This window comes from Rhodococcus sp. LB1, assembly GCF_001583455.1.
GTDB classification, from domain to species: Bacteria; Actinomycetota; Actinomycetes; order Mycobacteriales; family Mycobacteriaceae; genus Rhodococcus_F; species Rhodococcus_F opacus.
The window spans coordinates 1-50,397 of the sequence record NZ_LTCZ01000390.1; the positions used below are offsets into that span (position 1 = coordinate 1).

Consider the following 50,397-nt stretch of genomic DNA (forward strand, 5'->3'; position numbering starts at 1 on the left):
AACCTTTGATCGAGAGTGTGTCCTTGCGCACGCTACGCGGAGAGGAACAAAGCTGTCAATGCCCGCTCGTCACCCATAAGCACTGCACGCGAGAATTTGTGCCGCGCTACTTGGATCCATGCGCTACCCAACCCGTGCCGCTGCGGCCGCGGGGGTTGACGAACCCTCATCGCCCCGCGATGACATGGCGAGCCTGTAGTTCGATCGCAACCCTTCCCGTGAGCCTGTTGACGAGTGACAGCCACCACAGCTACGGTCAGTTCGTTCCTGTTTAGGAACCATTGTTCGTATATAGGATCACCGAAGGGAAGTCCGCAGATGAAAGTAGGGTTCATCGGCCTCGGCGGCATGGGGTCGGGCATGGCCCACAACCTCCTCGACGCCGGATACGACCTCGTCGTGCACGACATCAAGAGGGAAAGCGGGCAACCGTTCGAGCAGGCAGGCGCAAGCTGGGCCGACAGTGTCGCCGAGCTCGGTCGGCAGGTCGACGTAGTTTTCACCTCACTGCCCGGCCCGGTGGAGATGCAAGAGGTCGGCCTCGGCAAGGACGGCCTGCTGAGCACGCTGCGGACCGGAAGCGCCTGGTTCGACCTGACGACGAATTCCCCCGCCGTCGTCCGGGAGGTGCACGCAACCTGCGCCGACCACGGCGTCGAACTGTTCGATGCGCCGGTCAGCGGTGGACCCAAGGGTGCACGGACGGGAAAGCTCGCCATCTACGTCGGCGGCAGTCAGACGGCATTCGACCAGCACAAGCAGGTGCTCGATGCCATCGGTGACCAGATCCTCTATGTCGGCGAGATCGGTGCGGGCAACACGGCCAAGCTCGTGCACAACTGCGCGAGCATCACGATCCGCCGTGCCATCGCCGAGGTGTTCACGATGGGCGTCAAGGCCGGAGTCGAGCCGGCGGCCCTCTGGCACGCAGTGCGACAGGGGGCCATCGGACGCGCGCGAACGTTCGACCGCATCGGCGATCGGTACCTTCAATCCGCCTACGACCCGCCGTCATTCGCGTTGGCCCTCGCCAACAAGGACCTTCGCCTGGCCCTCGAACTGGCCGACCAGCTCGGTGTGCCCATGGCGTGCGCGGAAGTGGCGCAGGCCGACTTCGCCGAGGCGCTCGACCGTGGATGGGGCCATCGCGACTCCCAGTCGCCGATGCATCTGCAAAACGAACGAGCGAACGTGACGATCAAGCTCTCCGCAGAAGAAGTACAGGAAGTCCTCGATCGCGGCTGACCAGCCGCCCGTTCACAACATCAGGAGAAGCAGTGGAAGCCAACGAGACCGGACGTCGCATCATGAGCGAACTCATGGGTGCGGACTACGTCGAGAAGAAGGACCAGACCCGCAACGACTTCAATGACGTCATCCACGACTACTCCATCGAAGTCTGCTTCGGCCGGATCTGGGCCCGCGAGGGAATCGACCGCAAGCAACGGAGCATCGTCAACATTGCCATGCTGACCGCGCTCAATCGCCCGGCTCAGCTCGCCCACCACGTCGAAGGCGCGCTCACCAACGGCTGCACGGTCACCGAGATCCAGGAAGTGCTGCTGCAGGCGGCCGTCTATTGCGGACTTCCGGCGGCGGGTGAAGCGTTCCGCATCGCAGAGAACGTGCTGCGCGAACACGGCCACCTCGACTGACGTAGCGTCACCGAGCCCTCGGGCCGCCCCTCCCGTCCATCCGCCACAACTTCTCTACGACACTTCCGGCGCTGGGTCATGTGACTCGTCGGCAGCAAGGAGATCTAATGACCCACTCGCAGGAGAAGGTCCACTCACCAAGCCCCACCCCCGCGTCCTCCACGGGTAAGGCCAATCCGCCGGGCATGAAGAAGGTCGCCGCGGCGAGCTTCATCGGAACCGTGATCGAGTTCTACGACTACAACATCTACGGTGTCGCCGCGGCGCTCGTATTCCCGACCGTGTTCTTCCCCGCACTGGGTGCGGTGGCGGGCACGGTGGCATCCTTCGCCACCCTCGGCGTGGCCTTCGTGGCACGACCGTTCGGGAGCATCCTGTTCGGTCACTTCGGTGACCGACTGGGCCGGAAGAAGACTCTGATCGTCACGATGTTGCTGATGGGCGTGGCGACTCTGCTCGTCGGGCTGATGCCGACCGCGGGTCAGATCGGTGTCGCCGCACCGATTCTCATCGTCGTGCTGCGGATCCTGCAGGGTCTCGCGGCGGGTGGCGAATGGGGCGGGGCGGTGCTCTTCGTCTCGGAGCACGCCCCCAAGTCGAAGCGTGGGTTCTGGGCGATGTTCCCGTCACTGGGCGGCGGCGGGGCGATCATCCTGGCCAACGCCACGTTCTTCGGGACCGCCGTCGGAATGAGCGATGAGACGTTCCTCGCGTGGGGTTGGCGAGTCCCGTTCCTGGCCAGCATCCTTCTGATCGTGGTCGGGCTGTGGGTTCGACTGAGTATCGACGAGACACCGGTGTTCGCGAAGCAGATCAAGCAGCACGGGGCGGCACGTACACCCTTCCTGGATGCGTTCAAGAGCCAGCCGAAGCAGGTCCTGCTGGCAACCGGCACTGCAGCGATGACGCTGTCGTTGACCTACATCGGTGGTACCTACTTGATCAGCTATGGCACCAAGATTCTCGAACTGCCGCGTCCGTTCGTCCTGAGCATCGCGGTCGTCGGTGGCTTCGCGATCTCCGTCGCGGTCATCCTCGGCGCCGTCCTGTCCGATCGAATCGGTCGGCGCCGCATGATCATGACGGCTGCGTGTCTCGCGATCGTCTGGACCCTGATGCTGTTCCCGATCCTCGAGACACGGTCGTTGTTCGCATTTGCACTCGGCGTTCCGGTGACGATGTTCATCTCGGGTCTGGCGACCGGTCCCCTCGGCGCCTTCCTCTCCGAGCTGTTCCACACCCGCTACCGTTACACCGCGACCGGCCTGAGCTACAGTCTGGCCGGCATGCTCGGTGGGGCGATTCCCCCGCTCATCGCGACGCCCATCATCGCTGCCTGGGGCGGATTCGCCTTCGGTCTCGTCATGGCCGGCCTGGCGGTGGTGAGTTTGATCTGCGTCCTGGTCATCGGCGAAACGAAGCAACTGGATCTCGACCGCGAAGACGGCGTCCCCGTTTCGTGACGAATCCGTAGACAGCAGACTGCCTTCGGTCCTTCATCGGGACCGGGGGCAGTCCGCGTCGATGGCCATGAGCACGCTACGAAGGGAGCTGACGATGAACTCCGACTCCGCGCACAGAAGCAAGACGGGTGGGCGGCGCCGCCTGATCCTCTTACGGCACGGGGAAAGCGCGTGGAACGCCGCTGATCGGTTCGCCGGGTGGGTCGACGTTCCGCTGACCGACGCGGGACGGGCCGAGGCCCACCGATCCGGTGAGCTGATCCGTCAGGCCGGCCTGCTCCCCGATGTCGTGCACACGTCGCTACTGCGGCGTGCTGTCGCGACGGCCGACCTGGTGCTCGACGCTGCCGAACGTCACTGGATTCCCGTCCATCGCAGTTGGCGGCTCAATGAGCGGCACTACGGAGACCTCCAAGGGCGAACCCGGGAAGATGTCCGCGCTCAGTTCGGCGAGGCCCGCTTCATGCTGTGGCGACGCTCCTACAACGTTGCACCACCCGCGATTCGACCGGGTAGCGCCTTCTCACAGGACGGCGATCCCCGCTACCGCGCGTTGGGCGTCGACGTCCCGTCGGCGGAGTCACTGCACGACGTGCAGAACCGGCTACTTCCCTACTGGGAGAGGGCGATCGCCCCCGACCTGGTGGGTGGCCGAACAACACTGGTCGTCTCCCACGGTAACGCCCTGCGTGCGCTCATCATGCACCTCGACCGCCTGACTGCCGACGACATCGGCGCAGTGAACATCCCGACCGGAATCCCGATTCGATACGACTTGGACGACACTCTGCGCCCGGTCGTCCCCGGAGGCGTCGTCATGGAACCCACCCACGCGGGTTAAACGAGGTCACGCGCCTCGAACAGGAGCTCCACCACGGCCTTGGGGTCGGTGACCATCGCGTTGTGAGAGGTCTGCAGTACCCGGTAGTGGAAGCGAGGATCGGTCGCACTGCGTTCTCGGGCTCTCTCGAGCAGATGGGGTTCGAGTGACGAGGGGACGCACTCGACGAACATCCCGGGATGACGCCAGAGCCGGTCGGTGGCGCCGATCCGATCCTGATAGGTCTTCAGGGGTTGCGCGGTCATTCGACTGTTCGCCCACGCGACGTCGTCCGGGTCCGTCACGCCGTACCGACTCGCGTCGGCCGGGGGGATGTACCACGAGTCTCCGTGCTCGTCGGCGAGAGCGGTCATCGCCGCGGCCCGCGATTCACCGTTCAGGTCGAAGACCGACTCCCCGTCGCGGGGCACGAGTGCGTCGAGCAGGACGACGGTCTTCACACGGTCGGAGATGACCTCCATCGCACCGGTGACCACCATGCCGCCGTAGCTGTGACCGACGAGCACAGCGTCTCGGATGTCTTCGTAGGTGAAGGTCGCGACAAGATCCTGGATGTGGGTGTCGAGGCCGATCTGCGGGCTCAGAAGATGGGATCGATCGCCGAGCCCGGTCAGCGTCGGTGTGTGGACCTCATGTCCGTCCTGGCGGAGAAGCGCGGCGACATGCCGCCAACACCACCCGCCGTGGCGACCGCCGTGCAGCAGCACGAAGGGTGTCGATCCTGGTGAAGAGGCCGCATCCATCGCAGCTTCCCTTTCTCGAGTCACTACTGCAGAAGTGTGATGTGCGCACAGCGGTGCCATGCCGCACGAGCTCTGGGAGTCAGCGCTCAGCGCGGGGACCCGATCCGCTGCTGCCATCCGTCGACGTGGTCGAGCAGCAGTTTCCTCAGTTCCTGCTCGCGTGGCAGCATGTCGGCGCTCGCACCGACCAGGGTCACTTCGGCAACAGGTTTCCCGGCCTTGTTCCGAACCACCGTGGCCAGCGCGAACCGAGTACCGCCGTGGAGAGTGTTCCGAGCGACGCGGGTGCGCTTGATCTCGTCGTATTCGCTGAGGAAGGTGTCGACGAGCGCCGCTTCGTCGCTCCCGCACCGACGAAGGTAGGAGTCCATCTGGCTCGCTGGCTGGTCGGCCAGCAGTGCCTTGCCGCCGGCGGTCTCGAGCAGCCGCCGGCGGATGTTCTTGCGGGCGCCGAACCCGGCGAGGAGATCCGCACCGATTTCGGAGACGTAGATGAGGTTGTCGCCGGCTTGAACGCCGAGGAACACGGTTACGCCGGTCGCCTCGTGCAGCGCCTGGAGGTCGGCGTCGGTGACCGATCCGGCACGGAGGTGTCCACTTGCCAGCGTCAGCCCGTGCAGGGCCGGACCGATGTAGAACCGGTTGTTGTCCTGGTGGAGCCATCCGGCAGCGACCAGCCCGCGAATGAACCCGTGTACCGAGCTCTTCGGAGCGTCCAACGCTCGGGACAGCTCGGCGAAGGTCATCCCCGGGTTGTAGACAACCTCTTCGAGGATGCGTGTGACACGGTCGATCGTCCGGTGGTTCTGGGGACCTCGGTCCACGCGGTCGCTCGAAGAATCGCTCACGGTCACAATTTAACCCCATCCATTCGTGGTATCCGGCCGCTGCAGCCTTTCATCTCAGGCTCCGACGAATACCGGGGGACGCTTGGCGATCGAAGCCGCAATGCCCTCGTGCAGATCAGCGGTCGCCAGCAGCATCGTCTGCGCGGTGGCTTCCTCGTCCAAGGCCGCCGTTACCTGCGCGGCGAGGGAGCGTCGCATCGTGGACCTGATGGCAACCAGCGACAGCGGTGAGGACTCAACGATCTCGGTTGCCCACTCGATCGCGGTCTCACGGGGATCAACGGCGGTGACCCGATCACACAATCCGATCGCCAGAGCCTCGTCCGCACCGACGTTGCGGCCGGTGTACAGCAGGTCCAGTGCCTTCTGCTGGCCGACGACCGCGGGAAGGGTGACAGACAGCCCGAAGCCGTGATGAAAGCCGAGTCTCGCGAAGTTCGCGGTCAGCCTGGCGTCCTTGCCCGCAACGCGGAAGTCCGCGGCCAACGCGAGGCCGAGCCCACCGCCGACCGCCGCGCCCTGGACTGCCGCGACGATGGGCTTTCGGGTGGTGAACAGCGACGCCGCTGCGCGGTAGACCCGGCGAAGGATGTGTTGGTCCACTCCCCGGAGATCGGCGCCCGCACAGAAGTTCCGTCCCTGTGAGCAGAGGACGATCGCACGAACATCGGCGACGGAGTCGAAGTGCACGAGTGCCTCACCGATGTCGCACAGACTGGCCTCGTCGAAGAAGTTGTGGGGTCCTCGCTGTACTTCGACGATGCCTACCCGTCCCTGGGTGTGGGCTGCGACCACGCCGGTCATCGGACCTCCTCGAGGAGCTGTCGTGCGGCGGCAACGACCGCCTTCTTGTCGATCTTGCCTGCGTGGTTGACCGGGAAGGGCTCGCGGTGCGGGACCCAGCGGCTCGGGATCGCGAAGGATGCGATCCGGCCGCGCAGCTGTCCTGCCAGGGTGTCCGGATCCAGGTCACGGGTGAGAACGACCGCCGCCATGACCTCCTCACCCAGATCCGGGTGGGGCATACCGAACACGACGGCGTCGGCCACGTCCGGCAGGGCCGTCAGAGCCGCTTCGACCGCTGCGGGGGCGATGTTCTCACCGCCACGGATGATCATCTCCTTCGACCGTCCGGTGATGAACAGGTATCCGTCGTCGTCCAGACGTCCCAGGTCGCCGGTGTGCAGCCAGCCGCCGGAGTCGATCGGCGCTTCCTTTTCCCCCAGGTACCCGAGCATCTGGGTCGGGCTCCGCAGGAGGATTTCCCCGTCCGTGAACTCGGTAGCCGGGGCGATCGTGATTTCGACGCACGGCAGAGCCCGTCCTGTGGTTCCGGGGCGCTCGACGGTGTCGGCTCCCGAGGCCGCGACGCCTTGTCCGCCGTTCTCGGTCAGCCCGTAGCCGGTGGCGATTCGCGGCTCCACACCGGAGAGCCCGGTGCGGATGCGTTCGACGAACTCCGGGGTCATCGGAGCGCCACCGACAGTCAACGACCTCAGCGTGGTCAGGTTGCGGGTCCGAACATCCGGGTGCTCGAGAACACGGGAGACCATGGTCGGCACCGCGCTCCACCGCTGGACGCGCCACTGCTCGATCAATCGCATTGCCTCGGCGGGATCGAACCGGCCTGCCGGCATCACCAGCGTGTCCCCGACGCAGATCGCCCGCAGGAGGGTCTGCACTCCGCCGACATGGAACATGGGTCCGGTGTGCAGGGCGGGCTGGCCGGTCGATTCGTCGACCTGATGCGGCAACCGCCGGGTGATGTGCAGAAGCATCTGCAGGCCCGCGAGCAGCGACCGGTGGGAGAGGACGGCGGCCTTGGGGCGACCCGAGGTTCCCGACGTGAAGATGATCGTCGCCGGGGAGTTCTCGTCGATGTCGACGATGGACGGTGCCGGCTGTGTCTCCGCGTCGATCTCCGACTGGAAATCCCAGGGGAGCAACTGCCACCGGGACGGCACCCGGTCGACGACGCGTTCGTCGGCGATCACCAAAGCGGGGACGACCGTCTCCAGCGAGTCGGCGAGTTCGTTCTCGCTCCACCAGGCGTTGCCCAGAACCGCGACGCCTCCGGCGGCGACGGTCGCCCAGAAGTTCACGATCCATTCCGGGCTGTTCCAGCCGAGGATCACCACGCGGTCGCCAGTGGTGATGCCGCGTGCCCGCAGTTCCGCGGTGCGGTTCCGAACTGCCTGATGGAACTGGGCGAAGGTCATCACGCGTTCACCCTGGACGATGTGTGCACGGTCGTTCCAGCGATCCGCGAAAGGCAACAGCGATCCGAGGCTGCGTGGGCGTTCCGCGTACATGCGGAACGTCCGGCCGTCGACGGCGACCGGAACGATCGACGTTCCCCAGGCCGTGGTGGTGGGTTCGGGAGTCACTGGGCGTTCCCCTCGGCGTCGGTCGCGCGGTGCGGCAGGCGGATGACGGCGGAGCCGGGCATCACGGACTGATCGCGCTGGTTGGTTGCCCAGGTCTCGACGTGGACGACGTGGTGGCCGGCGTCGTCGATGAGCTTGTCGGTGATCCGGCCGCCGAGTCGGACGACATCGGACAGGTAGACGTGGGAGCGGTACTGACCGTGGATCGACTCGAGGAAGGCGTCGTCTCCCATCCAGTTCGTCAGTTGGTGGATCTGCCAGGAGGTGCGCTGGATTCCGACGTCGTAGGCGACCTGGGCGCCCTGCAGGCGGGCCGCGTAGTCGTTGTAGTGCACGGAGTAGACGGGCTCGAGCGCGCTGGTCGACGGGTCGCGGAAGGCCCACTTGGGGTGCTTCTTGTAGCGGCGCAGCGCGACACCGTGGGCGGCGATGCGCGGGATCGGTGCGGCACCTGCGGCGACGAACGCGATCTCGTCGGTCAGTCCGATCGGGCCCTTGGTGATCACGTCGAGGTCGTCACCGATCTGAACGTCGTCCCAGTAGCGCGGTTCGGCACCACGCGGCGCCTCGGCGAGGATGTCCGACTCGATCCGTTCGAGCTCGGCCTCGGTCCAGGGGTGTGGAAGTTCGACCTTGCGGGACTCACGCTTCGCTTGCATCTCGGTGCGCTCGAACCGCATCCGCGAGCAGATGAATGTTGCGGCGAGCTCGTCGTTCTGGTTGCGGTACTCCTGCCGCAGGTAGTCCTTGATCCGTCGGCCGGCGAAGTTACTTGCGTCGGTCGGGCCGTCGAACCCGTCGAAAACCACCTTCGCGGTGATCTTGTCGTCGACACGGATCGGTTCGTGGAAGTTGATGGTGGTTTCGCAGTGGAACCCGCCGAGGCCGGGCCATCCGACCTGGACCGAACCCAGGCAGGCGAAGATGAACGACGGCGGAGCGATGATTCCCTTGTGCGCTGTGGTCGACGCATACTCCTCGTCGGTCCACAGCGGGTTGTCGTCACCGATGCCTTCGCAGAAGCGCAGGATGGCCAATCGCGTTGCGTACTCGTTGTTCACCGCTGAGGCGGTGCGCAGTTCGGTGCCGATCAGTGCGCGCATGTTGTCGAGCATCTCGTCGGTGAACTTCGCCTGCGCGAGCTCGCGCCCGATCTGGGGGTCCTGTGTCTGGGTCATGGTTCTCCTTTGGATGTATGAGCCTGCGGTGAGTTGGCTGCAGCCTTTCCAGCTGGGTCAGCTCAGGGTTGAAACGACAGACTTCGTCTCGAGGTAGTTCTCCATCGCCTCGGGACCGCTCTCGCGACCCCATCCCGACTGGCGGTAGCCGCCGGCAGGCATGTGCACTCCGCCGGCGCGATGCACGTTGATGCCCACGCGCCCGGCACGCAGTCGCCGCGCGATCGAGTGGCCGACTGCGCCGTCGCGTGTCCACACGCTCGAGGCCAGCCCGAACGAGCTGTCGTTTGCGAGGGCGACGGCCTCGTCGACATCGGAGAACGGCATCACCCCGAGGACGGGCCCGAAGATTTCCTCGCGCATGACGGCCATGGTCTGGTCGACGTCGGCCAAGACGGTGGGCTCGAAGAAGTAGCCCTTGTCGCCGATCCGGTTGCCGCCGGACACGACGCGGGCGCCTGCCTCTCGGCCACCGTCGACGTACGCGGTGACGCGTTCGAGTTGCTTGCGGGAGATCAACGGACCGAGATCGACGTCCGGGTCCGCTCCGTAACCGATGCGCAGTCGACGGCCTTCTTCCGCGACACCTTCGACGACCTGATCGAAGACCGCTTCGTGAACGAACAGTCGGGTACCCGCGGCGCAGACCTGGCCGGTGTTCCAGAAGACCGCGCCTGCCACTCCGGGAATTGCGGCCGTGAGATCGGCGTCCGGCATGACTATGACCGGTGACTTGCCGCCGAGCTCGAGGGACAGTTTCTTGATGTTGCCGGCACCGGCATGGATGATCGAGCGTCCGACTTCGGTCGAGCCGGTGAATGCCACGGCATCGACGTCGTCGTGCTCGGCCAACGCGGCTCCGACGGTCGAGCCGGGGCCGGTGACGATGTTGACCACACCCGCAGGGACGCCGGCTGCGAAGAGGATTTGTCCCAGCCACAGAGCGGTGAGTGGGGTTTCGGCGGCGGGCTTGAGGACGCAGGTGCATCCGGCGGCGAGGGCGGGGGCAAGTTTCTTCGATGCCGAGATCAGCGGGGCGTTCCAGGGCACGATCATCGCCACCACGCCGACCGGTTCTCGAAGCGTGTAACCCTGGATGCGCCGTTCGGCGGGGCCGAGGTCGGCGGTGCGCCCGTGGGTCTTGTCTGCCCATCCTGCGTAGTACTGGAACTGCGCGGCCGCTTCGAGCACCATGGCGCGGGCTTGGGGAACCGGGATTCCCATGTCCTGGCTCTCGAGCGTGGCCAGTTCGTCGGCCGAGGCCTTGATCAGCTCGGCGGCCCGCCACAGGATTGCACCCCGCTGTTGCGCCGGCAGCTTCATCCACCGCTCTTCGTCGAAGGCGCGGCGGGCGGCCGCGACCGCAACCTCGGCATCCTTCTCCGAACCGAGCGCGACGTCCGCGATCTTCTCGCCCGTTCCCGGGTCGTAGGTCGGAAACGTCTGCCCCGAGATCGACGAGAGCCAACTCCCGTCGATGAGCATCGGTGCGGGCCCGTTATCTTCCTGCAGGGGAAAAGACCAGCTCTGCGGCTGTGTCGTCATGAACGTCTCTCCTTGTGAATGGACGGCCGGTTCTGAGTGCAGACCGGCTGGACGTGACGGTGTTCTCGTGTCGGCGGCACTCGCTGGCGCAAGGTCAACAAAATGCGATAGTTCGTATATTAGAACTCTTGGTTGTATTTGGGAACACTTCCAGGCAAAGAATTCCCTGAACCGGCCAGACGCCGGCGAAACGCGGAGGACTGAGCTTGCGGCTACCAGGCTTGATCGAGGATGCTGCGCAGCCCGTCGCGATCAGCAGGACGCGGGACCGCGGTGACGGCCCAGTCGTGCAGTGTGTGCTCGACAATGTCCGGCAGGTCGGCCTGCTCGATGCCGACATCGCGAAGTCGTAGCGGAATCCGCGCAGAGGTCAACACCTCTTCGATCGCGGTGACGGCATCGGCCGGTGAATCAGCTCCCCGCTCACCCAGCAGACGCGCGATCCGAGTCAGGGCCTCGTCGGTCACGCCGAGATTGAAACGCATCGTGTGCGGCAACAGAAGGGCTTCGACGACGCCGTTGCCCACCGTCGATCGGGGCCCCACCGCATGTGAAAGCGCTTGCGCCAAACCCGTTCCGGCGTGATCACTGCCCTGCCCAGCGAGGAGCGCGCCGAACATCAACTGAACGGCGGTCTCGGCGTCGGGCCGGTCGCCGACACGGCCCAGCCACGTCGTCAATACGGTCAGTGCGTGGCCGAGCAATGCTTCGGCCAGCGGGTTCCCGCCCGTCGACTGCATCCCGTCCACTGCCAACGCGAGGGCGTTGAGCGACGACGAACGTATCAGCGACGCCGGCGCGGTCAATGCCACCGCCGGATCGAACACAACCCCCGCCGCGCGCGCCTTCGGATCGAACAGCGCCAGCCTCTCCCCTGTCGCGGGATCCCTCACAGCGGCGCCGGCCTTGGCGTAAGCGGTCGTCGGCGTGGACGGTACGACCCACATCGGAACCTTCGGGGCAGACAGGCGCGGACTGATCATCCGGCCGTCGTCCGCGCGCCGGGTGCACAAGTCGCGGGCATCTCCCTTCTCACCCGCCAGAATCACCGCTGCCCGCGCGGTGACGACCGCGGAGCCGCCGCCCAGCGCCACGACTGCAGTCGCCCCGGAGTCGATCAGCACATCGCGTGCCTTCTCCACAGACGGCAACGGGCTGTGTTCGCGCACCTCGCTGAAGCGCGCCACCAACCGTTCTCCGATGGCCGATTCCACGCGACGAAGCGCCTCGTCGTGAGCAAGCATCGATGCGCCACAGACCAGCATCACGCGCTGGGGGCTGGGACGATCGAGTTCTTTCGACAGCAGGTCGAGGGCGTTCTCACCCGAGTAGGTGCGAAACGCCGGGGTCGTGTGCCGCACGGCCAACACGGTCATGGGGAGCCTTCCGGGGTCGGTGAGTTCTAGACGTCTTCTCCGTCCCGAGCTTAGCGGCGTTGTTCTTATATAGGAACCCTAGGTCGTATATACAGCCATATGACGGCTGTCGGCAGTGCAGAAAGGAAGGAGCTACCCCGAGCGTGGTCGAGAATCGACTCTTTTCACCCCGACCTTCGGACCCATGTTGCGCGAGAGCGCGACCCCGACAACCAGCACGAACGCCGTTGCGGCAATGAACCAACCCATTCGATGCAGTCCGGCATCGTCGATTTCGTGACCGGCAGTCACCTGAAGCACCACCACCGAGAGATTGGCTCCGATGAACGCCATTGTGCGGAACATGCCGATAGCAGTGCCGACTTCCTCGACCGAGGTCACCGAATTGACCAGGCTCTGATTGCCGATGTTGTTGAATCCGTTGGGAATGCCGAGCACCGCGGCGACAAGCAGCAACACCAGCAAGGGTGCCGTCGAACGCTCGACGGACGCAATCAGCACTCCCCCGATCATCAGAGCGATCGTGCCGACGAGAAGGGTCGCCCGTGCCCCCGCCCTCCGGTAGACACGAGACCCGACGATCGTGGAGAAGACGCTGACCCCCGCGACCGGCAGCATCGTCAGGCCGGCTTCGATCGCACTCATCCCCCTCACATACTGCAGCCACTGGGGGATGCCGAAGAACACGCAGTAGAAGCAGGTATAGGTGACCAGTGTCCGGCCAAGCGTGTTACTGAGCGCACGGTTGCGTACCAGTGCACGAACATCGAAAAAGGGTTCGGGTGCCCGCCACTCCCACCAGACGAACAGGGCGAGTCCGCTTCCGGCCACAGGCAGTAGCCACCACGAGGGACTGTCGCGAAGCGAGACGAGTAGCAACATCAGCGAGGTGATCGCGACGAGGAACATCCCGATTCCGACAACATCGAGCGCACGGAGCGCTTCGCGTACCGACGCCGGGTGTCCGCCGGCGAACCCCACATCCGCATGCATGACAGCGATAGCACTGAGCAACACGACGGGAAGGTTCACCCACAGAATGGACTGCCATCCGAAGGTACCCACGAGCAAGCCGCCGATCGTGGGCCCGAGGGCAGCGACGGACTGGCCGCACACCACCAGCGTGGTGAGCGCGGTGCGCGACTGCCGCCCGTAACGCTGCGCATAGCTACGGATCATTGTCATCGCGTTGGGCATGTGCGCCGAAATACCGCAGCCAAGAAGAACGTACGCGACAATCAGCCATCCCACATCGGGGGCCAGCATTCCGACGATCGAGCCGGCAGCGGCCAGAACCAGGCCACCGACGAATACGCGTCGCGCTCCGAAGAGTGCGCCCATGCGGCCTGCCGTGGGCGCACCCACCGCCGTGGTGATGTACATCGCCGAAATGACCCAGGACACTCCCGAGGTCGACCCGAATTGCGCAGCGATGCCGACGATGGCAACGGCGATCATCGACGAGTTCAGCGGCTGCAGAACACTACCGGTCGCGAGCGCTCCACTCACACGGAACGGGATCGGCCGGCCTTCTGAGGCAGGCGGGATCCGATTGCCGACAGCCGTCACGACTGCGCCTCCGGCGGCCGGGCCGAGCCGGGCGCCTCCGCGAGACGGGCCAACAGGCCGCCCGCAAGGAACAGCAACTCCCGCTCGACATCGGTGCAACGTTCCTCGATCGCGGCCGCGAGCCACTCCCTACGCCTGGCCCGATCCGCCGTAAGGGTACCGACACCCACTTCGGTAATCGAAATAAGCTGCGAACGAGCGTCTTTAGGATCGACGGAACGAGTGACCATCCCCCTGCTCTCCAAGGAGCAGACCGTGCGAGCGATGGTCTGCGGAGCCACCTGCTCGAGGTCGGCGAGAGCGCGTGCACTCAACGGCCCCGACCGATCCAGATGAGACAGGGCCTGCATCTGCGTCGGCGACATCAGATGTCCTGAGCTCTTACTCCGGATCCTACGGCTGAATGCGACGACGTTCTCCCTCAACCGATCGACACGTTCATCCATCAGCTCTCACCCACCAAACTAGTCAGTTTTGCTGTTTTATTCGGACGAATCATTCAAGCTTCCTGCGTCCGATGTGGGAATGATACACAGCATGACTGTCTAATTTGGTGGATGTAACCAAGCCGACAAAGCCACGTGGGGCACGATCAGGCCCTGTCGATCACGCATACGAAGTCATTGGACGCGCGAGCGAACGCGGTGGGAAGTGTCTGCTGTTCCGTGTACTGGCAGTTCCTTCTTCACGTCCAGGCCGCGATCTACCGTCGTGACATGGACAACCAGATCGAGGTGCGCGAGTTCCTCCGCACGCGGCGCGGGCGGATCGGCCCGGCCCAGGCCGGCCTCGTCACCGGCACCGGGCATCGCCGAGTGCCGGGACTGCGGCGTGAGGAAATCGCGCTGCTGGCCGGAATCAGCATCGACTATTACGCCCGGATGGAACGGGGCAACCTGGCCGGTGTCTCCGATGACGTCCTCGACAGTCTGTCCCGGGCTCTACAACTCGACGAAGCCGAAACCCGGCACCTCTACGACCTCACCCGCGCCGCGCAGCCGCAGCCGAGCCGGCGACGTAAACGTGGCGACGACCGGACAGCCCGTCCGAGCCTTCGACGTTTCCTCGACGCGATTACCGGCACTCCCACCTGGGTGTGCAACCAGCGCATGGATTTCATCGCGGCCAACCCCCTCGGGCACGCGCTGCTGGCACCGCTGCTGACCGATCCGGCAAACCAGGGCAACAATGCCCGTTTCGTCTTCCTCAGTCCCGCCGCCCGCACCTACTATCCCGCTTGGGAACGCGGAGCCGACGACATCGTCGCGAACCTGCGCGCCTATGCGGGACGCAATCCGCTCGACAAGGGTCTCACCGATCTCATCGGCGAGCTCGTCACTCGCAGCGACGATTTCCGGATCCGCTGGTCGGTAGGCAAAGCCCGCTTCCAGCGGAGCGGAGTAGAGCGTATCCACCACCCCGAGGTCGGTGAACTCGAATTCGCCTACGAAGCAATGGAACTCACCGACAACCCCGGATGGACGATGTTCGGCTACACCGCTGAATCCGGGTCCCCCACCGAAGAGCGTGTCAAGCTCCTCGGCAGCCTCACCGCAACCCGGAAAACGTTGGAGCCCGACGCGCTCTGAGCACGCGAAGAGGGCGATCCCTGCCCGGGTCCCACCGGTCACAACAGGGTGAAGATGCCCCACGACAGCAGCGGGCCGATGATCACCATCGAAATACCCCACAGAGCGAGCCTCCGAAACAGCGCCGCGCGCTCGTCCGGCCTGGCGTTCGCCAGAACGAGGGCCCCCGCAATGCCCATCGGACTGGCGTCGACAACCGTTGCAGAGATGGTGACGGGCCCGACGACGTTGAGAACGCTGACCCCACCGTCGGACACCATCGGTAGCCCTAGCGGCAAACTTGCACCGAGAACACCCAAAGTCGAGGTGAAAGCCGAAGTGATCGCAGTGATGAAGGAGAGAACGAGTATGCCGATTGCAGGTGATTCGAAATTGTACAGTTGGTCGCCGATGGCCCCGAGCGTTCCGATTTCAGTCAACACCGCGATATAGCTGAGCACCCCGGCGACCAGCACCATCACCGGCCACGGCATCTTGGGGATGAGGTCCTCGCTGTTGCGTTGGAAGATCAGGGCCAAGACGACAGCCAGTGTGAGGGCAACGAATCCGACATCCAGATCGAGCAGGACCGCGGAGAGGACCAGGAGTACGATCGCCGCCATGGTGCATCCCTGATACACCGTTGGCCGCCCCACAGTTTTCGCCGGCAATGTGATTGTGGTCGAGGCGGCGCCCGACGGCCCAGCCGATTGGCCGGTAGAAGACGGCTCGTGCGCGTCTACCGGATCGAACGGAACCTCGCGGTCACCTGACGATCGGCGGGCACGAATGAGCTTTCTGCCACCGAAGAGGAAAAAGGCTGCAGCACAGATTATTCCGTGCACCACGACATGGCAGGCGAACAGTTGCGCCGGGTGTGATTCGAGGCCCGCATCCTTCAGGAGTCGGTCAGTGAAGACGCCGTCGATGGCGATCGGGCTGAACAGCCCGGCCAGTACTCCGTGCACGACCATCAGCGCCATCATGAAGATGCTGACTCCGAATTGGCGGGCAAAGCGGACGGCGACGGGCATCAGAAGCGCCACGACTGCAGCCGAATACGTTCCGACACCGGTAGTGAAGGCTCCCGCGAAGAAAAGGATGAACGGAACGAGGACTACTCGGTTTCCCACGAGCTTGAGAAGGAAGTCCATTATGTAGTCCATCGTCCGACTCGCCTCGACGACGGCGAACAGAAACGTCACCCCGACGAGGAGCACGAACATCTCGCTCGGGAATCCGCTGACGACTTCGTCTGCAGACAGGCCGGCCAGACTGGCGATGACAAACGCCGCAGGTAGCAGAAGAATACCGAGATTGAGCTGCCATTTCGTCGCGGCTGTGAACGCCGCGACTATGACCGCCAGAGAAAGTATCTGTAGGGCACTCATGTCGTCCTTGTTCGTTCTAGTGAGTAGAGAGTAGGAGCGATTTCCCCGTGGTGCACCGTCGTGGCATCCACGGCCTCGGCTGGTTGTCGTCCCCGAGGCACCTCAACTATCGCGTCGTGCGCCGTGATGCCGCCCGAGCGACCCTTCTCCGAGTACCGCAGCCCGACGGATCTATCGCCGAGCGACCCTTCCCGATCGCGCGAAACGGACGTCGCTGCACATGCATTCGGAATGCCTGCCGTGCACGCAGGTAAACCGAGTTCGGCAACCGGACGACCGGGTCTCTTGCTCCCCCGCTCATCAACGTCCTTACCCGCCTCATCCGTGGCCCGCTGTCGCGGCCGCTCAGCCAGATCGCTCCGGTGACTGATCTGCGCAGAGCGCCGACTCGGAGACGTCGCAAAACGCACTTCGCACATACGTGCAGAGAATACGTCCGTCATGGTCCACCACGGAGTCCTCGAAGTTGATCACGCCGAGGTGCGGTCGGCTGGTCTTGACGATGTCTCGCACCCTGGTTTCGACGTAGATCGTGTCGTTCGGCCGGAGCGGGGACTTGAACCGAACCTCGTCGTAGCCGGCGAGGGCTACCAGCCTCACGCCCAGATCTGTCAGACGCGGGCGAACTGCGGGTGTCGCCAGCCCGAGAGCGAAGGCGATCACACAGGCACCCGCCAGATTGCGCTCGCCCATGTCGGACTCGAGCATCAGCGGCTTGTTCGTGTGGTATTCCGCGGTTGTCCAGGTCAGGTTCGTCATGGCGCTGAAGTCACCCTCGGTGATCGTTCGCCCCTGACTCCGGGCGGTGAACTCGAATTCGGCCGGAAGGTCGAAGGTCTCTCTTTCCTTGGCCATGATCACTTCCTGGTCAAGAAGAACTGGTACGGGTTGTTGATCAGGTCGCGGCCCACGATCACCTTCTGGATCTCGGTGGCGCCCTCGCCGATCCGGCGGATGCGGAGCTCGCGGAACCAACGCTCGAGCGGCAGTTCACGGGAGACACCGAGTCCACCATGGAGCTGGATGCAACGGTCCACGACGCGGAACGAGGCCTCGGTTGCAGCGATCTTCGCCAGTGCCGCCTCGGTGCGGAACGGACGATCCGCGTCGGCGGCGGCGGCCGCGTTGAGCACCATCAGGGTCGCTTGCCGGATGTCCTGCTCGTTCTCGACGAGCATCCAGTTCGCACCCTGGTGATCGGCCAGGCGCTTGCCGAACGACTCACGCATCTTCGTCCACTCGATGGTCATCTCCTGAGCCCGAATGGCGAGGCCGATGGTGCCGGCGCTGTACGGGATCCGGTTGCGGCTGAGTCGTTCGTTGGCCAGCGAGAATCCCTTGCCGATCTCGCCCAGGATGTTCTCCTCGGGAACGCGGACGTTCTCGAGCTGAAGCTCGGTACCGGGATCGGTCGACCGCATCGTGTGGACGATCCGGTGGACGTTGAATCCGGGCGTATCGGTGTCGACGATGAAGCAGGTGATGCCGTCGCGGCCGGGGCCACCGGTACGAGCGAACACGAGCGCGAACTCGGCCTCGTGCGCGAAGCTGATCCACAGCTTGCTGCCGTTGAGAACCCACTCGTTCCCGTCCTTCACGGCCTTGGTGCGAATGTTGCGGCCCGGGTCGCTGCCGCCGGTGGGCTCGGAGAGCGCGAAGCAGGCCCGCTTCTCACCCGAGATGGACGGCTCGAGGTACTTCTCACGCTGGTACGACGTTGCCCACGCGGACAGAAGCGGGATCTGGCCCGTGTGACCGAACGCTTCGAAGCACGGCGCGTAGAGACCGGCGCGGTGCTGCGACATCTCGATTGCCAGGAGGCAACGGGTGACCAGATCGATGCCCGGTCCGCCCTCCTTCTCGGGGAGGTCGAGGTTGTACAGCCCCATCTGCTTGGTCTTCGACACGAGGCGGTCGTAATCGGCGGCCGGCACGCTGGTCGCGTCGGGGTCCAGCGTGTCCTCGAGCGGGCGGACCTGCTCCCGGACGAACTGCCGGACCATGGTGAGCAGTGCGTGCTGCTCGTCGGAAATTTCGAACATCTTCTTCTACTCCTAGGCTTTTCGAATCAACCGTCGATCGAGAGACGTCCGCGGAACACTTCTCCACGCTCGGCCACCTTGGCCGGCAGCACCCCGTGGCGAGATCTGTGTGCGAGCACGAGTTCCGTGTAGCGGCTCTGGTACTGAACATGCTCCTCGTAGCGGAATTGCATCCCGTCGATCGCGTACTCGTCTGCCAGGGTTACGAGCTTGGAACGGAGCCCGAAGGGCTCGAGCGCGCCGGCAAATCCGATATCGATCACGGTTCCGTCCGCGTCCGCGATCTCGTACACGCCGGTCGAGACGGGAACGCTGCGCAGTTCGTCGGCAGAGCTCTTCAGCCACGGTTTCGTCATGAAGATACTCATCGGTTCTTCTCCTCCAGTAGTGCCACGGGCAATTCGACCTTCCGACTCCTGATGAACTCGGCCAAACCCTTGGCCTGCGGGTCGAAACGGCCGCCCGAGGCAGCACCACCGCCGAGAAGCCCACGAATGAGGAAGTTCACCGCCCTGAGGTTGGGCAGCTCGACCCGGAGGATCTCGCGGCCCGAGGCCTCCGGAAAGATCGCGAGTAGTCCCTCGACCGTGAGGTGTTCACGGAGCCATGCATATTCGTCGTCCGACCTGCCCCAGATCCCGACGTTGGCATGAGCACCCTTGTCGCCCGATCGGGCTCCGAAGACCTTGCCGAGCGACACCGTCTGTGTGGGACCCTCGACACCTTCGGCGGTACGGGGTGCGCCCGCATCGAGCAGCGCGGGTTCGGCCGCCTTCTTCTCCGACCCCGGGAAGTCCACCGTCGTGCCATCGGGCATGACGACTCTTTCCGTGACGAGTTCCTGCGGAACCAGGCAGGGCCAGGCCAGACCGGTTTGGGTAGGGCGTTGCTGTTTCTCGTCCTGGAAGTAGATTCCCGGATAGCTGGACAGAGCGAGGCTCATCGCCGCATCGAAGATCCGCCGACCGAGCTTGTCCTTGTCGTACGAGGAGAAGGTTGCCACCAACTTGGCCACCGACAGCTCGTTCACCGCCGCGCCGAGCTGGTCGGACCGGACGAGCCGGAAGTCCACCGAATCGAACTGCTCCGCTCCACCGAGAGCCTCGAGCATTCCGGCCTGCGCCACTGCGGCCTTGGCTTCGACGTCGTCGCCGGGGATGGCGAACGTCATCGACTGGTTGTAGGTTCCGACGCAGTTCATCGTCACCTTGACGGTGGGCGGCGGCGCCTGACCTCGAACGCCGGACATCCGCACCCGGTCAGGACCTTCCTGGGTCAACTCGATCGATCCGAGGTCCAGGATCACGTCCGTGTTGAGGTAGTTGCGTTCTCCGACCTCGTACACCAACTGGGCGGTGACGGTACCGACGGAGACCATTCCGCCGGTGCCCTCGTGCTTCGTGATGACCGAGGAGCCGTCGGCGTGCATCTCCGCGATCGGGAAACCCGGCCGGATCGGGTTCTCGATTTCCTCGAAGAAGGCGTAGTTGCCTCCGGTCGCCTGGGCGCCACACTCGATGACGTGACCGGCGGCGACTGCGCCGGCAAGGCAGTCGTAGTCCTCCATGTCCCAGCCGAACTTCCACATGGCCGGTCCGACCACAAGGGAAGCGTCGGTGACACGGGGGCAGACGACGATGTCGGCGCCACCGCTCAGCGCATGCGCAATGCCGCGTGCACCCAGGTAGGCGTTCGCGGTCGCCGGGGTCGGGGAGCTTTCGTCGTGGACCTCTCCGGTATCGATGTTGCGAAAGTCGACGCCGGCCGCGCGGAGCTCGTCCATCCGGGGAATGAGGTCGTCACCGGTGAGGTATGCGATTGCCGGTGAGACGTTCTTCTCGGCGGCAAGGTCGCGTAATGCGTCCGCCAGACCCTTGGGGTCCAACCCACCGGCGTTGACGACGATCTTGATTCCCCGCTCCACGCAGGTACCGAGTACTTCCTTCATCTGCGTCAGGAACGTGGACGCGTACCCGGGACGCCCGGCCGTCTTGGACTTCCACAGGATGTACATGGTGAGTTCGGCCAGATAGTCGCCGGTGAGGACGTCGATGTCACCGCCCTCGACCATTTCCCGGGCCGCCGACAGGCGGTCTCCGTAGAAGCCGGAAACGTTGCCGATACGCAACGGTGCGGTCATTCGTGCTCACCCCTTTCCGTCGGCGTCGGCCGTGCGGTGGGGAAGAAAGATGTCGGCGTCGCCTACGGCGCAACTGACACCGTCGGATTCCCGCACCTCACGCAATTCCACCGTCACCAGCACACCGCCGTCGACGGAGCGGTCGACGGCCGTGATCGAACCCTGGCAGGCCAGAACGTCTCCGGGACAGGCGAAGCGCCGCACCGAGTACTGGAGTCGCCGCAGCTCGCCACGCTCTCCAGCCCAGCCGGTACACAGGCTGGTGAAATACGCACCGTGCAGGTGGGACTGAACGAGAACGTTCGGGTAACCCTCGGACGCCGCGTAGGCGGGGTCGTAGTGGATACGGTGGGCGTTCCACGTGACCGCGCAGTAGCGGAACAGCTGAACCTCGGTCGGGCGATGCGTCACCGCGGGGATCTCGTCCCCGACCTCGACCTCGTCGGCGAACCGCTCGATACGCTGAATTGCACTCGTGGTCATCGGCCCAGCACCGTCCTCACGGAAGTCATGATGAGTGCTCCGTCAGCGGCGCGGTAGCGATGACGGATACGAATTACGAACATCAGCCCGGACTTGGATTCACGCGCGGTGACGTCCTCGAGCTCTTCGGTGAGCACAACCTCGGTACCGGCGATGAGAGGGGCGTGGAAGAACATCTCCTCACCACCGCCCATGATCCGAACGCCCTCGGTGGGGATCCACTGCATCTCGGCCGCGGGAGTGCCGTCGATGCGGAGATCCTCCTCGGGTCCGCCGTCGGTCCAGTCCATGTAGGACGGCAGACAATTCGGCGGAACAACGAGCCCGGCATAGCCTTTCGACCTTGCGTAGTCTTCGTCGAAGTACAGCGGATCGGTCTCGCCGATCGCACGCGCATACCGCTGTGACATGAGCGGATCGATGGTCGCCCGGATGGGATGGGACGTGGCACCGACTTGCTGCCGGATCTGCTCTACGAGCTCCATGGTCACTGCCATGAGTTGGTACCTTTCTGCTAGACGGCACCCGAGCGGCGAAGGCGCTCGATGTCGTCGGTGGAATAGCCGAGTTTCTCGGCGAGGATCTCGTCGGTGTCGCGCCCGAGCGGGCCGACCCGGGTAGGCTGGACGGTCGCCGATTCCGACATGAAGATCGGGTTTCCGAACGTGATGAAGCGCCCCTTGTCGTCGTCCAACCACCTGACGACGCCGTGCTCCTCGACGTGGGGGTCGACCAAGAGCTCCCCGAGCGTGACCACCGGAGCATTGGGGATCTGCGCTTCCTCGAGTTGGACGGAAAGCTCATCCTTGAGCTTGTCTGCCGTCCACACTCCGACGATGGTGTCCAGGTCTTCCATATCGGCGCACCTGCCGGCCATGGTGTCGAAACGACTTTCCTCGGCGTCCGGCTCCTTCATCACTTCCCGAAGGCGCTTCCAGTGCGCATCGGTGGGGCAGATCAGCGCAATCCACCCGTCCTTGGTCTTGTACGCGTTGTAGGGGGACACGGCGAGCCCGCCGTTACGGTTGCCGGTGCGTTCCGGCATGGTTCCGCCGCTGTGCACGTACCCGGCGATGTTGGACGCGAGACTGGGGATGATCGCGTCCTGCAGAGAGACCTCGACGTGTTGCCCCTGACCGGTATGTTCACGCTGATAGAGCGCCGCCAGGACACCTGAGAGCAGATGGGCCGACCCCATGAAGTCGACGACGGAGGGGCCGGTTCGCAGCGGCGGCCCTTCGTCGAATCCAGTGGTGCTCATGATCGCGGACCGGGCCTGGACCGTGAGATCCATCGCCGGCGTGCCGGCGAGCGGCCCGAATGATCCGAAACCGGTGCCCGAGGCCATGATCAGCCGGGGATTCTCGGCGTGGAGCGTGTCGAAATCGAGCCCGAACCGCTCCATCGCACCCGGCGACAGGTTCTGGACCAGGACGTCGGTCTCTTTCATGAGATCCCGGAAGACCGCCTTGCCTTCCTCGCTCTTGAGATCGAGCCGCATCATCCGCTTGCCCGAATTGAGTAGGTGGAACTGGACGGACGCGCCTTCTTCATCGGCGGTGGGCAGACGCCGATAAGGATCGCCGGCCGGGGCCTCGACCTTGATGACCTCCGCTCCGAGTCGCGCCATCAGCATGGTGCAGTACGGGGCGAAGTAGAACTGGCCCAGATCTACCACCCGGACGCCTGCGAGAGCCGTCATTCGGGGCCTCCTTGATTTTCGATACTCACTGGCGACTGATCGCCGGAACGGTCAGTCATGTCTCAAACTCTGTGACCCGCAATACATGAATAATATGCACATATTTATTGGGCGTCAAGATCCTCTGGGCGGATTACGTCTCCGCAGGCCGTCCGTCTCAGATCGACAACGTCTGGTACTCGAGGAACTCCTCGATGCCGATTCGTCCCTGCTCACGACCGATACCGGAGAGCTTGAAACCACCATGGGGAGCCCGCTTGTCCACTGGCGCACCGTTGATCCTCACGCGGCCGGTACGGATCCTCTCGGCCACCGCGATGGCGCGCCCCTGGTCACCCGACCAGACCGCTCCGGCCAGGCCGTACTGGGAGTCGTTGGCGATACGGACGGCGTCCGCGTCGTCGTCGAATGGGATGACCGTGAGAACGGGACCGAAGATCTCTTCCTGGGCCGGCGTGTGCTCGTTGGTACCGAGAAACGCGGTGGGGCGGACATAGGCACCGCGCTCGAAGCCGTCAGGACGCCCCGTCCCACCGGCGAGGAGAGTCATCCCCTCGTCGATCCCCTTCTGGATGTAGCCCTCGACGCGAGCCCGCTGCGATTCTGAAGCGACCGGGCCGAGCTGCGACGCGGAGTCGAAGGGATCGCCGACGACAAAGGAGTTGACCTTCTGCGCCACAAGCTCTTTCACCTCATCGATGCGCGAGGCCGGGACCAACATCCGGGACAGGGCGCCACAGACCTGACCGGACGAACGGAACGCGTCCTCGATACCTACGTCGACGGCGTGTGCGAGATCCGCATCAGGAAGGATGATGTTTGCCGACTTTCCGCCGAGCTCTAGCGCGACCCGCTTGACCGATCGCGAGGCGAGCTCCATCACCCGGCGTCCTGCACCCACCGAGCCGGTCAGGGACACCATCTCCACGAGATCATGCGTGGCCATCGGCTCGCCGACCTCGGAGCCGGAACCGGAGACGAGGTTGAACACGCCGCGCGGAAAACCGGCCTCCTCAACCATTTCGGCGAAGATGAACGAGACCATCGGTGCGATCTCACTACCCTTGAGGACCACCGTGCAGCCCGCGGCCATGGCAGCCCCGGCCTTGATCGCGATGGCGCGCAGGGGCGCGTTCCACGGCGTGATGGCGGCGACGACGCCCGCAGGCACACGCCGGATCCGCGTTTCGCCGAGCTTCTCCTCCCAGATGATGTCGTCGAGGTACTCGGCCAGCATGCCGAGGTCGGCGATTCCCGCCCCGGTCTGGTTGATGCGGGCGCGCTCGATCGGATGCCCGATCTCACTCACGATGGAGTGAAGGATTTCCTCCTCGCGACGCTTGGCGATCTCGTGAAGGCGGGAGAAGTACTTGCGCCGCTGCGCGACCGAGGTGGTCGACCATCCTTCGAACGCCGCACTCGCGGCATTGACTGCCCGGTCGACGTCTTCGGCACCACACGTCGGTACCTGTGCGATGGACTCCTCGGTCGCCGGGTTCTGTACGACGATGGGCTCGGCGTCGGCTTCCGGCGCGGACCATTCCCCATCGATGTAGATTTCCTTCTTGATGTTCATTGGATCGACTCCTCCAGTGGTCTCGGATGTGGTCAGGCGTGCGGATCGAGCATCTGGCGGATCACCGTCGCGTCATGGAGGTGATCCAGCGACTCGTTCAGGTCTTCGAAGGCGATGGAACCCGAGTGAAGTTTGTCCACCGGAAGGTTTCCCTCTCGAAAGAGATTGAGGTACTTGGGTATATCGCGTTCAGCGACTCCCGAACCGAGCATGGCGCCGCGGATCACCTTGTCCTCGGATACCAGCCGAGTGTTGGGGAATTCCAAGCGAGAGTCAGCGCGACTCACTCCGACGCACACGATCTCGCCGGCCTTTCGGGTGTAGTCGAACGCGCTGTTCATAGCGCGCTGATTGGCGGTCAGTTCGAATGCGAAATCGACGCCGCCATCTGTGAGATCGCGGATCTTCGCAACGAGGTCGGGGTCCGCACCGCCGAAGGTGTGCGTGCACCCCACCTCCTTTGCGATGGGAAATTTGCTGTCGAGCAGATCGATTCCGATGATCGTGGAGGCTCCGGACGCCTGCGCCGCCATCACCGAGGTGAGACCGACTCCGCCGAGCCCCACGATTGCAACGGCGTCACCGGGACGGACGCGGGCGGCATTCATCACGGCGCCGGCGCCGGTGACCACCGCGCAGCCGAAAATGGCGGCGACATCGAGCGGAATGTCTTTGTCGATCCTGATCAGGCTGCCAGGTGTCGTCACCGCGTACTGGGCGAAACACGAGACGCCACTGTAGTGGAACAACGCCTCGCCATTCAGGCTCAGCCGACGTTCGCCGTTGGGAAGCAGGCCCTGGGATCTGCTGACACCGATCCGGTCGCAGATCCCGGGGCGTCCCGCCATGCAGTAGCGGCACTGCCCGCATCCTCCGGCGGCGGACATGACGACATGGTCGCCCGGCTCGAGGCCGACGACACCCGGGCCGACCTCGCGGACTATGCCGGCGCCCTCGTGACCGCCGACAACCGGGAGAGTCCGCTTGCGCTGCCCCTCCGCGACCGAAAGGTCGGAATGACAGACGCCCGCTGCACGGACCTCCACGAGTACTTCCCCTTGATACGGCCCGTCGAGGTCGACGTTCTCGATGTGGAACGGCTTGCTCGCCGCGAATGGTTGCTCGAGCCCCTGCTCGAACATGACGGCTGCCTTCATGCGCATCGGATCGACTCCTCAGATTTCTCGAAGTGGGCCACGTCGCTCGACCTCAAAGGCGTCGTGACCTGCACCTGGAATGATCCGGGGCTGTGACCCGGATCTCGCGTTCGTAAAACATGTGTATAGTATGCATCGCTGAGAAGCAAGTGAGTAGGCCCCAATCGGCTGAGCGATACGACGGCGACGTCCACGCCCGACATCGAACTCGGCGACTGTCACGAACCCGCCGGGTACACACCACCGCCGGGGGTCGAGTGCGAAGCTCAGGGCGATCGATATGCACGTCGCCACCGAATATCACGCACCCCGGCCGAAGAGCGTCCGATTGCTCGACGACCCCTTCACTCAGGCCCTTTCGAGCGAACTCGGACGCGGCATACGCGTGGAAGTCGCGCAATCTCGATGAGACGACCTGCAAAGTTTACAAATGTGAATAACAGGTGCACTATGTGCATGTTATTAGTGATGCACACCACAATGTCCTGCGGGTCGAGACCTTCTGGTCGGATCGACCGGGCAGGACATGACCTCACGGATGTTGCGACTGGAAGGCTCAGCGCAGGATTTCCTGCACTCAACACCTCAACCGACGCGGCTCCAGAAAATCGCAAAATCGGAAGGTTCGTGATCGCCACGATGAATGCCCACCTCGCCCAGCAGCTGATCGGCGCAAACCAGCAGTTCGACCTCAGGATCGGTGACCAGTTCGAGACCGGTCGGGGTGAGCTGATCCCAGTAACCAACCCGGCGACCGGAGAAGTCCTTGCCGAGATTCGCGCCGCGGACACCGATCAGGTTCGGCGGGCAGTCGTTGCCGCACGTAGCACCGTGGAGCAGGACACGCTGGGAACTCCGGCGGAACGCTCTGCCTGCCTGCAGAGGCTTGCGGACGTCATCGAAGAGCACACGGACGAAATCCTGAATACCGTTATCGCCGAGACCGGTACACCGATCTCGACCGCCCGCGGAATGCACGTCGGAACACCGGTCCGGTACCTTCGATGGCTGGCGCAGGCCACATTGGCGGATCGCACCGAGTACCTCGGTCGTGAGCCGGGCCCGCCGGTGAACGAGGCGATGGTTGTGTACCGGCCGATCGGAGTGGTCGCCGGAATCGCCGCCTACAACTACCCCCTCATGTTCGCGGCCATGAAGGTCGGGGCAGCTTTCGCCGCGGGGTGTCCCAGCGTCCTGCTGTCGTCGCCGCACTCGCCTCTGACTCTTCTGAACTTCGGGAACTGGGTAGACGAAGCCGGCTTCCCCAAGGATGCGGTCAGCGTTCTGGCTGGCGGTGTCGAGGTCGCTCAGGCGTTGATCGACTGCCCGGATGTCGCGAAGGTGACCTTCACCGGATCCGTTCCGGCTGGAACGGCGGTAATGAAACGCGCCGCCGAGGGCTTGCGTGGCGTCGTTCTCGAACTCGGAGGGAAGTCGGCTGCGATTCTCCTTCCGTCATCCGACCCGAAGGCAGTCGTCGGATCGGTACATTCGCGGTACTTGAGAAACGCCGGGCAGGGCTGCGGCTCGCCGACGCGGATACTAGTTCACCGCAGCCACCTGGACGAGTTCCTCGCGGCCAGCCGGGAGTACTACGACAACGTCGGGGTGGGGGACCCCTTCGATCCCGACACGATCGTCGGGCCCGTGATCAGCGAACCGCACCGCGATCGCGTGCAATCGTTCGTCAACGCCGCTTTGGCCGCCGGCGGTGAGATCCTGGCGCAAGGGACTCTGCCGGACACCGACCGCGGGTGGTGGGTGCGGCCGACGCTGATCGGTGGTCTGAACAACGACGCGGAGATCAATCAGGAAGAAATCTTCGGGCCCGTTGCCACCGTGTTGGTCTACGACAATGTCGACGAGGCTGTCGCCATCGCCAACAAGTCCAAGTTCGGCCTCCACGCCAGCATCTTTGGTCCCCATGACGAGGCGATGGCACTCGTTCACCGCCTCGAAGTCGGACTGGTCACGTTCAATGGTGGCGCGCCCGTCCGATCCGACGCACCCAACGGTGGTTGGAAGGAAAGCGGCATCGGCCGCGAGCGGGGCGAAGCCGGAATCCGCGAATTCCTGGAACCCGTCACGGTCCAGTGGCCAGTGACCGATTGACCTAACCGTTCCCGTAGTAACGACGTCGACCGTGATTATCCGGGATCGCCGTCGCCCGTCGTGAATCGATCTGCAACGAAAGCGAGAAAGCCATGGCGAACGAGTCCGTCACCGAGGTGGTGACAAGCGGTTCAGCCTCGTACGAGACACCGGCGAAGCAGCGACGGCGAATCGTGCTGTCGAGCTACCTCGGCAACACCGTCGAATGGTACGACTTCTACATCTACGGCATTGCCGCAGCACTGTATTTCCCATCGATCTTCTTCGCAAGCAGTTCGCCGCTGGTGGGCACGATCGCCTCCTTCGGCACATTCGCCAGTGGATTCCTGGCGCGTCCCATCGGTGGCATCATCGGCGGCCACTTCGGAGACAGGTACGGGCGAAAGTCCGTCCTCGTGGTCAGTATGACGCTGATGGGCCTGAGCACCTTTGCCGTCGGTGCACTGCCGGGTGAAGCCAGGATCGGCGTTGCCGCCCCAGTAATCCTGGTGCTGCTTCGCCTCGTGCAGGGATTCGCGGCGGGCGCCGAGTGGGGCGGCGGAATCCTCATGATCGTCGAATCCTGCCGACAGGAACGGCGAGGGTTCTGGGGCGGCATCGGAAGTGCCGGCGTCTTCTGCGGCGGAGTTCTCGCAACACTGACCTTCACGGCGATCAGCAGCCTGCCCGACGGCATGGACGAGTATATATGGCGAATTCCGTTCCTTGCCTCGGCGGTTCTGGTGCTGATCGGTATGTGGATTCGGCTCGGGATCGTCGAGTCGTCCGCGTTCAGAGAGTCCCAGGACGCGGGTGAGGAGCACGTCCGCACGCCTTTCCTCTATCTGCTCCGCAACTACAAGCGTCAGGCTTTTGTTGCGATCGCGCTGTCGGCCGGAGCGAATATCGCGTACCAGATCTACATTACGTATGCGACGGCGTACACACGAGCCGTCGAGGGTGACATCGCGACAATACTCGGCGCCCAAACGCTTGTCGGTGTTCTCGCACTGGGCTTGACCCCCTTCTTCGGATATCTGTCGGATCTCGTCGGCCGCAAGACTGTCACGATCGCCGGGTTCGCTTTCACGGTTCCATGGGTCTACCTGCTGTTCGGACAGCTCGAAAACGGCAGCTTCGCCACCATCCTCGGACTGCTCATCCTGTGCGAAGTCGGACACTCCGCTGTCTACGGCCCGCTGAGTTCGTTCCTTGCGGAGCTGTTCCACACTCGTACGAGATACACGGGTGTTTCCCTCGGTTACCAGATCGGTGGCGCGCTGGCAGGGATGGTTCCGCTTGTTGCAGCCACACTCGTGGCCGCCGGCGGACCTGCGGCAGGTGCACAATGGGTACCCACGGTTGCTCTCGTGGCCAGCATCGTCGGAATCTTTGCGGTTCTTCTCGTTCGAGAAACCAACAAGGCCAGCCTGACCGGAGAGGCGGAATGATGTCGGTTCGAGACGAATCGTACGAGGTCTACGCATTGCGCTATGGCTCGGCGAAGACGACCAAAGCTTCGAAGTACCTGAACTACAAGGCCTACGGTGAGCCGGACGAAGAGATCGTCGCCGACTTCTACTTCTGGCTGGTGCGCAATGCCGAGCGCACCGTCCTGGTCGATTGCGGATTCGACGGCGAACGCGCTCGCCCTCGCGGGTATTTCCAGAGCAGTGATCCGGCGGCGTTGCTGGCGCGTTTCGGTGTCACACCAGCCGACATCGATCACGTCGTCATCTCCCACATGCACTTCGATCACGTCGGTAATGTCGGCCTCTTCCCGAACGCGACCTTCAGCGTTGCCCGGGACGAATTCGACTTCTGGACCGGTCGCTACGCGGAGCGAAAAATGTTCGCGCTCTTCGCCGAAGCCGAGGAGATCAAGACCGTCGTCGAACTTCACCAGTCCGGCCGGGTGCATTTCGTGGACGGGCCGGAGACCATCCTCCCAGGAATCACGGTCACACCGATCCGCGGCCACACTCCGGGCCAGATGATCACGGAGGTGAAGAGCGGAGACCTGAATATCGTACTCGCATCCGATGCCCTTCACTTCTACGAGGAGAAGGATCGCGACCGCCCATTCTGGATCTACTGCGACCTCGAGGGTATGTACGAGGGGTATGAGCGTCTGAACGAACTTGCAGAGCAACCCGACACGGTGGTCGTTGCAGGCCACGACCCCGACGTCATGCGACGGTTCAAGACGATCGACGACGACTGCGTGGATCTGACCGCACCGAACAAGACCGCCGCAGACAAGCGGCCCTGAACGTAGAGATCGCACCACCAGCCGACCGAACCGTCACGGATTCGATGCGCAAGAACGCGCCACCCCTGCCCACGAACCGAACCGTCTTTCGCGCTTCAGATTCGACCGCTGCGATCCGGGTGAATGCGGGAGAATCGGACATAGCAAGCACCCCAGTCAGGTCGACAGTAGTGGCATGGGCGTGTCTCGCCGCGGTCCTGCGCGCAGTCAAGGGAACGAATGATCGACGACCGTCGTGCTGAGCACAGGACAACCGCGTCCCGGCACCCGAGTGCCCAGCAGCGAAAGTCGTTGCCCGCGAAACCCGGCAACGGGCCGCGGCTGCGACACCGAAGCTGCATTACAGACCTGCTGCGAGTGGATGCTCTACCCTTGATCATGGTATTGACCCGCAGGCAACGAGACTCGCGGTACCACCCCCGCGGGTGGGCGATGCTAGTTCGGGGACGGCATTGTCCCGGTGCTGGACTGAGCCCCGCCGATGCGGCGACCCGAGGACAACCATTTGCCTCCGTCGACGACGAGAACTGCACCGTTGATGAAGGATGCCGCCGGCGACAACAGGAAGACCGCCGGCCATGAGATTTCGTCGACCGCTCCGACACGTCCGAGTGGGACCGAGTCGGCGAGTCGATGGAGGTCGTCGTTCACCGCATTATCGGAAACTCCCGTTGCCCGGTCCACCCCGGCAGTCGGCGTATAGCCCGGCGCCAAGGCGTTGACCCGGATGTCGTGCGGCCCCCACTCCACGGCGAGACTCTTCGTGAGGCTTTCGACGCCGGCTTTCCCCACCCCGCCGTGAATTCGTCCTGGATTTCCGGTGAACGGGGAGGTACTGGTGATGTTCAGGATCGCGCCTCCCGTCCCTCTCGCGATGACGCGGCGACCGAACTCCTGGCAGGTGTAGAAGGTCCCGAAAGCGTCGGTCTCCACCACCGCGCGGAACCCGTTGGGGGTCAATTCCTCCGAGGGGCAGGTGAACGTTGCGCCCGCGTTGTTGACCAGCAGATCAATGGGACCTACTGCGTCCTCTGCAGAAGCGACGAGTGCGGCCACGCTCTCGGGATCGCGCACATCACAGGTGGCCGCGATCGCCTCACCGCCGATGCCCTGAATTTGGTCACACACATCGTCGAGCACATCCCGGCGGCGCCCGCTCACCACAACCCGCGCTCCGCATTCCGCGAGCCCCAAAGCGATTTGCCGTCCGATTCCACTACCTCCGCCCGTGACGATCGCGGCCGATCCCGCAAGCAATCCTGGTACGAACGGAGTGCGCATTTTCGAATTTCCGACCATGGAAAAGCAACCTCCTTCTCAGGCAGGGATCACTCCCTTGCAGCTTCGTGCGTAGTAAGTCGCTTCCCCTGACAGCACCGTCCAGTACATGCTGGCGGGACGAGGCGAAGTGATAAAGATGAGGTCCCGGACGACCACGCGATCACGCTGTGAAATGCGTTGGCCGTGGCGATCCGGATTGGAGAACCTACGGGATGGGAAGCTTCAACGCATCGGCAAAGTTTCGACGCGAGTACTCTTCCCACTCCGCCAAGTGCAGCGCCATCTTCTCGTACGCTGCTTGCGGATCGCGTTCGCTCAGTGCGTCGTAGATGAGTTGGTGATCTGCGATCACCCCCATGTAGCGGCGAGCGGAGTAGCTCACTCCGACCACGGCGCCATCCATGATCCCGTGCAACGAATCGGCGAGATGGTGGAACAAGGGGTTTCCCGACGACCACGCGATCACGCTGTGGAAGCGGGTGTTCAGGTCGTTGAAAGCGTTCACTTGTTCGCGATCATCGACGATCCGGCGCATTTCGATGATCGTCCGTTCGAGTTCCTGAAGTGCTTCCGAGTTGATCCGCTCCGCGGCCAGTTGGCAGATCATCGGCTCGATCGCCGAGCGGACCTCGACGATCGCCTCGAACGGAGTCCTCTCCATCCGCATCATGAACGAAATCGTCTTGGCAAAATGGCCGGAATCAGGAGCCTGAACGTAGGGGCCACCGTTGAGGCCCTGCCGAATCTGAATGGCCCCTTGGTACTCGAGCAGACGGAGCGCCTCGCGTACTGTCGTCCGACCCATTCCGTACTTCTCGACCATCTCCCGCTCGGGAGGCAACGGGTCACCCGGCACCAGGCGTTCCCCGATGATGTCGGACAGGATCGTCTCCGCTAGCAGAAACGAAGACTTCTGCGGCCTGCGCGGCAAGCGTTGGGCGGAGGGCAAAGCCATCGCACCGAGGTCGTTGTTGCGGTAGTTCACAGGCTCGGTCGCGGCGGGGCGGCTCTGACCTTCTGGCGCGGTGGGTATGTCCTGAGGCATTGCGGCGCTCCCTTCAATTCCTGTCGATCTGCCCTGCGGCAGCCACACTCGATCGGGCCCGACACACCTGCCCGCCGGGAGGAACAGGTACACCCGCACCGGGCGTCCCTGCCTTCCTCGTCCATGGACGTCGAGTGACTCGCCAAGGATCACCCCTTGCCGACTCCGCTCTTGCGGAATGCGTCGCACACATTCGCGCCTCGACCCCGAAGGATCCAGACGAACGTGTCGAACATTGTCATGGTAGCGGGCTTTGCGCAGGGCGGTCAAGAAACCCGCGAAGCGGTTGACGCGGCAACGCCGGGGGCTTCACAAAGGGGCGTGACTGGGTCCGAGATTCTCGTATTCCATTACAGGAATCAGTATTTCGAACAACGATGAGGACCGCGTCCTCGTTGCTGCACGCGCAGCACCTCCAGCGGGCCCGGTCGCCACGGGGGTTTACAAAGCCGGAAAACAGGTGCAATATGTGCATGTTCGTAGTGACGCAGGACACAGACCCCTGCGGGAGGGGTGTGACTCCTCCCGATCAACGGAACACCCACCGAGGGTTTCGGCGGATGGCACCGGTCGAGGGCTGCGCAGATCCCCCGGATCGGCTGCACGCATCGACCGTCGGCGCGCGCAGCGCGGCGCCCACAACTAAGGAGTTACGCGATGCAAGGCTTGGTTTTCGAAGGAGACCGACTGGTTTCCCTCGCGGAGTTTCCAGATCCGTCCCCACGGCCCGGCGAGGTGGTCGTGCGCGTCATGGCATCAGGGATGTGCGGCAGCGACCTGCACTACTACCGAGCGGAAAACGACGGAACTCCTGCCGAGAGCCGGTGTATCGGTGGGCATGAGCCGGCCGGTGTCGTGGAGTCGCTCGGACCGGGAGTCAATGGCGCCCGACTGTCCGTAGGGCAGCGGGTCATGGTGCACCACTACTCCGGGTGTGGGACATGCATGAACTGCCGCTCGGGCTGGACCCAGATGTGTACCTCAGCGCCCGCCAAGGTCTACGGCAAGAACGCCCACGGTGCACATGCGCAGTACATGGCGGTCCCCGCGGCGTGCGTGCTTCCGCTGCCCGATGAGCTGTCGTTCTGCGCCGGCGCCGCCATCGGATGCGGCACCGGCACCGGCTGGGGCGCTCTCGAGCGCCTGGGTGAGGTGGGCGGGCTGGACCTCGTAGTCTTCGGCCAAGGTCCGGTCGGCCTGTCGACCACCATGCTGGCGACTGCACGCGGCGCCAGGGTCATCGCCGTCGACCCTTCTGCCTCTCGGTTGGAACAGGCTTCGAAATTCGGTGCAGCGGACACGGTGAACCCGGACTCGGTCGATCCCGTCGAGGCGATTCGCGAGCTCACCGCGGGTGCCGGTGCCGCTGCAGCCGTGGAGACCTCGGGTGCGACGGTCGCTGCTACTGCCGCGCTGGACGCACTGGCGAACTGGGGACGGCTGTGCGCCGTGGGACTGGGGGGCACGATTGCCTTCGACGTCCGTACGTTCCTTTCCCGACAGGTCACCGCGATGACGTCGTGGTCGATGTCGAGCGTGCAGCAGATGGCCTGTGCTGACTTCGTCGCGCGCCGCAACCTGCCCGTGGACGACTTGTTCAGCCATCACTGGTCGCTGGACGAGGCAGTCCATGCCTACGAGGAATTCGACAAGCAGAGCGCCGGCAAGGCTGCGTTCGTCTTCTGAGTGCCGATCGTGAACAAGCGCCCAGCCGGCGCGGAACAACCGAAAATTTCCTTTGGAGGACTAGGCATGGCATCGACCAAGAGCCTGTTGCGGAGCAAGCGCAACAGGCACCGTTCAATCCTGACTGCGGCCACCGTGGCGCTGTCGCTTGCGCTCACAGCATGCGGGGGCGCCGGAGCAGGTGAAGTCGCCGAATCGGGTCCGCCGGTGACAGTGGACGACGCGGAGTGGAACGCGCTCGTCGACGCTGCCAAGAGTGAGGGAGAGCTGGTGGTGTACTCGTCCCTGAGCGGCGTGGAGACCAGCTTCGAGAAATTCGAGGAGGCGTACCCCGGCATCTCGATCACCGTCGAACGGGCGCCCACCAGTGACCTGATCACCCGCCTCGACCAGGAGGGCGCCGTCAACGCGCCGGGGGCGGACGTCACCCTGCACTCCCAAACGGGCTGGTTCGACGCGAGCGACGAAGAGGGCCGGTTCGCGGCCCTGAAAGTCGGGCCCGATCAGGCGGCTGCGGGTTGGGAGGACCACCTCGACGGCAAGAGCTATCCCTTCGTTTTCTCCAACGCGTACGTCGTCGGCTACAACACCAAGTCGGCCCGTCCGGTGAAGAACATGAGCGAGTTCCTCAACGTTGCCGCCAACGCAAAGATCGGCGTAATCGATGCCGAAATCTCTACCGCCCAATCATTTCTGTACTCTCTCTGGCAAGACGCGTACGGCGACGACTTCATGAAGCGTATCTCCGACCTCGACCCCACCGTCTACAGCAGCAATGTGCCGCTCGCGCAGGGCCTTGCCGCCGGCGAGATCGACTACGGCATCGGGTTGGCTCCGTCGACGGTGGTCGGTCTGAAACAGGAGGGGGCGCCGGTCGACTACGTCGTCCCCGACGAGGCGACCTCCGGCGTGCCGTATCACGCTGCCGCGCTGTCCAATGCGCCTCACCCCAATGCCGCGCAGTTGTTCGTCAACTGGCTGATGAGCGAAGCGGGCGCCGCACAATTCGTTGCACATCACGCACCGGCGTCGACCCCCGTAGCCACGACGGGCTCGATCCCGTGGGGCGAGATTCCGACGCCCGAGGACAGCGGCTGGACCCAGCAGGACCACGAAGAATTCATCAAGTCCGAATGGACGCCGCAGTTCGGCTGAGCTCACCGGGGCACACCCGGCTCAGCGGCGCGCCCCGCCAAGAATCTGATGACCCGCCCGAAGGGGTAACCCGTGACAACCACCACCACCAAACCCACCACGTCCAAACCGGCCACCACCTCCGCCATCGACGAAGATCTCACCCGAGGTTCACTCCCGACGCTGCTCGACAGGTACGGCGGTAAGGCCGCCTGGTACGTCTTCGCCCTCGGCCTCGCTCTCTTCGTCCTCGCGCCGATCGTGCTGTTCTATTCACGGGCGTTCGGCGACGGTGCCGCAGCCGTCCGCAATCTGACGGATGTCCCCAACCTCGCCACCATCCTTTTCAACACCGTTGTGCTGGCCGCAGGAGCGACGGTCGTCGCGGGTGTTCTCGCAGTGGCCCTTGCAGTTCTCGTCATGCGCGTTCCGATCCGGTGGAGAGGGTTCGCCGCATTCCTGCCGCAGCTCGGGCTGGTCATCCCTCCGGTGGCAACCATCGTCGGATGGATCTTCATCTTCGCCCCGACAGTGGGTTACGGAAACACCCTCCTGCGGAGCCTTCCGTTCTTGGGACGGATGGGCGAAGGTCCGATCGACGTCTACTCGATGCCTGCAATCATCCTCATCACCGGTACCGAACTGGCCGGTATCGTCTTCGCCTTCGTCTTTGCCAGGTTGCACGAGATCAGTGGCAGTCTCGTCGCCGCCGCCAAACTCTCCGGTGCCTCCGCATTTCGCAGCTTCACGACCATTACGCTCCCGCTGCTGCGGCCCTCGCTCGTGGCAGCACTCGTCGTAGCATTCCTGCTCGGTCTGGGGCAGTTCACTGCCCCGCTGCTGCTCGGCTCGGCCGACGGCATCGACGTCCTCACCACGGAGATCTTTCATATCCGCGAGAAGTTCCCGATCGACTATGCCGCCACCGCGGCATTGGGGCTGCCGCTGCTCGTCCTCGGAATCGGATCGATCCTGCTTCAGCGAGCCGTGATCGGCGACCAGCGACGTTATGTGACACAGGGAGTCGGTGGAAGCGTCTCGACGCAGACCTCGCGCTGGGCACTCGCGGCTGTTGTCTTCTACACATTCATCACGTGCATCGTTCCGCTTCTCGCCATCACGCTCGTCGCCTTCTCTCCCTTCTGGAACGGCGACCTCACCGACATGTCGTTTACGACAAAGCATGTGGAAACCACGCTGGCCAACCCCATTGTGACCGGCGCCGTGTGGAACAGCATCACGGTGTCCATCATCGCGGCACTGGTCGTGCTTCCCCTCGGATTCATCGGAGCCCTCGTGATGAGTGGAGTCGTGAAGGCGCCGCGCCCGATCCAGTACATTCTCGACTTCGTTTTCGTCGGACCGCTCGCCGTTCCTCGCGCCATGCTGGGTCTGGCCGTGCTCTACGTCTTCCTTCGACCGCCGTTCAACCTCTACGGCACACTGGCACTTTTCGTCGTCGGATACATCTTCATCGTCCTGCCGTTCTCCTTGCGATCCCAGCACGCAAGTCTTGTCGGAGTGCATTCGTCGTTGTTCGAGGCCGCGAAGGTCTGCGGCGCAAGCCAATTACGAACCATCCTGGATGTCGCGCTTCCCCTGACGAAACGTGGAATGGCAGCAAGCCTGGCCGTCATGCTCGTGCTCCTGTCCCATGACTTCGCGGTCTCGGTCATGCTGCGTTCTCCCGGCAACCACGTCATGGGCACGGCTATCTACGAGTTCTGGGAAGGCGGCGTCTACCCACAGGTTGCCGTTATGGCCCTCGTGATGTCGGGCGTCACCGGAATTCTTCTCGCCCTCACCGTGTGGGTCGGCGGCCGATCCGCACTACAGAACATGTAAAGGGAGCAAGACATGGAACTCATGACAGAGCCAAGAACAACCACGTTGACGCAGGAGGATTCCGCAACAAGGACAGACAGCGCCACGCTGTCCGGAATCACCAAGACCTTCACCGCCAAGGGCAGGACCGTGCACGCGGTCAAGGATGTCGATCTCAGTATTCGGTCGGGTGAGTACGTCGTGATTCTCGGCCCGAGCGGTTGCGGGAAGTCCACGTTGCTGCGATGCGTCGCCGGACTCGAAACGCCGACCCAGGGTTCGATCAGCCTGCAGGGTCAGCCGGTCTACGACGCCCAGCGGCGGATCAACGTGAAGCCCAACGCGCGCCAAGTCGGCATGGTCTTCCAGAACTACGCGCTGTGGCCGCACATGACGGTGGAGAAGAACGTGGCCTACCCGCTGCGCATGCGGAAGCTACCGAAGAGCACCTGGGACAAGCGGGTCTCGGAGGTGCTGGAGGCTCTCGAGTGCGAGGCGCTGGCGAAGCGACTCCCGGCAGAGCTCAGCGGTGGTCAGCAGCAGCGCATCGCACTCGCGCGAGCGCTGGTCTACGAGCCTGCGATCCTGCTGCTGGACGAACCGTTGAGCAACCTCGATGCCCTACTGAGGGTTTCACTCCGCACAGAGCTGATGAGGCTACACCGAGCGCTGGGTTACACCGCCCTCCACATCACCCACGACCAAGAAGAAGCGCTCGAGATGGGTGATCGGGTCGTTCTGATGCGCGCCGGCAGCATCGAGCAGATGGGCCCGCCCGAGCAGGTCTACGCCCGGCCGGTCTCTCCCTACGCCGCCCACTTCCTGGGGGTGCGCAACCAGACGTCGGTCGAGGTGGGCGACGGCGTGCTGCACAGCAGGATGGGGGTGATCCACGGTAGTTCCGAGCTGGCACGCGGGCGCAACAAGAACGAGAAGCTCGAGCTGTTCGTTCGTGGCCGGGACACCGAAATCTTCCGGCTAGGCTCCGGCATGGCGAGACATTCGCAGGACGAGAACATCGTGATGGAGGGCACCCTCGCCCAGATCGTGCTGGGTGAGGGCGGCCGCCGCCAGTACATCGTCGATCTGGGCGGCGCTCAGTGGTTCGCCCAGCATGCCCACGACCAGGACCTGCGGCCCGACGATGCGGTCGCTGTCACGGTTCCGGTGAAGTCGGTGCTGCTCTACCACGACGAGACGCTGGTCTTCCCTGCGCAGGACATGGGCTCGCGCTCAACCGTGGAGGTCGGCGCCCAGTGATCGGAAACGAGGCGAGACGCGAGGAGGACGAAATGACAGCATCCAGCCAACTGCGGCGAGCGGTGGACGCCACGGCCTTGATCGGCGGCGTATGGCGCTCGGAGAGCGCCGTACACGACATACGCGACCCCTATCGGGGAGACGTCGTGGGCACGATGGCGATCTCGAGCGAACGGGACCTCGGGGATGCCCTCGATGCCGCACGGCGCGCCAGTGCGGTGATGGCGCGGATGCCGGGTTATGAACGGGCCAGGCTATTGCACCGCATCGCTGACAGCGTGAGCGCGCGTGCGCAGCACATCGGTGAGATCCTCGCGCGCGAATCCGGAAAGGCGATCTCGGATGCCGTACTCGAGCCGCTGCGGGCTGCGGACACCATCCGGCTTTCCGCAGAGGAAGCCGTCCGGATCGAAGGGGAACACGTCCCCATGGACGCCTCACCCGCCGGCGCCGGCAAAGTGGGGATGGTGCTGCGGTTCCCCGTGGGGGTCGTGGCTGCGATCACGCCCTTCAACGGGCCGGTGCACCTGACTGCTCACAAGCTCGGGCCCGCTCTGGCGGCCGGTAACAGCATCGTGTTGAAACCGTCCCCCAAGGCCCCCTTGTCCGTGCACGCGTTCATCGAGGCTGTGATGGAGGCGGATATACCGGACGGGGCGGTCAACGCCCTGTACGGCGACGGTGTCGCGCCAGGTCTGGTCAGTGATCCGCGGGTCGACTTCGTCAGCTTCACAGGCTCGATACCGGTCGGCAAGGCCATTCGCAACAGCGTCGGAATGAAGCGTGTCGCACTGGAACTCGGTGGGGTGGGACCGACCTTCGTCAGCGACGACGCGGACCTCGAGGTCGCAGCAGCCGCCTGCGCCCGCAACGCGATGATGATCGCCGGCCAGAGCTGTGTGTCCGTCCAGAACGTCTACGTGAAGAGGCCGGCGCACGACGCCTTCCTCGATCTTCTCGGGAAGGAGGTCGAGGCGATTCGCTTCGGCGACCCGCTCGAGCCATCGACCGAGGTCGGCACACTGATCGATGACGGCGCCGCGGAGCGTGTCATGGGGATGATCGATCGTGCCGTGAACGACGGAGCAACCCTCCTGTGCGGCGGCCACCGCAGCGGAGCGCAGTTGGACGCCACCGTCCTGACCGACGTGAACTCCTCCATGGACATCGTGGCCGACGAGATTTTCGGCCCCGCGATGACAGTTCAGGCCTACGACGACGTCGAGTCCATTTTCAGCGAGATAAGCCAGAGTCCGTACGGCCTGCAGTGCGGGATCTTCACCAATTCGCTCGACCTGGCGATGACCGCGTTCAGGAGCATCCGCACCGGCGGTGTCATCGTGAACGGCACCTCGAGGTGGCGGGCGGATCAGATGCCGTACGGGGGCGTGAAGGACAGCGGGATCGGCCGGGAGGGGCCGAAGTACGCGATCCGCGATATGACCGAGGAGCGTTTGCTCGTCCTGAATTGATCGGGTGGCCCGGGGGCAACTCACCCCGGGCCCCACCGACACAGCGAGGGAATTCTCATGGGCGAGAGACCGCCGAGAAGGCCGTCGCGGAGACCGGCGTCAAGGCTGTCGCTGACAGCGGACATTCGACGTGAACGTGACCGGGTATCTGCACTGCTGCCACGCCTTCGCTCGCGGCATGCTCGAACGCAACTCGATCGGTCCGGGGTTGATCCGGACGCCGTTGACCGAAGCCACCTACACCGATGCCAATCCAAGAACGCTCGCGCACAATCCGTCCCGATGCATCGTATCGGGACGCCGCAAGACATCGCAGAAGCCGTCGAGTGGGTCGCGAGCGATCGGTTCGAGCTACGTCACCGGGCAGAACATCCTTGTCGACGGAGGACTGGATCACGCATTGCTCGGGGCGGTCCGTTCGTCCGGAACCGAGTGACATGTACGCCCGTGGTCGTGTTCGGTCGCATAATCCTGACTAAGGAAGGATCGAGATGAGCGATACGTCTACGGAGGTCTACGCGCTTCGGTACGCCACGCGTCCGAATTGCATGACGAGAGAGGCGTTCTATCGCCATGACCTCTACGGCGAGACGGACACCCCGGTCGGAATGGATTACTTCTTCTGGCTCATCCGGTCACAGGGCCAGACCGTCGTGGTGGACTGTGGCTTCAACGAGAATGTCGGACCGACCCGCAACCGCTGGATCAGTACGACACCGAGCGAGTTACTCTCGCGGATGGGCGTCGATCCCAAGGCCGTCGACCACGTGGTGCTGAGCCACATGCACTTCGACCACGTCGGCAACACCCATCTGTTTCCCAATGCCACCTTTCACATGTCGCGGGCCGAGTACGAATATTGGACCGGCCGCCACCGTGATGTGCCGGCCTTCTCCTGGCCGGTCAAGTCCGATGAGGTCAGGCTGCTCGAGTCGCTCCGTCGTGAGGAACGGCTGGAGCGGAAAGGGCAAGGGCCGGTGGTGGCCACTACATGTCGACCCGGACGACATCACCCGAATCTACTTGCGGGATCCGACCTCCCGGCGGTGGTACCCGCTCGAGTGGGAGCACGCCCGGTCGATGCAGATGCCGCTGAGCGAGGACGCGTTGGCGTTCGCCCGCAGGTTGGCGAAGGCGAAGTACTCCTACCCCGACGACCGGATTGCGGTCGCCGACCTGCTCGAGCGGTGGAATCTCGGCCTCGGGTCGAGCATGACCGAGCGGCGCATGGCATTGCGTATGGCACGCGAGGACGCAGCGCTCGACCTCGAGTCACCGCCGTCGGTGAGGCGTCACGACGCGATGGCGGTCGACACCTCGCAGAGCAGTATCGACATCGGGGACGACGATGCCGAGGACGAGGCAGACCGGCCCGATAGTGACGACTTCTACGCCGATGCGCTGGAGTACCTGTGACCGTCGCACTGATCCGGCAACGCCTGCAGGACTACGCGCCGTTGGGCAACGTGGCGCTCTCCCGCAAGGAGGGGTGGCGCGATTTCACCGACTCCCCCACCCTGGTCCCGCCGCAGGTGCTGACCCGCCGGCAGTTGCGAGCGCTCAGCGCGGACGACGCCGAGGTCTACAACCATTTCCGGCAGCTGTGGCACGCGAACCTGGGGCCGATCCGGACCCCACAACTGACCGCGCTGCACGAGCAACTCTCGACCGTGGTCGACAGCAACCTCCAGTTCGGCGACAAGGCCAAGGGTGCGGTCGCGATCGACGCCTACCCCGGCCTGGGCAAGACGACATCGGTGCTGGCGTTCGCCAAGGCGTTCCACCGCCGCGAGATCCGGATCAAGGGCCCCCACACCCGCAACGGCCACCAGCGGTGGCCGGTGTGCCGGGTCGGGTTGACCGGCAACACCGGCCTCAAGGAGTTCAACCGGGCGATGCTCGAGTTCTACGCCCACCCCGGGATCACCCGCGGCACCAGCGCCGACCTGTCCCGCCGCACATTGGACTGTGTGACCTCCTGTGAGACAAGGCTTTTGGTGGTCGATGATCTGCATTTCCTGCGGATGCATGCCACCAGCGGTGTGGAGATCAGCAACCACTTCAAGTACATCGCCAACGAGTTCCCGGTCACCGTGGTCTTTGTCGGGGTGAAGCTGGCCGAACGTGGGCTGTTCGCCGAGGCGCAGACGGCGCGGCGCACCACGCTGGTGGGGATGCGGCCGTTCGTCATCGATACCGACACCGGCCGCCGGGAGTGGCGGACGATGCTGTTGGCGGTCGAACAGGGGCTGGTGCTGGCCGACAAGTACCCGGGCATGCTCGCCGACGACCTCTCGGACTACCTGTTCACCCGCAGCACCGGCCACATCGGGTCGCTGATGGTACTGGTCAACCGCGGCTGCCACCGCGCGGTCGCCACCGGCCGCGAACGCCTCGATGCCGAGGTACTCGACACCGTCAGCAACGACGAGGACGCCGAGACCGCGCGGCGCGAACTGCAAGCTGCCCTCGAGGCGCGCCGCATCACCACCCGGCCGACACAGCGCCGTCGATGACCGGGGTGCGGTCCCTGCCGATCCGGGTCGCCCCGCTGCCCGGTGAGGCGATCGATTCCTGGCTCGAGGCCATTGCGCACCGCACCGGGACGGCGTTCGTCGACCTGGATAAGGCCCTGCGCCCCGATGACAGCACTGCCGCTGACAGGGTTCGGCGCCCGAGCCTGTGGCCGATGCACCTGCGCCCGAGCGACGTGGACGCCATCGCGGCGGCGGCGGACCTGCCGGTTGCCGTTGTCGAGGCGATGACGTTGGCCCGCTACGACGGGGTCGCCCTGTCGCTGAACGGCCGGAAGGGACGAGCGGCCGCGGGCCTGCCCTGGGGTCGCGGGCAACGATCCCGGTACTGTCCGGACTGCCTCGCCGAGTCCGGTGGTCGGTGGCAACTGCAGTGGCGGCTGGGCTGTGTGTTCGGCTGCACCGAGCATCACTGCCTGCTGGCGGACACCTGCCCGCGCTGCGAAAGCTTCCAACGGTGCAGGCGTCCCCTCCGGGAGGTCGTGCCGAGTCCGGGCCGCTGCGTCCATCGGAGTGCGGACACCGCTGCGCCGCGTGGGCTCGCCCGGTGCGGTGCATACCTGACCTCGGCACCGGTGATGCGGTTGCGCCCGGATCACCCGGCGATCCGGGCCCAGCAACGCGTGCTCGATGTCCTCACCGCCAGTCGAGGCACCTTCGGTGTGTACGCCGACCGCCCCGTCGGAGCCCGCGTGGTGCTGGCCGATCTGCACGCCATCGCCTCCCGCGTCCTCGTCTACGGCAGCATCGAGGAGATCGCCGATCGGGTTCCCGCCGACCTCGCCGACGCGCTGGCCCGAGTTCGCTCCTCCTCCGCGTCGGAAGCACCGGCATTGGGCGGATCGGAGCTGTCGAGGGCCGGTGGGGCGATCGCAACCGCCGTCGCGGTGACCACGGCCATGACGGTGCTGGATCGGCCAGACATTGCCGGTGCCGGCGAGGCGTTGCGGTGGCTGGTGCACGGCGGTCGGAGTCTGGGGCGGCCTGTCGCCGCCGGAACCATGTGCGACTGGGGCAGCGCCACCAGTACGACGCTGGCGGCCATCCAGCTCGCCGCGTTGCGGCCGCTGTTCGTCCGCGCCGTCGATCAGTTGCGGTACCGCAGCGCCGCCGCCCTCCCGAGCTACCCGTCGACGAGTGCTGTCGCGGTAGACGCTGCTGCCCGCCGCATCCCGACCCTGCTCTGGCCGGAATGGTCACTGCGGTTCACCGTGGCCCCGTGCAGTCCGGCGCAGGTCCGACCGGCCCTGTCGGTAGCTCTGATGCTGGTGGGCACCGCAGTCAGGCTCGGTGAGGCCGCCGACCGCCTGGGTTCGGCTGTCCGAGCGGACGGGGTCACCCGCACGCTGGCATGCCTGCGGAGCTCTTCTCGGTGGGACGACAGCCTGATCGCGTTGACCCGGCTGGCGGACCACCTCGCCGCGGAGCCGCCACCGATCAATTACGACCGGCGCCGCCGCCTGGACTATGGCGCACTGCTGCCCGACGACCTGTGGAAGCAGATCTGCCGCCGGACCGGAACACCGCCCGGTGCCGGCCAGAAGGCGGACTTCGCCCGCTGCCTGCTATTCGAACGACTCAGCGGGCTCCCCGCGTCCCAGTCCCCATTCCTCGCAGACGATTACGACGTCCGCGCGAAACGGGCCGAGTTCCCGCGCGCACTCACCCCCGCCCTGGCCGCGTTACTCGCTGCGGCGGCCCGACAGTTCCTCGACGACCACGGACTGGGCGAGGAACCTGTGTCTTGGCATCCACCACCACATCTGCTCGACGGGATCGACCTACCCGGACCCGATCCGGGCGCCGTGGACCTCGCCGCCCTCCATGACCTGACCCGCCACGAACACCCCGCGTTGTCGGAGATCGCGCGGCAATTGGGTACCACCATTGACGTGATCCGCCACCTCCTCGAAAACCATCCCGCTCCCGCATCGCCCATTGCCGCCGAGCGGTTCGGACGATGCGCAGCCCGTAGTGCCGCCGAAGACGCGGTGAGCCGGGCACAGTTCGTCGACCTCTACTGCGGCCAACGCCGTACCCTCGCCGAGATCGCCGTGATGATCGGCGTCAGCAGGAAGGTGGCCGGGCGACTGGCACGACATCACGACATCACGACATCACGGCATCACGCCGACCGCCGGAGGCCCGCCGGTCGATCCGGCATGGTTCCACGACCAGTACGTCAATCAGCGGCGAACGCTGCGGGAACTCGGGCACGAGGTGGGGCGCAGCGTGCCGCGGATGAGCCGGATCGCGAAGCAATACGGCATCCCGATTCGTCCACCGAGCGAGGCCGGCCGTACCGGACAGCTCAGCGAGCCTCATTGACCGCACTCGAGTTATCGCCCGGTCGACGGGCGTTTACACCGAAGTCGGACCTTCAGGGATTCGGTTCCCACGGGTTGACACATCGGACACCGAGGGGGTCGAAGTGCTTGGTGTTGCGCGTCGCCACGGTCATCTCGGCGGCCTGGGCGACAGCGGCGATAAGAGCGTCGTCGAACGGCGCATGCTCGGGCACCCGGTAGGTGGCCAGCACCCGTGCGGCCGGCAGATCGAACGGCAACACACGGTCAGCGAAGGCTGGCAGGACCCGCTCGTCGAACCACCGGCGCAGGACCCCTCCCTGCTTCGGGTCGGATCGCTCCTTGGCGACCACGCCCCGCTCGATCTCGGCAATGGTCATGGCCGTCACGAACTGGTCGGCCACCGGCACCGACGCCGCCCAGACCTCGACCGACCGGTTACGGCCCCGAACCCGCAGCGCGGACACGACATTGGTGTCCAGGACGTACTTCACAACTCAGCAGTTCGGGCGGTCAAACCGAGGCGCTCGGGCTCGAACTCGATGTCGGCACCCTCATCGGTGCTCAACAGGTCGACGAGCGTGACCGGCTCCCGCTCGAGGACCTCGCCGAGGATTTCGCGTACCTCCGCCTCGACTGACCGGTGATGCTGCTCAGCACGCGCCCGCAGGGCAGCCTTGGTTCCCGCGGGAAGGTTGCGGATCAGGATCTGTTCCACCGTGACCACCTCCGATATCACACTAATGATATCACCCGAGGGTGTCGGAGGACGGCGCCCTGGAATGGGCGATTGCGTGTCACCGATCGTGAGCGTCGCAGACGAGCTTCGGGGTGGTGGTCCATCCGTGGCCTTCGAGCCAGGTCAGGGCCTGCGGGGGCAGGTCGTCACCGGTCGATCCGGTGAGTAACGGGCCGTCGCCGCATCGGCTGCAACTGATCACCAGGACGTGGCTGTGCGGCTGGCAGCGGGCGCAGTGCCGCGCCTGCCGCAGGTGGCCGCCGCCGTCGAGGTGCAGCCAGATGGTGGCGAGATCGGCGCGATGCGGGACGAGGTCTCGGCGCGTGGTGGGTTGATATCCGCAGGTCGGGCAGGCCGACGGTCCGGGGGTGGGTGATGTCGCCGCCGGAACAGCTGACTGCGAAGGTCCTTCTTCGACCGTGGCGGTGCTGGCGGTGAGTGTCTCTGGCGGACGTGACGGGAGGTGTCGGTAGAGGGTGGAGCGGGTGAGCCCGGTCTTGTCAGTGATTTCGGCGATGGTGGCGCCGCCGTCCCGTAGTTGGGTGGCGTAGGCGAGTTGGGCGTCGGTGACCACGCTGGGCCGACCGGTGCGGCGGCCTTTCTCGGTGGCCACCGTGCGGGCGTGGGCGGCCCGTTCGACCGCGTAGGTGCGTTCCATCTGCCCGAACAGCGCCAGCAGTATCACCGCCAGCTGCCCCATCGGGTCGTCCGGATTGGTGGAGTCGATCCGGATCGGGTCCGCCAGGTTCCGGAATCCGACGCCGCGCTCGTGCAGGTCGTGGATCAGGTTCAGGGTGTCGCGGACGGTCCGACCGAGCCGGTCGAGGGTATGCACCACGATCACATCACCTGTGCGGGCGTAGCCGAGCAGCGCCTGCAACCCGGGCCGTTCGGTGGTGTGGTGAAACCCTCGGGAAGCTCCTGCCGGTCGGAGCGCATCTTGCCCGGAATAATCGTCGAGTTTGGGTTCTCGGTAGGGGGCGCAAAATGGGGCAACTACGGCTACGAAGGCGGGTTCATCAAATACCCAACCACAGACGCAATTTTGAATCCGGACGGCGTCGGCCGACGCCAGCACTTCCAGGGAGCGGACATCTACTGGAACGTTGTTCCCGGTGCTCACGTCATTGGCGGCGCGATCAAGGACAAGTGGAACACCGTTGGCTCGGAGCAGAATGGCAGTCTCCTTGGATACCCCACAACCGATGAGATCATTCTTCCCGGTGGAGCGGGTCGGATGAACCGTTTTGAACGTGGCGTCATCTATTGGTCGCCCGCGACCAGCGCCCACCCTGTCACCGGAAAAATACTCGAATACTGGTCATCCTTAGGTTACGAAGCCGGACAATTCGGCTACCCAGTGGGCGACGAGTATGCATTCAATTCTGGTCGTGCCCAAGACTTCCAGAACGGACGGCTGGATGCGTATCAAACAGATCCCAGTCCTCTGACTTTCCGGCAGGCTGCAGGTGGGGCTCCCCAAACAGCGCCGTTCGCCCCTTCTGCTCTGTGCGACACGGCTGTCGACCATCCTCACGCCTCTGTCGGCTTCAAGAATCAAATTCATGCCAATGTTCGCGCGTACTGCTACTACCTACCGACCACTCCAACTATCGAAGTCGAAGCGGAAATGACGCATCTGCGCTGGGGCGGAATATGGCCAAAGAAGCCGAACATCAATAAGGACACAGGTCAAGAGGAGGACTTCCATTTGGGTCCGACGGTTACGGAGTCCGTGGATGGAACCTACGCTGCATGGTGCGACCGCGGTAGCTGGTTTCGGTACGCCATCGACGCATTTGGGACCCTGACGATCCCTGGTGATCCTGATCCCTACCATGCCCTCGCCAGCTACGAGACCCCATCGGAGATCCAATGCGAACAACCAGGCTGGCCGCAGTAGCGTCTGCCGCGCTCCTCATGAACGGGGGTATCACAGGGTGCGGAGCGACAAGCGAGGCTCCGTCCGCATCAACGGCCGTGGTGGCCTCGACCTCTGCCGAGGTCACCATGCCGTTGGAATTTCGCAAAGTTCCTCCGGCAGCCTTTGTTGGCGTCCCTCAGGCGACGACAGAAGAAAATGATGAACTCCAGCTAGTTGGCACAATGTGGGACGCGGTGGATCCGAAACTAACGGAAGACTTACCAACGACAATGCAGTGGGAGAGATTTCATCCGCCCCCGAAGTCTATATTTATCACGACATCGTTTGAACCCCTCTCTGTACGTATCCACGGCTTTCGTTCCGTGAATGCAGATGGGATTCCCAGTGACAATCCTGACGAAATCTATAAATGCAGGTCGAGGGAATTGGAGGAGCGCTCCGCCGACTGCACGCTTGGGAAAGAGCAAGACCGCATCCGCATAGATGTTTCAGGAGTAACCACGGAGTATGTAACGATCCAGGCCATGTGGATCGTACCGGGAGAAGAAAAAGTGGCCGCATCTTGGGCATATAGTCAATGAGGAAGCCGAGCGAAGGATTCCACGATGGAAATTTCCCCTACTGCGCCATGGCACTGGAGTCCCAACCCCAGAAGCTTCGACTACGAGTTCGCCTCAACCTTGAGGTACCCGGATGTTCACGAAGGCCTTCCCGCCTGGCATGTTGAAGATCTGCGCCACGAACTTCGGATACTTCACCCCGCTTACCGAGGGAATCGATCTGTGTCATGGCGGAAAATCTCGGAGTCATCTGGAATACACATGACACCGCGGGTCGGATTCGGTGAGATCGCCAACCCAACTTTAGCGAAATACCGAAAAGGCGAGATATACGACAGGGCGCCTACAACCGGCGCTGCGCCCATGGACGTGGTCGAGATCATTCGCGACCACCTCGACTTCACCAATTGCCTTGCGCTCTCATGGGAAGGGAATGCCGATATTTCCGCCCAGTTCCCTGCGGAAGACTACCCGCGCATTTCAATTGTTGACTACGACCTTTTCCTCCCACTTAAATGGGTGGAGCATCCGGTGGAGTTGCCCGTAACGAGATTTAACTACTTATGGCCACAGAGTAGAAACTGGGTAATTGCGAGCGGCGTTGATTCGCAAGATACAATTCTTGCCGCCGCAGATATGGATCTAATCACGCGTGTTGGAAGCGATTTAAGACTCGAAACAATAAGGATGCTTTCCAATTGCGGGTAATCGGCACGCTACCAGGTAACCGGTCAGGATCCGCCTCCGGGATAGACAACCACTCCTGACATGGCCGGCAGGGCGTGCTGATCGCCCGTCGCGGCAGGGCATCGGCACCGCCGCTTCCTGATCGCTGAAGAAATGCCAGGAAATTGAGACAGATTTGCAGTAGTCATGCCGTGAGGCAAGCGACAAGTCTGCAGGTCGCAGCGTCTCAAAATGCCACCGGCAGCGAGACCCTACACGGAGCATCCTCTTGGGGGACACCGAAGGTGGCCAGGCCGCCGGGCAGGCGGATCCCCAGCTGACAGACGACTGCGTTCGGTCGCGTCACCGGTGTAGGTCTCGAGACTCGTGGCCAAATCTCATCTGGGATGGCCACTCAATGGCCAGTTGGCCAATTGGGTGAGATTGCATTCGACGTGGCGGCGTGGCGGATCTCGAATGCGGTGGCGGAATCTCACGGCGAGTGGCGGGCCGGTGGCGGATCCGCCACCGTGGTGAGACTCGCCCACCTTCGGCGTGATCCAGATCGTTCGGGGTGTCCCGATTGACGCCCCGAAAGCAAAAACATCACCGGACGGGGCTACTGGAACGGCGCTGGTCAGCGAGTTCCGGTCAACGGCCGGCTCTCGGGACGAGCCGGTGAGGGTTCCGTCTCTAGGACGCTCAGCAACGTGTGGGATTGGATTCGACCCCACGCGGGTCTCGAAACGATGACAGATCGCCAAGAGCTGGCGGCCTTCCACTTACCGTGTACTGCTGACTATCGGGGTTTCAGGGCACGGTCTGGAGGGTCCATGAGCATCCGAATATCGTCGAACACACCGGATGACGAACCGGGGAGCACGTTGTTGCCGGTTCGCGACAGAATCGACGAAGCCCTACGAACCCACCCAGCGGTGAGGCTTTCGGGTGAAGCGGTCCCATTGATGCACCGCACCACGGCCGGAGCGCGATTCGGTCCAGTCCGGCTGATCGAGCGCGACTCCGATTTCGCCGTCGTATTCGCCGCGGACACGACCCGTTGGGCGGTTCTTGTTCAGCCAGGCGGCGATTCACCGAAGGCATCCGTCATCCTCGGGGTACCCAATCCCCGCGTTGGATTCGGTCGCTCGTTTCGGGCTTCGTACTTGGAGCGGTTGAACGTCCATCAATCCGGCGATCCGTCCGTCGGGAGGGAACCACCAGAGTTCGGATGGATGGCGCTGGCCGGAATTGCTGCCGAAGGCGTGTCTCAGTTCGAAGTGAGGTCGTCGATCGATACAGACACCGGAGGTGTCGGAGCCGACGACGGAGTCGTCTTTGCGGTGCTCCGCGCGCGCTCGAGAGAGAAACTGCACGTCGCCGTAACCCTTGCCAGCGGCGAGACAGTCCAAATCCATCATCCAAGCCTGCGACCACCAAATTGAGACAAATCGTGGCGGCCATATCGTGAGACCCACGATGAATGCGCAGGTCGTCGAAATTTCACCGTCCGCGAGACCCTACAGTTCGGGCTGATCTTCGGCCATGGCTGGCCTGCTCGCCCTCGCGGCACATCACCCCTCAGCGCGTGCAGCAACCCGTGACACCCCGCGAAGCGCAACGAACAACTGAAGGCTTCTGCCTGCGGTTCGACGACCGGCTACCGATCCGTAGCTGGGATCACCAGCGACCTTCTCGCTTGAGTTGAGACTGCTGTGTCCGGCCGTCGTGACAGGATCACGGGCATGGAGGAGCGCACCCTGCCGGTCAGCGAAACACAGATGACCGTGGCGATGGACTACGGCCAGTTCTGTCTCGACGGCGGCCTCGGAGATCCGGACGTCGAACTCGCACTCCTGGAGCGAGCCCAGGCCGACCAACCCAGCGCCGGCAACGGGGCCATGCTGCTGGTGCTGTGCCCCCACCAGAACAACTTCCAGATGTCGGTAACCGTGCAGGTGTTGTCCGTCGCTGAACG

Annotated in this window: 42 protein-coding genes and 4 pseudogenes; 22 read left to right on the plus strand and 24 right to left on the minus strand. The window is 64.2% G+C overall.

Going from position 1 to position 50,397, the window contains the following annotated elements; genetic code table 11:
- Nucleotides 1-318 precede the first annotated feature (318 nt).
- The 4 genes from AZG88_RS36870 to AZG88_RS36885 all read left to right on the plus strand — a co-directional run bounded on the left by AZG88_RS36870 (nt 319) and on the right by AZG88_RS36885 (nt 3,959).
- Nucleotides 319-1,245 carry an NAD(P)-dependent oxidoreductase gene (locus AZG88_RS36870; RefSeq protein WP_005250224.1) on the plus strand — a complete coding sequence of 309 codons (927 nt, stop codon included), beginning with the start codon at nt 319-321 and terminating at the stop codon, nt 1,243-1,245.
- A gap of 32 nt (nt 1,246-1,277) precedes the next feature.
- Nucleotides 1,278-1,655 carry a carboxymuconolactone decarboxylase family protein gene (locus AZG88_RS36875; protein ID WP_005250222.1) on the plus strand — a complete coding sequence of 126 codons (378 nt, stop codon included), beginning with the start codon at nt 1,278-1,280 and terminating at the stop codon, nt 1,653-1,655.
- 107 nt (nt 1,656-1,762) lie between these two features.
- Entirely contained in the window at nt 1,763-3,118 is a 1,356-nt protein-coding gene (locus AZG88_RS36880) for an MFS transporter (protein ID WP_005250220.1), read from the plus strand.
- A 94-nt stretch (nt 3,119-3,212) separates the two neighbouring features.
- Entirely contained in the window at nt 3,213-3,959 is a 747-nt protein-coding gene (locus AZG88_RS36885; protein ID WP_061040559.1) for a 2,3-bisphosphoglycerate-dependent phosphoglycerate mutase, read from the plus strand.
- Here the strand turns inward: AZG88_RS36885 and AZG88_RS36890 are convergent.
- From AZG88_RS36890 to AZG88_RS36930, 9 genes are all read right to left on the minus strand, one after another.
- Complete coding sequence (locus tag AZG88_RS36890; RefSeq protein WP_005250217.1) at nt 3,956-4,702, minus strand: alpha/beta hydrolase; 747 nt, start codon at nt 4,700-4,702, stop codon at nt 3,956-3,958. The genes AZG88_RS36885 and AZG88_RS36890 overlap by 4 nt on opposite strands.
- Before the next feature lie 86 nt (nt 4,703-4,788).
- Nucleotides 4,789-5,550: an IclR family transcriptional regulator gene (locus AZG88_RS36895; RefSeq protein ID WP_197436017.1), complete on the minus strand. Its 762-nt coding sequence runs from the start codon at nt 5,548-5,550 to the stop codon at nt 4,789-4,791.
- 54 nt (nt 5,551-5,604) lie between these two features.
- Entirely contained in the window at nt 5,605-6,354 is a 750-nt protein-coding gene (locus AZG88_RS36900; protein ID WP_061040560.1) for an enoyl-CoA hydratase/isomerase family protein, read from the minus strand.
- On the minus strand, nt 6,351-7,937 hold the full coding sequence (locus AZG88_RS36905) for a class I adenylate-forming enzyme family protein (RefSeq protein ID WP_082764340.1): 1,587 nt from the start codon (nt 7,935-7,937) through the stop codon (nt 6,351-6,353). The genes AZG88_RS36900 and AZG88_RS36905 overlap by 4 nt, the downstream gene beginning before the upstream one ends.
- Nucleotides 7,934-9,115 carry an FAS1-like dehydratase domain-containing protein gene (locus AZG88_RS36910; RefSeq protein ID WP_005250210.1) on the minus strand — a complete coding sequence of 394 codons (1,182 nt, stop codon included), beginning with the start codon at nt 9,113-9,115 and terminating at the stop codon, nt 7,934-7,936. The genes AZG88_RS36905 and AZG88_RS36910 overlap by 4 nt, the downstream gene beginning before the upstream one ends.
- Nucleotides 9,116-9,172: 57 nt before the next feature.
- On the minus strand, nt 9,173-10,660 hold the full coding sequence (locus AZG88_RS36915; protein WP_061040561.1) for an aldehyde dehydrogenase family protein: 1,488 nt from the start codon (nt 10,658-10,660) through the stop codon (nt 9,173-9,175).
- A gap of 212 nt (nt 10,661-10,872) precedes the next feature.
- On the minus strand, nt 10,873-12,036 hold the full coding sequence (locus AZG88_RS36920) for an iron-containing alcohol dehydrogenase family protein (protein ID WP_005250208.1): 1,164 nt from the start codon (nt 12,034-12,036) through the stop codon (nt 10,873-10,875).
- A gap of 132 nt (nt 12,037-12,168) precedes the next feature.
- Nucleotides 12,169-13,605 (minus strand): MFS transporter, encoded by a 1,437-nt coding sequence (locus tag AZG88_RS36925; protein ID WP_061040562.1) that lies wholly within the window; start codon nt 13,603-13,605, stop codon nt 12,169-12,171.
- On the minus strand, nt 13,602-13,970 hold the full coding sequence (locus AZG88_RS36930) for a MarR family winged helix-turn-helix transcriptional regulator (RefSeq protein ID WP_231914325.1): 369 nt from the start codon (nt 13,968-13,970) through the stop codon (nt 13,602-13,604). The genes AZG88_RS36925 and AZG88_RS36930 overlap by 4 nt, the downstream gene beginning before the upstream one ends.
- Nucleotides 13,971-14,321: 351 nt before the next feature.
- Here AZG88_RS36930 and AZG88_RS36935 point away from each other — a divergent pair, with 351 nt between their 5' ends.
- Nucleotides 14,322-15,194 (plus strand): helix-turn-helix transcriptional regulator, encoded by an 873-nt coding sequence (locus AZG88_RS36935; protein WP_061040580.1) that lies wholly within the window; start codon nt 14,322-14,324, stop codon nt 15,192-15,194.
- 38 nt (nt 15,195-15,232) lie between these two features.
- Here the strand turns inward: AZG88_RS36935 and AZG88_RS36940 are convergent, their stop codons facing one another.
- The 10 genes from AZG88_RS36940 to AZG88_RS36985 all read right to left on the minus strand — a co-directional run bounded on the left by AZG88_RS36940 (nt 15,233) and on the right by AZG88_RS36985 (nt 25,670).
- Complete coding sequence (locus tag AZG88_RS36940) at nt 15,233-16,564, minus strand: SLC13 family permease (protein WP_061040564.1); 1,332 nt, start codon at nt 16,562-16,564, stop codon at nt 15,233-15,235.
- A 345-nt stretch (nt 16,565-16,909) separates the two neighbouring features.
- Nucleotides 16,910-17,419, minus strand: coding sequence for a hypothetical protein (locus AZG88_RS36945; protein WP_025433464.1), 510 nt, complete (start codon nt 17,417-17,419; stop codon nt 16,910-16,912).
- 2 nt (nt 17,420-17,421) lie between these two features.
- Complete coding sequence (locus tag AZG88_RS36950; protein ID WP_005250197.1) at nt 17,422-18,606, minus strand: acyl-CoA dehydrogenase family protein; 1,185 nt, start codon at nt 18,604-18,606, stop codon at nt 17,422-17,424.
- 26 nt (nt 18,607-18,632) lie between these two features.
- A complete protein-coding gene (locus AZG88_RS36955; protein WP_005250195.1) occupies nt 18,633-18,974 on the minus strand; it encodes a DUF7508 domain-containing protein in 342 nt (113 codons plus the stop codon).
- Nucleotides 18,971-20,746, minus strand: coding sequence for an acyclic terpene utilization AtuA family protein (locus AZG88_RS36960; RefSeq protein ID WP_061040565.1), 1,776 nt, complete (start codon nt 20,744-20,746; stop codon nt 18,971-18,973). The genes AZG88_RS36955 and AZG88_RS36960 overlap by 4 nt, the downstream gene beginning before the upstream one ends.
- Nucleotides 20,747-20,752: 6 nt before the next feature.
- A complete protein-coding gene (locus AZG88_RS36965; RefSeq protein ID WP_005250191.1) occupies nt 20,753-21,229 on the minus strand; it encodes a hypothetical protein in 477 nt (158 codons plus the stop codon).
- The gene (locus AZG88_RS36970) at nt 21,226-21,726 is read right to left on the minus strand and encodes an FAS1-like dehydratase domain-containing protein (RefSeq protein ID WP_080578296.1); all 501 of its coding nucleotides are present in this window, start codon (nt 21,724-21,726) and stop codon (nt 21,226-21,228) included. The genes AZG88_RS36965 and AZG88_RS36970 overlap by 4 nt, the downstream gene beginning before the upstream one ends.
- A gap of 17 nt (nt 21,727-21,743) precedes the next feature.
- Entirely contained in the window at nt 21,744-22,931 is a 1,188-nt protein-coding gene (locus AZG88_RS36975) for a CaiB/BaiF CoA transferase family protein (RefSeq protein ID WP_005250187.1), read from the minus strand.
- Nucleotides 22,932-23,088: 157 nt separating this feature from the next.
- On the minus strand, nt 23,089-24,507 hold the full coding sequence (locus AZG88_RS36980; RefSeq protein ID WP_061040566.1) for an aldehyde dehydrogenase family protein: 1,419 nt from the start codon (nt 24,505-24,507) through the stop codon (nt 23,089-23,091).
- Nucleotides 24,508-24,539: 32 nt separating this feature from the next.
- Nucleotides 24,540-25,670: a zinc-binding dehydrogenase gene (locus AZG88_RS36985; protein WP_005250184.1), complete on the minus strand. Its 1,131-nt coding sequence runs from the start codon at nt 25,668-25,670 to the stop codon at nt 24,540-24,542.
- 621 nt (nt 25,671-26,291) lie between these two features.
- Here AZG88_RS36985 and AZG88_RS36990 point away from each other — a divergent pair.
- The 3 genes from AZG88_RS36990 to AZG88_RS37000 all read left to right on the plus strand — a co-directional run bounded on the left by AZG88_RS36990 (nt 26,292) and on the right by AZG88_RS37000 (nt 30,027).
- Nucleotides 26,292-27,776: an aldehyde dehydrogenase family protein gene (locus AZG88_RS36990; RefSeq protein WP_061040567.1), complete on the plus strand. Its 1,485-nt coding sequence runs from the start codon at nt 26,292-26,294 to the stop codon at nt 27,774-27,776.
- A gap of 92 nt (nt 27,777-27,868) precedes the next feature.
- Nucleotides 27,869-29,206 carry an MFS transporter gene (locus tag AZG88_RS36995; RefSeq protein ID WP_005250181.1) on the plus strand — a complete coding sequence of 446 codons (1,338 nt, stop codon included), beginning with the start codon at nt 27,869-27,871 and terminating at the stop codon, nt 29,204-29,206.
- Complete coding sequence (locus AZG88_RS37000) at nt 29,203-30,027, plus strand: N-acyl homoserine lactonase family protein (RefSeq protein ID WP_061040568.1); 825 nt, start codon at nt 29,203-29,205, stop codon at nt 30,025-30,027. The genes AZG88_RS36995 and AZG88_RS37000 overlap by 4 nt, the downstream gene beginning before the upstream one ends.
- Before the next feature lie 435 nt (nt 30,028-30,462).
- Here the strand turns inward: AZG88_RS37000 and AZG88_RS37005 are convergent, their stop codons facing one another.
- The gene (locus tag AZG88_RS37005; protein ID WP_061040569.1) at nt 30,463-31,326 is read right to left on the minus strand and encodes an SDR family oxidoreductase; all 864 of its coding nucleotides are present in this window, start codon (nt 31,324-31,326) and stop codon (nt 30,463-30,465) included.
- A 187-nt stretch (nt 31,327-31,513) separates the two neighbouring features.
- Entirely contained in the window at nt 31,514-32,401 is an 888-nt protein-coding gene (locus AZG88_RS37010) for a FadR/GntR family transcriptional regulator (RefSeq protein ID WP_156517716.1), read from the minus strand.
- A 609-nt stretch (nt 32,402-33,010) separates the two neighbouring features.
- On the opposite strand from AZG88_RS37010, the gene AZG88_RS37015 reads away from it, so the two are divergent.
- From AZG88_RS37015 to AZG88_RS54615, 10 genes and pseudogenes are all read left to right on the plus strand, one after another.
- A complete protein-coding gene (locus AZG88_RS37015) occupies nt 33,011-34,039 on the plus strand; it encodes a zinc-dependent alcohol dehydrogenase family protein (protein ID WP_061040570.1) in 1,029 nt (342 codons plus the stop codon).
- Between the two features lie 213 nt (nt 34,040-34,252).
- Nucleotides 34,253-35,194, plus strand: coding sequence for an ABC transporter substrate-binding protein (locus tag AZG88_RS37020; RefSeq protein ID WP_197488005.1), 942 nt, complete (start codon nt 34,253-34,255; stop codon nt 35,192-35,194).
- A 72-nt stretch (nt 35,195-35,266) separates the two neighbouring features.
- Nucleotides 35,267-37,018 carry an ABC transporter permease gene (locus AZG88_RS37025; RefSeq protein WP_061040571.1) on the plus strand — a complete coding sequence of 584 codons (1,752 nt, stop codon included), beginning with the start codon at nt 35,267-35,269 and terminating at the stop codon, nt 37,016-37,018.
- Nucleotides 37,019-37,030: 12 nt separating this feature from the next.
- Entirely contained in the window at nt 37,031-38,257 is a 1,227-nt protein-coding gene (locus tag AZG88_RS37030; protein ID WP_082764345.1) for an ABC transporter ATP-binding protein, read from the plus strand.
- Between the two features lie 32 nt (nt 38,258-38,289).
- Nucleotides 38,290-39,729, plus strand: coding sequence for an aldehyde dehydrogenase family protein (locus tag AZG88_RS37035; RefSeq protein ID WP_005250165.1), 1,440 nt, complete (start codon nt 38,290-38,292; stop codon nt 39,727-39,729).
- A gap of 130 nt (nt 39,730-39,859) precedes the next feature.
- Nucleotides 39,860-40,165, plus strand: coding sequence for a hypothetical protein (locus AZG88_RS37040; protein WP_061040573.1), 306 nt, complete (start codon nt 39,860-39,862; stop codon nt 40,163-40,165).
- Between the two features lie 172 nt (nt 40,166-40,337).
- Nucleotides 40,338-40,637 (plus strand): annotated as a pseudogene (locus tag AZG88_RS55840) (MBL fold metallo-hydrolase); the annotation flags it as partial.
- 52 nt (nt 40,638-40,689) lie between these two features.
- Nucleotides 40,690-41,145: pseudogene (locus AZG88_RS54610) on the plus strand (transposase); the annotation flags it as partial.
- Nucleotides 41,142-42,245: a TniB family NTP-binding protein gene (locus AZG88_RS37050; protein WP_061700546.1), complete on the plus strand. Its 1,104-nt coding sequence runs from the start codon at nt 41,142-41,144 to the stop codon at nt 42,243-42,245. The pseudogene AZG88_RS54610 and the gene AZG88_RS37050, both read left to right, overlap by 4 nt.
- A pseudogene (locus AZG88_RS54615) lies at nt 42,242-42,625 on the plus strand (TniQ family protein); the annotation flags it as partial. The gene AZG88_RS37050 and the pseudogene AZG88_RS54615, both read left to right, overlap by 4 nt.
- A gap of 2,018 nt (nt 42,626-44,643) precedes the next feature.
- On the opposite strand, the gene AZG88_RS37060 reads toward AZG88_RS54615, so the two are convergent.
- The 3 genes from AZG88_RS37060 to AZG88_RS37070 all read right to left on the minus strand — a co-directional run bounded on the left by AZG88_RS37060 (nt 44,644) and on the right by AZG88_RS37070 (nt 46,146).
- Nucleotides 44,644-45,063 (minus strand): type II toxin-antitoxin system VapC family toxin, encoded by a 420-nt coding sequence (locus AZG88_RS37060; RefSeq protein WP_061040576.1) that lies wholly within the window; start codon nt 45,061-45,063, stop codon nt 44,644-44,646.
- Nucleotides 45,060-45,287 (minus strand): FitA-like ribbon-helix-helix domain-containing protein, encoded by a 228-nt coding sequence (locus tag AZG88_RS37065; RefSeq protein ID WP_061040581.1) that lies wholly within the window; start codon nt 45,285-45,287, stop codon nt 45,060-45,062. The genes AZG88_RS37060 and AZG88_RS37065 overlap by 4 nt, the downstream gene beginning before the upstream one ends.
- A gap of 79 nt (nt 45,288-45,366) precedes the next feature.
- Nucleotides 45,367-46,146, minus strand: coding sequence for a recombinase family protein (locus AZG88_RS37070; protein ID WP_231914326.1), 780 nt, complete (start codon nt 46,144-46,146; stop codon nt 45,367-45,369).
- On the opposite strand from AZG88_RS37070, the gene AZG88_RS50960 reads away from it, so the two are divergent.
- From AZG88_RS50960 to AZG88_RS37080, 4 genes and pseudogenes are all read left to right on the plus strand, one after another.
- Nucleotides 46,138-47,211 carry an LGFP repeat-containing protein gene (locus tag AZG88_RS50960; protein ID WP_156517717.1) on the plus strand — a complete coding sequence of 358 codons (1,074 nt, stop codon included), beginning with the start codon at nt 46,138-46,140 and terminating at the stop codon, nt 47,209-47,211. The genes AZG88_RS37070 and AZG88_RS50960 overlap by 9 nt on opposite strands.
- Nucleotides 47,212-47,288: 77 nt before the next feature.
- A complete protein-coding gene (locus AZG88_RS52220; protein WP_143548674.1) occupies nt 47,289-47,774 on the plus strand; it encodes a hypothetical protein in 486 nt (161 codons plus the stop codon).
- Between the two features lie 240 nt (nt 47,775-48,014).
- Nucleotides 48,015-48,461, plus strand: a complete 447-nt coding sequence (locus AZG88_RS52225) for a hypothetical protein (RefSeq protein ID WP_143548673.1) — start codon at nt 48,015-48,017, stop codon at nt 48,459-48,461.
- Between the two features lie 1,703 nt (nt 48,462-50,164).
- A pseudogene (locus AZG88_RS37080) lies at nt 50,165-50,397 on the plus strand (hypothetical protein); the annotation flags it as partial.

What these genes read in the sequence shown, in the direction of transcription:
- AZG88_RS36935 (WP_061040580.1), top strand. Translation starts at nt 14,322, where the DNA reads ATGGACAACCAGATCGAGGTGCGCGAGTTCCTCCGCACGCGGCGCGGG.
- AZG88_RS36985 (WP_005250184.1), bottom strand. Translation starts at nt 25,670, where the DNA reads ATGCGCATGAAGGCAGCCGTCATGTTCGAGCAGGGGCTCGAGCAACCA.
- AZG88_RS36960 (WP_061040565.1), bottom strand. Translation starts at nt 20,746, where the DNA reads ATGACCGCACCGTTGCGTATCGGCAACGTTTCCGGCTTCTACGGAGAC.
- AZG88_RS36970 (WP_080578296.1), bottom strand. Translation starts at nt 21,726, where the DNA reads ATGGCAGTGACCATGGAGCTCGTAGAGCAGATCCGGCAGCAAGTCGGT.
- AZG88_RS36930 (WP_231914325.1), bottom strand. Translation starts at nt 13,970, where the DNA reads ATGTCGCCGACGCAGATGCAGGCCCTGTCTCATCTGGATCGGTCGGGG.
- AZG88_RS36950 (WP_005250197.1), bottom strand. Translation starts at nt 18,606, where the DNA reads ATGTTCGAAATTTCCGACGAGCAGCACGCACTGCTCACCATGGTCCGG.
- AZG88_RS36975 (WP_005250187.1), bottom strand. Translation starts at nt 22,931, where the DNA reads ATGACGGCTCTCGCAGGCGTCCGGGTGGTAGATCTGGGCCAGTTCTAC.
- AZG88_RS36915 (WP_061040561.1), bottom strand. Translation starts at nt 10,660, where the DNA reads ATGACGACACAGCCGCAGAGCTGGTCTTTTCCCCTGCAGGAAGATAAC.
- AZG88_RS36900 (WP_061040560.1), bottom strand. Translation starts at nt 6,354, where the DNA reads ATGACCGGCGTGGTCGCAGCCCACACCCAGGGACGGGTAGGCATCGTC.
- AZG88_RS37015 (WP_061040570.1), top strand. Translation starts at nt 33,011, where the DNA reads ATGCAAGGCTTGGTTTTCGAAGGAGACCGACTGGTTTCCCTCGCGGAG.
- AZG88_RS36995 (WP_005250181.1), top strand. Translation starts at nt 27,869, where the DNA reads ATGGCGAACGAGTCCGTCACCGAGGTGGTGACAAGCGGTTCAGCCTCG.
- AZG88_RS37030 (WP_082764345.1), top strand. Translation starts at nt 37,031, where the DNA reads ATGGAACTCATGACAGAGCCAAGAACAACCACGTTGACGCAGGAGGAT.
- AZG88_RS37035 (WP_005250165.1), top strand. Translation starts at nt 38,290, where the DNA reads ATGACAGCATCCAGCCAACTGCGGCGAGCGGTGGACGCCACGGCCTTG.
- AZG88_RS36890 (WP_005250217.1), bottom strand. Translation starts at nt 4,702, where the DNA reads ATGGATGCGGCCTCTTCACCAGGATCGACACCCTTCGTGCTGCTGCAC.
- AZG88_RS36880 (WP_005250220.1), top strand. Translation starts at nt 1,763, where the DNA reads ATGACCCACTCGCAGGAGAAGGTCCACTCACCAAGCCCCACCCCCGCG.
- AZG88_RS36980 (WP_061040566.1), bottom strand. Translation starts at nt 24,507, where the DNA reads ATGAACATCAAGAAGGAAATCTACATCGATGGGGAATGGTCCGCGCCG.
- AZG88_RS37000 (WP_061040568.1), top strand. Translation starts at nt 29,203, where the DNA reads ATGATGTCGGTTCGAGACGAATCGTACGAGGTCTACGCATTGCGCTAT.
- AZG88_RS36910 (WP_005250210.1), bottom strand. Translation starts at nt 9,115, where the DNA reads ATGACCCAGACACAGGACCCCCAGATCGGGCGCGAGCTCGCGCAGGCG.
- AZG88_RS36870 (WP_005250224.1), top strand. Translation starts at nt 319, where the DNA reads ATGAAAGTAGGGTTCATCGGCCTCGGCGGCATGGGGTCGGGCATGGCC.
- AZG88_RS52225 (WP_143548673.1), top strand. Translation starts at nt 48,015, where the DNA reads ATGACACCGCGGGTCGGATTCGGTGAGATCGCCAACCCAACTTTAGCG.
- AZG88_RS36965 (WP_005250191.1), bottom strand. Translation starts at nt 21,229, where the DNA reads ATGACCACGAGTGCAATTCAGCGTATCGAGCGGTTCGCCGACGAGGTC.
- AZG88_RS36885 (WP_061040559.1), top strand. Translation starts at nt 3,213, where the DNA reads ATGAACTCCGACTCCGCGCACAGAAGCAAGACGGGTGGGCGGCGCCGC.
- AZG88_RS36940 (WP_061040564.1), bottom strand. Translation starts at nt 16,564, where the DNA reads ATGAGTGCCCTACAGATACTTTCTCTGGCGGTCATAGTCGCGGCGTTC.
- AZG88_RS36920 (WP_005250208.1), bottom strand. Translation starts at nt 12,036, where the DNA reads ATGACCGTGTTGGCCGTGCGGCACACGACCCCGGCGTTTCGCACCTAC.
- AZG88_RS37005 (WP_061040569.1), bottom strand. Translation starts at nt 31,326, where the DNA reads ATGGTCGGAAATTCGAAAATGCGCACTCCGTTCGTACCAGGATTGCTT.
- AZG88_RS50960 (WP_156517717.1), top strand. Translation starts at nt 46,138, where the DNA reads ATGCACCACGATCACATCACCTGTGCGGGCGTAGCCGAGCAGCGCCTG.
- AZG88_RS36955 (WP_005250195.1), bottom strand. Translation starts at nt 18,974, where the DNA reads ATGAGTATCTTCATGACGAAACCGTGGCTGAAGAGCTCTGCCGACGAA.
- AZG88_RS36945 (WP_025433464.1), bottom strand. Translation starts at nt 17,419, where the DNA reads ATGGCCAAGGAAAGAGAGACCTTCGACCTTCCGGCCGAATTCGAGTTC.